Here is a 56,716-nt window from a genome sequence, read left to right on the forward strand (position 1 = left end):
CGCCGACCTCGCCCGTGCACACGCTGGCCACGCCGGGGCTGCCGGAGTTCCGGCTGCCCGGGGTGATCGCGGAGGCGAACGAGAACACGCTGCCGCCGCGGGTGCCTCCGGCGGCCCGGTCGGTCGAGGACGCCGCCGCAGAGCCGGTGGCTCCGGTGGTGGACGCGGCGGTGGCTCCGGCGGCGGACGCCCCGGCGTCCGTCGAGGCGGTCGAAGCCTCCGGGTCCGCGGGGACCGCGGACCCGGCGGACGACGCGGAAGACACCGGGACCGCGGAGGTCGCGGAGGTCGCGGAGGTCGCGGAGGTCGAGGGGACCGACGGGATCGAGGGGTTTCCCAAGCCCGTCGAGGTAGTCGAGCCCGTCCATGACGGCGACGCGGGGCGGGCGCTCCCGGGCGACCGGTTGCCCCCCGCCGAGCAGGTGTTCACGGCGGCGGCCCCCGCCGCCGGGGCGCCGACCGGGGCGGGTCCCGAGGCGGAACTCCTCGCGCGGGACGTGCCCGCGCCGGACCCGACGGCCTTCGCGGTGCCCGACCCCGCCGGGGAGGGCGCCGAGCCGCTGCCCGAGACCGCGCCCGGGGCCGACGTACGACAGGAAACGGCGTCGGCCCCCGCGCGGCCCGACGCCGCCCCGGCGGAGCCCGACCCCCACGGCCGGGCCGCCGCCGAGGACAACTGGCTCCCGCGCCAGGGCAACCACGGCCACCCCGAGGAAGCCGTCACCGGCAAGGGCCTGCCCAAGCGGACCCCGCGCCCCGCGGCCACCGCCGCGGCGGCCGGCCGGCCCGCCGACGCACGGCCCGAGCCGCGCCGGGTGGACGCCGAGGAGCTGCGCCGCCGGCTCGGCGGCTTCTACCAGGGCTCCCAGGACGGCCGGCGCGTCGCGGCCGCCGAACTCGCCCAGGGACAAGGGCAGGGCCGGGAACAGGGGCAGGGGGGCCAGGACCCGGACCGGGACCGGCCACAGGGGCAGACCGACCGGGGGGACACCGCACAGGAGGCACGCACATGACCGCGCCCAGTACGTACGGACTGAGCACCCAGGCCCGCAACCTTCAGTGGTTGCTGACCGACCTGGTCGAGGAGGTGCCCGGCGTCAACTCCGTCGCCGTCGTCTCCTCGGACGGGCTGCTGCTGCTCTCCTCGGAGCCGACGGCCCCGGTGGGAGGGGACCGGCCCAAGGGTCCGCGGGGTGCCTCCGCCGACCTCGCCACCATCGTCTCCGGGCTCGGCAGCCTCACCAGCGGCGCCGCCGACCTCATGGAGTTCGGTTCCGTGAAGCAGACCATGGTGGCGATGGAGCACGGCTCCGTCTTCGTCATGGTCATCAGCGACGGCTCGCTGTTGGGCGTGCACGCCACGCCCGACTGCGACATGAGCGTCGTCGCCTACCACATGGCCCTGTTCGTGGGCCGGGCCGGGCACGTCCTGACCCCCGAAGTCCGCAGCGAGCTGCGCCAGTCGATGGAGAACACCCCGTGAGGAGTCCGGCCTCCGACCGGCTGCCCATACGCGGCGCCGACCGCCGCCCCGCCCGTGTCCGGCCGTACTCCCTCACGGGCGGCCGGACCCGCTTCGCGCAGATCCTGCTGGTGGAGACCTTCGTCGCCGCCCTCGACACCGGTCCGGCCGAGCCCGCCGACCGGATGCCGGAGATGCCGGCCATCGTCGAGGTGTGCCGCCGCATGCGCACGATCGCCGAGATCGCCGCCCTGCTGAAGCTGCCGCTCGGCGTGGTCCGCGTCCTGGTCAGCGACCTCGCCGACCAGGGCCGCCTCCGCGTGTACGGCACGGGCCACGGCAGCGGCCGTCCCGATCGCGCGCTGCTGGAAAGGGTGCTCAGTGGTCTTCGCCGTCTCTGATCCGGCCGTGGCCGAGGACGAGCCCGTCCAGCCCTGGCAGTACGACCGTTCGCGCGCGCCCGTCGCCGTCAAGGTGCTGGTCGCGGGCGGCTTCGGCGTCGGCAAGACCACTTTCGTGTCGTCCGTCTCCGAGATCACCCCGCTGCGCACCGAGGCGGTGATGACCGCGGCGAGCCTGCCCACCGACGACCTGTCCGCGACCCCGGACAAGCACACCACCACCGTCGCCATGGACTTCGGCCGGGTCACGCTCGCGGACGACCTCGTCCTGTACGTGTACGGGACCCCGGGCCAGGAGCGGTTCTGGTTCATGTGGGACGACCTGGTGCGCGGTGCGATCGGCGGGCTGGTGCTGGCGGACACGCGCCGGCTGCGCGACTGCTTCCCGGCCCTCGATTACTTCGAGAGCTGCGGGCTGCCGTACGCCGTCGCCGTCAACCACTTCGAGGGATCGCCGGAATACGAGGAGGGGGACGTGCGCGAGGCGCTCGGCATCCCGCCCGTCGTCCCCGTCGTGATCATGGACGCCCGGCGCCGGGACACGGTGGTCGAGTCGCTGCTCGCCCTGGTGTCGCACGCCCTGGACGCCACCCCCGAGTAGCGCGAACCGCAGCCCCCGCAGAACCCCAGCCCCCGAATCGAGAACGTGAGATGCGCAAGATACTCGTCGTCGGGGCCGGCCAGTCCGGCCTCCAGCTCGCCCTCGGACTCCAGTCGAAGGGGTACGACGTCACCCTCATGTCCAACCGGACGGCGGACGAGATCCGCACCGGGCGGGTGATGTCCACGCAGGTCATGTTCGACACCGCGCTCCAGCACGAGCGGGACCTCCAGCTGGCCTTCTGGGAGCGGCAGACCCCGAGGATCGAGGGCGTCGGCGTCTCGGTCGCGGCGCCCGAGGGCGGGCGCGCCGTCGACTGGCTCGGCCGGCTCAAGGGCTTCGCGCAGTCCGTGGACCAGCGCGTGAAGATGGCGGGCTGGATGGACACGTTCGTGCAGTGGGGCGGCCAATTGGTCATCCACGGCGCGTCCGTCGCCGACCTGGACTTCTTCTCCCGGACGTACGACCTGGTGCTCGTCGCCGCGGGCAAGGGCGAGCTGGTGTCGATGTTCGCGCGGGACGCGGCCCGCTCCCCGTACGACGCGCCGCAGCGCGCGCTGGCGGTCTCGTACGTGCACGGGCTCGGGCCGCGCCCCGAGCACCCGGACACCGAGGCGGTGCGCTGCAACCTGGTGCCGGGCGTCGGCGAGCTGTTCGTCATGCCGACGCTGACCACCTCGGGCCGGGCGGACATCCTCTTCTGGGAGGGCCTCCCGGGCGGCCCGGTGGACGTCTTCAAGGGCGTCAAGGACCCGGCGGACCACCTCGCGCTGACGCTGGAGCTGATGGAGAAGTTCACGCCCTGGGAGTACGCGCGGGCCACCAAGGTGGACCTCACGGACGGGGGCGCCACCCTCGCCGGGCGCTACGCGCCGGTCGTCCGCGAGCCGATCGGTCGGCTGCCGGGCGGCGGCCTGGTGCTGGGCGTCGCGGACGTGGTGGTGGCGAACGACCCGATCACGGGGCAGGGCTCGAACTCCGCCGCGAAGTGCGCGGCCTCGTACCTCTCGTCGATCCTCATGCACGGCGACAAGCCGTTCGACGAGGCATGGATGAAGGCGACCTTCGACAAGTACTGGTTCACCACCGGCAAGCCGGTGACCCAGTGGACCAACGCGATGCTGGGCGTACCGCCGGAACACGTGCTGAACCTGATCGGGGCGGCCGGGCAGCTGCCCCCGGTGGCGGATCGATTCGCCAACGGCTTCGACAACCCGGCCGACTTCGACGGGTACTTCTACGATCCCGAGGACACGGCGGACTACCTGGCGGAGGTCTCCGCCTCGGTGTCGCCGTCGGGCCCGGACCCCGAGTAGCCGGTGTCGTCCCCCGCCGCGGCCGACTCGGGCAGCGGCGGGAGGGTGAACGAGGCGAGCGGGGTCCCTGCGGGATCGGGGCGCACGGCGCCCAGCACCGGGTTCGCGGCGATCGGCGACACCTTGACGGTGGCTCCCGGGCGGGGGGCCTGGATGACCTTGCCGTCGCCGATGTAGAGGGCGACGTGGGTGGCGGTGGGGAAGTACACCACGAGGTCCCCGGGGCGCAGCCGGTCCAGCGGGACCTTCGGCAGCTGCGCCCACTGCTCCTGGCTGGTGCGGGGGATCGGCCGCCCGGCGTGCTCCCAGGCCCGGGAGGTGAGCCCGGAGCAGTCGAAGGAGGCCGGGCCCTCGGCGCCCCAGACGTAGGGCTTGCCGATCTGGGCCACCGCGTAGGCGAGGGCCGCGCCGCCGGCGGCGGTGGGGGTGGAGGCCGGCAGGGAGGCGGCGGGGGAACCCGCCCGGCCGAGCCGGCCCGAGCCGATCAGTTCCCGTTGCGCTTCGGCGGTGACCGCCGTCTCCCGGGCGTCGAGTCGGGCCAGTTGCCCGGGGGTCAGGGAGGCAAGGAGCCGCTCGACCTCCTTGAGCCGGCCGGTGACCTCCTCCTTGTGCCGCTTGCGCTCGGCGGTCAGGTCCCGCTGGGTGTCCAGGGCCTTGCGGGCGGCGCCGGCGAGGGTCCCGGCGCGCTGCTCGCCGCGTTCGAGGCGGCTGAGGACCCCGGCGGTGCGGGCGCCCTGGAGGGCGGTGAGCCGGCGCTGGTCGGAGGCGTGGCGGAGGTCTCCGGAGAGGAGCATCCGCAGGTAGGGGGAGAGGAAGCCGCGGGAGCCCTGGTACTGCTCGCGGGCCAGCCGGCCCGCGCGGGCCCGCTCGGTGGAGAGGGCGGAGCGGGCCTTGCCGAGTTCGGTGCCGAGCCGGCGCTCCTCGTCCTGGCGCGCCTTGAGGGCGACTTCGGTGGCGTTGTAGGCCTCGGAGGCCTGCTCCGCCTTCTGGTACAGGTCCTGGAGGCGGGTGAGCAGCGCCCCGACGGACTCGCCGGTGGCGGGTGCGCCGGCGGGTTCGGTGCCGGGCCGCGGTGCGGCGGCGGGCCGCGGTGCGGTGGCCGGCCGTGGGGCAGCGGCGGGTTCCGTCGCGGGGAGGGGTTCGGCGCGGGCGGTGGCGGGCGGGCCGGCGGCCGTGAGGAGGACGGCGGCGGCGACGCAGACGGTGCGGACAAGACGTGGTCGGTTTGTCATGTAATCACCTCCGGGGCGGCCGATGCTGCCATGTCCGGTATGACGAATCGCCCAGCGGATACGGCGGGGTGAGGCCGCGTCACCTGTTCGGCGGGGGCGCCGGGGCGATCCGGTCTGCGCCCCGGCCCGTCTGGCCTCGGGTTCCGACCGTTTGTGTCGACTCTTCGGCGCACTGTGACATAAGCGGACATAGCGTTCCCGTGCTTGCTACGTTCCCCCTATGACCGCTCTGACGGCGAAGGTGGCGGAACCCGCTCCGCCCCCGCCTCCCGACGCCCTGACCCCCAAGGGCCGCGGCATCGAGCTCACATTGCTCGTCGGGTCGGTCCTGATCGCCGTACTCGGTCACCTCTACGTCGGCTTCGCCGCCACCGGCCACTTCCCCGACGCCGTCACCCGGCACACCGTCGGGTTCGCCGGGGCCGCCCTGCTCGCGCACCTCGCGGTCCGGCTCCGCGCCCCGTACGCCGACCCGCTCGTCCTGCCCATCGCCGTCCTGCTCAACGGCCTCGGCCTGGTCCTGATCGAGCGGCTCGACCTCACCACCCCCGCCCATCCGGCCGCAGGCGACCAACTGCGCTGGTCCGGCCTCGGGCTGGCGCTGTTCGTGCTGGTGGTCGGAGCGCTGCGGGACCACCGGGTCCTCCAGCGGTACGCGTACCTCTCGGTCACCACGGCGCTCGCCCTGATGCTCGTCCCCGTCTTCTTCCCGGCCGTCAACGGCGCCCACATCTGGATCCGGTTCGCCGGGTACTCCTTCCAGCCCGGGGAGTTCGCCAAGATCCTGCTCGCCGTCTTCTTCGCCGCCTACCTCGCCGCGAACCGCACCGCCCTCGCGCTGACCGGACGCCGGCTGCTGTGGAAGCTGCGCCTGCTGCCCGGCCGCGTCCTCGGCCCGATCCTCACCATCTGGCTGCTCAGCGTCGGCGTACTGGTCCTGGAACGCGACCTGGGCACGTCCCTGCTCTTCTTCGGCCTGTTCGTGATCATGTTGTTCACCGCCACCGGGCGGATCGGGTGGATCGCGATCGGACTGCTGCTCGCCGCCCTCGGCGCGTACGCGGTGGGGACGTTCGAGCCGCACGTGCACGGCCGCGTGGAGGACTGGCTGAATCCTTTCGCCTCCATCGCGCGCGGCGACGGCCCCGGCCAGCTCGCGCAGTCCCTCTTCGCCTTCGGCGCCGGCGGCCTCCTCGGCGCCGGCCTCGGCCACGGCCAGTCCTTCCTCATCGGCTTCGCCGCCAAGTCCGACTTCATCCTGGCCACCGCCGGCGAGGAACTCGGGCTCGTCGGCCTGAGCGCGATCCTGCTGCTCTACGGGCTCCTCGTGGACCGGGGCTTCCGCGCCGGACTCGCGCTGCGCGACCCCTTCGGGCGCCTCCTCGCCACCGGGCTCGCCTCGATCCTCGCCCTCCAGGTGTTCGTCATCGCCGGCGGTGTCACCGGGCTGATCCCGCTCACCGGCATGGCCATGCCGTTCCTGGCGCAGGGCGGTTCCTCCGTGGTCACGAACTGGATCATCGTCGCCCTGCTGATCCGGCTCGGCGACAGTGCCCGCAGGCCCCTGCCGGCCGGAGAGGCGGCCGCCGCGTGATCCGCTACATCCGCTGGTGCGCGTACTTCTGTGCGGCCCTGCTCCTCGCCCTGCTGGTCAACATCGGCCGGGTGCAGGTCTGGGAGGCCTCCGCCTACGGCGCGAACCCGGCCAACAAGCGCACCGCCGTCGAGCGGTACGCGAAGCCGCGCGGGAATGTCCTGGTCGACGGCCGGCCTGTCACCGGCTCCCGGGACAGCGGCCAACTGCTGCGCTACGAGCGGACCTACATCGACGGCCCGCTCTACGCACCCGTCACCGGCTTCGCCTCGCAGACGTACGGGACCAGCTTCGTCGAGCGGGCCGAGGACGCCGTCCTCGCGGGCACCGACCCCGGTCTCTCCGCCTTCCCGCTCTGGTACGACCTGGCCCGCGGCCACCCGCCGGGCGGGAACGCGGTCACGACCATCCGGGCCGGGATGCAGCGGGCCGCGTACACCGGGCTGGCGGGGAAGCGGGGCGCGGTCGCGGCCCTGGAGCCGGCCACCGGCAGGATCCTGACCCTGGTCAGCAGCCCCTCGTACGACCCGGCGGCGCTCTCGGGCACCGGCGCGCGGGTCAAGGACGCGTGGACGCGGCTCAACGCCGACCCCGCCAAGCCGATGCTCAACCGGGCGCTGCGCGAGACGTACCCGCCCGGCTCCACTTTCAAGATCGTGACGGCGGCGGCCGCGCTCGACGCCGGGGTGGTCAAGGACGTGGACGCCCCCACCCGGACCCCCGACCCGTACCCGCTGCCGGGCACCGACACCCTGCTGCCGAACGAGGCCACCGGCTGCGAGGACGCCTCGATGGCGGAGGCGGTGCAGTGGTCGTGCAACACGGTCATGGCGAAGATCGGCGTACAGGTCGGCCTGGCCCGCATGGTGGACGCGGCGCGGCGCTTCGGCTTCAACGACGACGGGCTGCGCGTGCCCGCCTGGGTGTCGCCGTCGACCTTCGACACCGACATGAGCCCCGACCAACTGGCGCTGTCCTCGATCGGGCAGTTCAACACCAAGGCGACCCCCCTCCAGATGGCGATGGTGGCGGCGGCCGTCGCCAACGGCGGGGAGCTGAGACGCCCGTACCTGGTGGAGCGCACCACCCGGGACGACGGGAGCCAGGTGCGGCGCTCCGAACAGCACACGCTCGGCCGCGTGATGAGCCCCGCGACGGCGCTGCGCGTGCAGGAGCTCATGGTCAAGGTGGTGGAGAACGGGACGGGTCGCAACGCCGCCGTCCCGGGGACGGTGGTCGGCGGCAAGACCGGCACCGCGCAGCACGGGGTGGGCAACGCGGGCACGCCCTACGCCTGGTTCATCGCCTGGGCCAGGGCGGCGGGCTCCCCGGTGCCGGCGGTCGCGGTCGCGGTGGTCGTCGAGGACGCCTCGGCGGACCGGGGCGGCATCAGCGGCAACAGCGCGGCGGCCCCGATCGCCCGCGCCGTGATGGCGGCCGCGCTGGAGGCGAAGCCGACCCTCCCGTAAGGGGTCCACCCATGGATCAACCGCCCCCGGCGCCCTCCTCGATGGCGGACCGGACCTCCGCGACCCGCTCCCGTTCCTCCGCCGCGAACCGCTCGCGGTCCAGCGCCTCGGCGATCTCCTCGTCCTCGCTCATCAGCAGGTCGAGGTTGGAGTCGCCCATCTCGAAGACGCCCATCTCCAGGTACGCCCGCTGCAACCGGTCGCCCCACAGCCCGATGTCCTTGACGCAGGGCACGATCCGGCTGAACAGCAGCCTGCGGAAGAGGTGCAGGAACTCCGACTGCTCGCTGAACTCCTCCGCCTCCTTCCTCGGGATGCCGAAGTTCTCCAGGACCTCCACCCCGCGCAGCCGGTCCCGCATCAGGTAGCAGCCCTCGATCACGAATTCCTCGCGCTCGCGCAGCTCGGCGTCCGTCAGCTGCTTGTAGTAGTCCCGCAGCGCCATCCGCCCGAAGGCCACGTGCCGGGCCTCGTCCTGCATCACGTACGCCAGGATCTGCTTGGGCAGCGGCTTGTCGGTCGTGTCGCGGATCATCCCGAAGGCCGCCAGCGCCAGCCCCTCGATCAACACCTGCATGCCGAGGTACGGCATGTCCCAGCGGGAGTCGCGCAGGGTGTCGCCGAGCAGCCCTTGCAGGCTGTCGTTGATCGGGTAGAGCATCCCGACCTTCTCGTGCAGGAAACGCCCGAAGATCTCCGCGTGCCGGGCCTCGTCCATCGTCTGGGTCGCCGAGTAGAACTTCGCGTCCAGGTCCGGCACGGACTCGACGATGCGCGCCGCGCACACCATCGCCCCCTGCTCCCCGTGCAGGAACTGGCTGAAGTTCCATGCCGCGTAGTGGCGGCGCAACTCCCCCTTGTCCTTCTCGGTGAGCTTGGCCCAGTAACGGGTGCCGTGGAGCGTCAGTGCCTCGTCGGGGGTGCCGAGCGGATCGCAGGGATCCACCTCCAGGTCCCACGCGATGCGCTTGGCGCCGTCCCACTGCTTGTCCTTGCCCTTCTGGTACAGGGCGAGCAGCCGCTCCCGGCCGGCGCCGTACTCCCAGCTGAAGCGGGCGGCGCCGGAGGCCGGAACCTGCCAGACGTCCTCGCCGGGGTCCTTGGTGTAGAGCTCGTGCGTCGACACTGACGCTCCCTCGTCTCGCATCTCACGTACTCGTCACGTCTCGCGTACTCGCCTACAAGACTCGTACTCGCTTACAAGACGGCACAGTTGGCCACCGCCCGCAGCGTCACACGTTGGTAGACGCGGGGTCAACAAGTCGCGCCGGGGGGATTGACGGTCTTGCTGACAAGCAGTCTCATAAGCAGTGACCGCCGGTAACTCCACGAGCGAGGTGTCCGAAGCCATGACGACCGTGACCGATCGAGCAGCGCCGAGGGACGCGCTCGGCCTCCTGAAGGACCGCGAGGAGACAGCCGAACGACTGCTCGCATCATCGGCCAAGCACTCCTTCGACCCCGACAAGGAACTCGACTGGGACGCCCCGCCGATCGAAGGCAGGTACTACTGGCCGCCCGAACTGCTCTCGCTCTACGACACACCGCTCTGGAAGAAGATGGGCGAGGAGCAGCGCATCGACCTCTCCCGGCACGAGGCTGCCGCGCTCGGCTCCCTCGGCATCTGGTTCGAGATCATCCTGATGCAGCTGCTCGTCCGCCACATCTACGACAAGTCGCTGGTCAGCAACCACGTCCGCTACGCGCTCACCGAGATAGCCGACGAATGCCGGCACTCCATGATGTTCGCCCGCATGATCCGCAAGGCGGACACCCCCGCCTACCCGGTCTCGCGCACCCACCACAACCTCGCTCGCGTCCTCAAGACGGTCTCCACCACCCCCGGTTCCTTCGCCTGCACCCTCCTCGGCGAGGAGATCCTCGACTGGATGCAGCGCCTGACCTTCCCCGACGAGCGCATCCAACCGCTGGTGCGCGGGGTCACCCGCATCCACGTCATCGAAGAGGCCCGGCACGTCCGCTACGCCCGCGAGGAACTGCGCCGCCAGATGCTGACGGCCCCCCGCTGGGAGCAGGAACTCACCCGGATCAGCTGCGGCGAGGCCGCCCGCGTCTTCTCGCTGGCCTTCGTCAACCCCCAGGTCTACGAGAACATCGGCCTGGACCGGCGCGAAGCCGTCGCCCAGGTCAAGGCGAGCGGCCACCGGCGCGAGGTCATGCAGACCGGCGCCAAGCGGCTGACGGACTTCCTCGACGACATCGGCGTACTGCGCGGCGTAGGCCGCAGGCTGTGGAAGAGCTCGGGACTCCTGGCCTGACCGTCACTCCCCGGGGTTACCCTGCGGGCATGACGACCGTACGGGCCTACCGCAGGCTGAGCGTCGAGGAGCGCCGGGCCCAACTCCTCGACGCGGCCCTGTCGCTGTTCGCGCACCGGGCGCCGGAGGAGGTCTCCCTCGACGACGTCGCCGAGGCCGCCGGGGTCTCGCGCCCGCTGGTCTACCGCTACTTCCCGGGCGGCAAACAACAGCTCTACGAAGCCGCCCTGCGCTCGGCGGCGGAGCTGCTGGGACAGTGCTTCGCGCAACCCCAGGCAGGGCCCCTCACCCGGCGGCTGTCCCGGGCCCTGGACCGCTACCTGGCCTTCGTCGACGAACACGACACCGGCTTCGCGGCGCTGCTCCAGGGCGGCAGCGTGGTGGAGACCTCCCGTACGACGGCGACCGTGGACGGCATTCGCCGCGCGGCGGCCGAACAGATCATCGTCCACCTGGCCGTCCCGGACCCGGGGCCGCGGCTGCGGATGATGGTGCGGACCTGGATCACGGCCGTGGAAGGGGCCTCGCTGAACTGGATCGACGAGGGCAAGCAGCCTGAGGTCGGCTCGCTCCGCGACTGGCTGGTGGACCAGTTCATCGCCCTCCTCACCGCCACGGCGGCCACCGATCCGCAGACGGCCGCGGCGGCGCGGGCGGCCCTGGCGCTGGAAACGGCGGACGGCCCCGTCGGGGTCCTGGCCCGGCGGGTGATCCCCGTGGTCTCCGAGGCGGCCCACCTGCTGTGACACTGGAGGGGTGAGAAGCGAATCGACCCCCTTCGAGGGCGGTCCCATGGACGGCCGGTCCCTGCCGATCCTGCTGGGCCCGACCGGCCACCCCCCGAAGTGGTACGAGATCCCCGTCCCGAACCCGGACGGCGCGGCCCCGACGGTCCTGCTGTACGAACGGGTCCCGGCGGGCCAGACGAAACGCCTGGGCCTCCGCAAGGGCTGGAAGTACACCTACCGCCCGGACACGACCCGCCCCCGCGCCCGCTGGCCGTGGCGGTAGCCGGTGCCCTGGCCGGGTCGTTGTGCGGTCCTCCGCGGGGTTGCCGGGTTCGTCGGGCGGGGTCGGCGTGTGGTTCTCCGCGGCGGGGCGGTTGCCCTGTCGGCCGGGCGGGGTGGCTGTGTGGTTCACCGCGGCGGGGCGGTGGCCCGGTCGGCCGGGCGGGGTCGGTGTTCGCCTCAAGCGCCGGCGGGGCTGGGGGTGGCTCCGTCCGGGCGGGGTGCCGCGGCCGTGGACGGGGTGGGGGGTCGTCCGGGGCGGGCATGCTTCATGGCGCCGACCCCGGGTCGTGGAAGCGCGACCCCCGCGCGCCACCCATCACGTTTTAGCCCCGTCCGCCCCCCACCCCGCCCCGACTCCCGTCCAGTACCCGCCGGCGGGACAGACCACCGCCCGGCCCGCACCCCTACAGTCCCGCCGGCGTTTGAGGCGGACACCCACCCGGCCTGCTGGTCCGGGCCGCCCTCGGGGCCCACGCATGGACCCGGTTTCACTTCAGCCCCGCCGGCGTTTGAGGCGCGCGGCGAAGCCGGGGTCGCTTCGCGCGGCGGTGCGCTCGCCGGCACCCAGCCCCGCCGGCGTTTGAGGCGGACCCAGGCCCCGCCCGGCGGTGGTCCGGGCAACCCCTGCGGGGGCCTTGGGGGCCCCGCGGCGACCGGTCTCACCAAGCCCCGCCGGCGTTTGAGGCGGACACCGATCCGGCCCGGTGGTCCGGGCAGCCCCCGCGGGGGCCCGCGCAACGGCCCGGCCAGGGCAACGTCACGGCAGGTGCAGCACCGCTTCCGCCCCGCCCCCCTCCGCCCGGCGGAATTCCAGCCGCGCCCCTATCACCGCGGCCTGGCCGACCGCGATGGTCAGGCCCAGGCCGTGTCCCTTGCCGCCCCCGCCCCCGGCCCCCGCACTGCGGAACCGCTGCGGGCCCTGCGTCAGCAGGTACTCCGGGAACCCGTCACCGTGGTCCCGTACCGTCACCACCGGCCCGTCCACCGTCAGGACGACCGGCTCCCGCCCGTGCCGGTGGGCGTTCGCCAGCAGGTTCCCCAGCACCCGCTCCAGCCGCCGCCGGTCGGTCTCCACCAGCGTGTCCCGCACCACGACCACCTCGGTCGGCGTCCCCGACGCCCGTACCGCCCGCCGGGCCAGCCGCGCCAGCTGGTGCAGGTCCGTCTCCACCACCTCGCGCCCCGCGTCCAGCCGCGAGATCTCCAGCAGGTCCTCCGTCAGCCCCCGCATCGTCCGTACCCGCTCCCGCACCAGCTCCGTCGCCCGCCCCTCCGGCAGGAGTTCCGACGCAGCCTGCAACCCGGTGAGCGGCGTCCGCAGCTCGTGCGCGACGTCCGCCGTGAACCGCTGCTCGCGCTCCAGCTTCCCCTGGAGGGTGGCCGCCATCGTGTCGAGCGCGCCCGCCACCGTCGCCACCTCGTCCTGGTGCCGCGAGGCGTCCTTCGTCCGCGGGTCGCCGACGCGCGCGTCGAGGTCGCCCTGGGAGATCCGCCGCGCGACCGTGGCCGTCTGGTGCAGCCGCCGCGTCACCCGCCGCACCGCGAACGCCCCCAACAGCAGCGTGCCGCCGATCGCCAGCATCGAGGAGCCGATGATCGCGTGGTCCAGCCCGCTGATGGTCCGCGCCGCCTGGCTGTAGTCCACGGCCGTGGCGAGGGCACGGCCGTCCGCGGGACCCGCCGCCCACATGACCTGCCGCCCCCGGAACTCGGCCACGACGGTGCCCCGCTGTCCGCGCACCGCCAGCCGCCGCAGCGGATCCGGCAGCCCCGCCGGATCGAGCGCCGAACGCGGGGGCAGGGCCTCGCCCGCCTCGTACGCCCGCGTGGCATCGCCCAGCTTCTCCAAGGCCCGGTCCCGCGCGTTCGACACGGTCTGTCGGGTCACCTCGACGTGCACCAGCGCGCCCAGCGCCGCCGCCAACGCACAGCACATGACCACGATGAAGCAGGCCGACTTCCAGGTGAGCCTGGCGGTCCAGGCGGGGAGCCGGGCCCTCATGACGCCCCCGGGCGCGCGGGCACCCGTACGATCTGCTCGCGCGCGGGCAGCATGCTGCGCTGCTTCTCGTCCCACGACCAGGTGCTGAACAGCTCGTATCCGGGATGCCCGCTCGGCACGCGCAAGACCACGTTCTGACCGGCCAGCTCGACGCCGATGACGGTCTCGGTGGTCGCCATGATCCGGTTGAGTCGCCCGTCGGGGTCGGCCGTGTAGGCACGTACCGACATCATGTTGTCGGGCAGCTCGATCCCGACGACGACCTCGTCCTTCCCGTTCCCGGTGAGGTCCCGGTAGTAGGGGTCGAGCACCGGGCACTTCTCCGAGGACTCCGTCCCGCAGGCCCGGATCGCGTCGGCGGTCTCCTTCGGCATCCCGTCCGCGCCGACGAGGGCGCCCCGATGGGCGCGCAGCTCCGCCTGCACCAGGGCGACCGCGTCCACCTCGTGCACGTTCTGGTCGTGCACGGGCTGCAGGCCCTGCACGTACACCGGCGGCACGCCTCCCGGCGGGGCCGGGGGTACGTCGGCGCCCTTGCGCCACGGCCACAGCCGTACGGGTCCGCTCGCGGTCGGGGTCGGACCGGCGGAGGCCAGGCCGCCGGGGTCGCCGCACGCCGACAGCAACGGCAGCAGGCAAGCCAGCAGGAGCAGCCCGGTGCCCGTGCGGGAGGGGAGCGTGCGCACAGCGGTGGGCCTCCTCTACACGGCGCCGGGGCAACGGGTGTTTCCCGCCAACCTTAGGCCGACCCGGTCCGGTTTCGCCCGCACACATGGGCGATGCCCGCGCCGGCCGAGGTGGCCGGGCGCGTTCGGGGTCGGACGTCCGTAGGCCCCCGCCGGAGAATCACGAGGCCCACTGCGGCGGCTGACGGCGGTCACGGAACTGGGGCGATGGCCTCGTCACGGCGATCCGACCGCGAACCGACGGCGTCCGGGCGGAGCCGTCGCGCGGCGCGCCACGTGCGGGGGATTGCCGGGCGGCGCACCGCCTGCTCCCATGGACGCCGGGGGTGAGGACGATGCGCGGACTCAAGGTGCTGCCGAGCGGGCGGCCCGGCATGGGCAGGCTGTTCGTCAACCTGCCGGACGGCCGGGCGGTGGCCTGGTACGACCGGCGGACCAACCGGATCAGCCTGTTGGACGAAACCCACCGCGAGGCGGTGCTGGCCGCCCTGCGCCCCTACCTGAGCGGTGAGCCGGCCGTCGGGCCGCCGCCTGTGCCCACGCCTGCCGAACGGCTCCGCCTGGCCCTTGCGCCGGACCGGGACCTGGCCCCGAACCGGCCGGGGGAGCCGCTGCTGGGGGAGTTGGCGTACGGCTCACCGGGCACCCGGACCCGCCACCGGCTGCGCCGGGAAATCGAGGCCAGGGAGGCGGTGGGGGCGGAGTTGGAGGCCCTCGAAGCGATGGACTGGCGGGTCCTGCACGCCGTGCCCCTGCCGGGCGGCGGCGTGATCGACCACCTGTTGATCGGCCCCGCCGGGGTGTTCTGCGTGGCCACGGTGGCGGGCCGGCGCCAACGGGTCCGGGCCGGGGACCTGCTGGTCACGGTGGGCCGGGCCGACCCGCGCCCCGACGTGCGCCACATCCGCCGCGCGGCGGCCCACGCCGCGCGAGCCCTACGGGCGCCGGCCACCCCGGTGGTGGCGGTGGTCGACGCGGCCACGGTCGAGGTGGCGCCGACCCTGCGCGACGTCCGCGTCCTCCAACCCGCACTGACCCCGTACTTCACGACGGCCACCCCCGCCCTCAAACCCCCGGACGCGGACGCCCTCTTCTCCCTCGCCCGCGACACCTCGACCTGGCTCCCATAGCGCCCCGACACCTCCGCCACGCCGGACCACCACTCACATTCCCCGTCTCCGGATGGTGCCTCCGACCTCGCCCGGGATCGCATCGCTGCGCAACGCCCCCCGCCGTACCCTCCGAACCCCAACCGCCCGCCCTTGCCTCGGCCCCTCTGACGCGCCCGCCGAACTCGGACTGGCCGGCCCCTCAGGCGTCGGTATGGCTTCTCTCACGACGGCGCGCCCGCCGAACCAGCCCCGCCGGCGTCTGCGGCGAACCTCGCCCCCGCCCGGCGGCCGGGCACCCCCGGAGGGACTGCGCAACGCCTGGCCGGGGCCCCACCCCGCCCGGCGGCCCGGGCACCCCCCGGAGGGACTGCGCAACGCCTGGCCGGGGCCCCACCCCGCCCGGCGGCGCGGGCAACCTTCGCGGGTTCGGGCAACCGCCCGGCCCGGGCACCGGCCCCGCCACGGCACGCGCCGAGCTCGGCCCGGCTGTCCCCTGCGCCGCCTGGCGAAGCCGGGAGGGCTTCCCGCGCGGGCGTGTCCGCCCCACCCAGCCCCGCCGGCATTTGAGGCGACGCCGACCCCGCCCGGCGGCGCGGGTAACTCTGCCTGAGACAGACCGCCCGGCCCGGGGCGCAGGCCCGGCTGTTACCTGCGCCGCCTGGCGAAGCCAGCGAACCCAGCCCCGCCGGCGTTTGAGGCGACACCGACCCCGCCCGGTGGCCCGGGCGACCTCGGCAGGGACTGCGCAACGCCTGGCCGGGGCGCCACCCCGCACGGCGGCCCGGGCAACCTTCGCGGGTTCGGGCAACCGCCCGGCCGGGGCACCGGCCCCGCCACGGCACGCGCTGAGCTCGGCCCGGCTGTTACCTGCGCCGCCTGGCGAAGCCGGGAGGGCTTCCCGCGCTGGCGTGTCCGCCCCACCCAGCCCCGCCGGCGTTTGAGGCGACACCGACCCCGCCCGGCCCACCGGGCAACCTCCGGGTTCAGTCGAACCGCCCGGCCAGGGCACCCGCCCCGCCGGCGTCTGCGGCGAACATCGACCCCGCCCGGCGGCCCGGGCGACCCCGGGAGGGACTTGGCCGGGCACCGACCCCGCCCGGCGGCGCGGGCAACCCGCAGGGCCCCCGCGAAAGAACCCGGCCAGGGTCTACGCCGAGCGGCGCTTGCGCGGGGGTGTGGCCTTCTTGGCCGACGCCGCCGTCTTCTTCGTGGCGGCCGAAGTGGACTTGGTGCCGCCCGACTTCGCCCCGCCCGCCGACTCTGTCTTCTTGGTCGCCGCCGCCGACGTGGACTTCCGCCCCGACGCCGTCTTCTTCGCCGCGCCCGATCCCGACGCCGCCGTGGACTTCTTCCCGCCCACCGCCTTCGGCGCGGCGGCCGACTTCCGCCGGATCGGTGTCACGTCCGCCTCCGCCTCGGCCGCCGCCCCGCCGCCCTCCCCCCGCGAGGCCTTCGCCGCCTGCACGCTCCGCTCCAGCGCCGCCATCAGGTCGATCACCTGCCCGGCCGGTTCCGCCGCGGCCTCCGCGGGCTCGTACGCGCCGCCCGCCTTCGCCGCGATCATCTCCTCCAGGGCCTCGCGGTAGTCGTCGTGCAGCGATTCGATGTCCACCTCGCCCAAGGTCGCCATCAGCGCGTCCGCCAGGTCGAGTTCGGCGTCCCGCACCGTCACCGACGTCTCCGGCGCCACCCCCTCGGGGCGGCGGATCTCGTCCGGCCACAGCAGTCCGTGCATGGCGATCACGTCGTCGACGACCCGCAGCATCCCCAGCCGCTCCCGCCCCCGCAGCGCGAACTTCGCGATCGCCACCTTCCGGCTCCGCTTGAGCGCCTCCCGCAGCAGCGTGTACGGCTTGGCGGCCGTCGCCCCGTTCGCCGCCAGATAGTAAGCCGCGTCCATCTGGAGCGGATCGATCTCGTCGGCGGGGACGAACGACACGATCTCGATCGTCTTCGCGGTCGCGATCGGCAGCCGCGCCAGGTCCTCGTCCGTGATCGGGATGATCGAGCCGTCCGCCTCCTCGTACCCCTTGCCGATCTCGGCGGCCGACACCTCCTCCCCGTCCAGCTCGCACACCTTGCGGTACCGCACGCGCCCGCCGTCGGTCACATGGACCTGACGAAAGGAGATCGAGTGGCTCTCGGTGGCGTTCACGAGCTTGATCGGGATGCTGACCAACCCGAAGGAAATCGCCCCATTCCAGATGGATCGCACAGTTCCTCCCGTTTCGTGGCAATCTCATCGTATGACGCCGATCACCATGGTGGAGGGCCGGCGCATCGCGCTCAGCAACCTGGACAAGGTCCTCTATCCGGAGACCGGCTTCACCAAGGGCGAGGTGCTGCACTACTACGCCACCGTCGCGCAGCCCCTGCTGGCCCACGTCCACAACCGGCCGGTGTCGTTCCTGCGCTACCCCGACGGCCCGGACGGGCAGCTTTTCTTCACCAAGAACCCCCCGCCCGGTACCCCCGATTGGGTGCTGACCAGCCCCGTCCCGCGCTCGGAGGACCCTTCCGCCGAACAGGTGGTCATCGCGGACATGCCCACCCTCATGTGGGCCGCGAACCTCGTCGTGGAGTTCCACGTCCACCAGTGGACGGCGGGCAGCCCCGCCATCGCCGACCGACTGATCCTCGACCTGGACCCCGGGCCGCCCGCCACCGTCGTCGAGTGCTGCGCCGCCGCCCTCTGGCTGCGCGACCGGCTCGCCGCCGACGGCCTGCACGCCTACCCCAAGACCTCCGGCGCCAAGGGCCTCCACCTGTCCGCGCCCCTGGAGCCGACCCCGTCCGCGCGGGTGTCCGCGTACGCCAAGCGGCTCGCCCAGGAGGCCGAACGGGACCTGCCCGAACTCGTCGTACACCGGATGGCCAAGGCGCTGCGGCCCGGCAAGGTCTTCGTCGACCACAGTCAGAACGCCGCCGCCAAGACCACCGCCGCGCCCTACACGCTGCGCGCCCGCGCCCGCCAGACCGTCTCCGCGCCCATCTCCTGGGCCGAGGTGGAGGCCTGTGCGCACCCGTCCGACCTGGTGTTCCTCGCCGACGACATCGCGCCCCGGCTGGCCCGCGACGGCGACCTGTTCGCCCCGCTCACCGACCCCGCACAGGCCGGGGCGCTGCCGTGAGCCGGGTCAGGGTCGCGCTCGCCGCCACCGTACGGACCCTGCCGCGGGCGGCGGGCCTGGCGTACGAGCCGAAATTCGACGGCCACCGGCTCGTCGTCCTGCGCACCGCGGACGCAGTCGTCCTCCAGGCCCGCTCCGGCCGGATCGTGACCAGCGCGTTCCCCGATCTGGCCCTGGCCGCGGAGCGGTTGCCCGCCGGGACCGTGCTCGACGGGGAGGTGGTGGTCTGGCACGACGGCCGTACGGACTTCGCCCTCGTACAGCGGCGGGCGGCGGCGACGGCGAGCCGCGCGCCGGCGCTCGCGCACAGCCTGCCCGCCTCCTACGCGGCGTTCGACGTGCTGGAGCTGGCCGGCGTCGATGTGCGCGGCCGGACGTACGAGCGGCGGCGGGCGCTCCTGGTGGACCTGTTGCTCCCGCTCGGGCCGCCCCTCCAACCCGTCCCGATGACGACCGATCCGGAGCTGGCCGCGACCTGGTACGAGACGCTGCCCGCGAGCGGTATCGAGGGGCTGGTCGTCAAACGGCTGGACCAGCCCTACCCGGCCGGCCGGCGCGCCTGGCAGAAGCTCCGGCACACCGACGTCCGGGACGCGGCGGTGATCGGCTACACCGGGACGCCCCGCCGGCCGGCGGCGCTGGTCCTGCTCGTGCCGGGCGACGACGAGGCCCCGCTGGTGTCGAGCCCCCTGTCGGCCCCCTTGCGCCGGGAGCTGTCCGAGACCCTGGCCGGCCGGGCGGGCGACGCCCCGGGAGAGCCGACGGCCGGGGCGTCGCCGGCGCCGACGGTCACGGCCATCGGCCTGGGGGAGGTGGCGTACCGTCCGCTCGACCCGCCCCTGGCGGCGGAGGTCCGGCACACCGCGCTGCGCCACCCCCCGCCGGAGGTGCTGCGCCTGCGGACGGACCTCTGACCCGCCGCCCTCGGGGGGCGGGTCAGAGGCCCGTACGGTGGTCGTCCCCGTCGTGAGGAGGGGGCCCCGTCAGGTGTGGGCCCGGTCGATTGCGGGGCGCGATAGGTCTGGTCCGGTCAACTGTGGTCCGTCCCCCCGTGCGGCGGGGCGACCGGCGGCTCCGGCGGAGTCGGCGGGGCGGGCGGCGGGGGCTCGGTGACCTCGGAGGACGGGCGTTGGCCGGCGTGCGGGTGCGAGTGCTGGTAGCCGGACTCCCGGGCCGCGCGGACTTCGTCCGGGTGGATGGAAGTGGTGGAGCCGAAGTTGCCGAAGCCCTGCATCTCGTGCGGGCGCAGGCCGCTCTCGGGGAACTCCACGGGGTCCCGCTCCTCGCGCACCTCGTACACCGCGCCGCCGTCCGGCAGGTGCGGGTGGCTCTCGGGAGTCGGCGGCGGCGGCTCCTTGGCACGCACCATCTGGCCCAGCTTGAAGGCGGCGAGGAGGAACGCGACGATGATGAACCCGATGAAGAGGAACCAGACGGAATTCGGTACGTCGTCCGACGCGAGCATCGCGAGCATGTTCATACGTACCATTTTCCTCCTCTTCGTCGATATTGACCTGATCTAGGCACCCAAGATGGGGAGGAAGCCGGTCCGGGCCACACGACCGCGACCCGCTCCGGCCACCTCTCCCGAGGGCCCCGCTACCCCCGCAGGGGCCCTTCCGAGTCCCGCAGCCCGCCGCTCTCCCGTCCCCCGAGCACCCCGAGGATCTCGGCGCAGATGGCCAGGGCCGTCTCCGGCGGGGTCCGCGCCCCGAGGTCGAGACCGATCGGCCCGTGCACCCGGGCCAGCTCGGCCTCCGTCACCCCGCCGGCCAGCAGGCCCTCCCGACGCCGGGCGGCGGTCCGGCGGGAGCCGAGCGCGCCGACGTACGGGACGCCGAGCGCGAGCGCCGTGCGCAGGGTCGGCACGTCGAAGTCCGGATCGTGGCTGAGGAGCACCAGGCAGGCGGCGTCCCGGTGCGCGCCCAGCACCTTCTCCGCCTCGGCGGCCGACTCGACCGTCACCGCGCCCCAGTCCAGCAGCGTCGCCTGCCGCGCGATGATCTCCGCGAGCTCGCCGGCCCCGCCGATCACCACCTGCGGCGCGGACGGGTAGGCCTCCACCAGCACCAGCCCCGAGCCCCCGTACAGGGCGTCCCGCCCCGGTCGACGCGTGCGCAGCAGCTCACCGGCCCGCCGCGCGGCGTCGTCGGCCGGGGGGTCGACGTTCCGTACGAGCTCGCTCACCGCCCGGTCCGCGGCCTCGTTCAGCCGGGTCACCAGTGCCACCCCCTGTCCCTCTCCGAGCGACTCCCACCACTCGGCCGGGATCGCCGCCAATGGCTGGAGCAGCACCTCCGCCCGGCCGCCACACGTCAGCTTCGCCTCCACCGCCTCTCCGGCGCCGACCGAGACCTCGCACACCCGCGCGGTGTCCCCGGCCGCCATCGCGCGGGCCTCCGCGACGAGTTCGGCGTCGAACACCCCCCGGTACAGGGCCCCGACGCAGTCGCCCCGCGTGTCCACGAGTACCGCCCCGGCCGGGTCCCGCGGCCCGAACCCCTGCTCGGTGACGGGCCGCGCCAGGTAGCCGTCCCGTCCCTCCGCCACCCACCGCCGCGCCGTCTCCACCAGCTCACGCATCGCGTCCGCCCCATCCTCGTCGTCAGAGCCCGCCACAAAGCACCTGGTCAGCGGCGCCGCATGGCCTTCGCGTCAACCTACGCACACCGCCTACGCCTACCCACCCCCCAAAACCCACAGACCCGACACCACCTCCTTCGTACGAGTTGCGCCACGTCGCCGGGGGGCGTTGGTTCGAAGGGTGTTGTTCAACGACCGCGACGACGCCGGCCGCCGCCTGGCCGAGGCCCTGCGCTCCTACGGAGCCCGGCACCCGGTGGTGCTCGGCCTGCCCCGGGGCGGAGTCCCGGTGGCCTTCCACGTGGCCCAAGAGCTCGACGCCCCGCTCGACGTGGTGGTCGTACGCAAGCTGGGCGTCCCGGGCCACCGCGAGCTGGCGTTCGGCGCCCTCGGCGAAGGCGGCGTACGCGTGATCAACGAGGACGTGGTGCGCCGTGGCGGCCTCCGCCCGCAGGACATGGCGGAGGTCGAGCGAACGGAGACGGCCTCCCTCGTCGACCAGGCCCACCGCTTCCGCGCGGGCCGCCCCCGCCTGCCCGTCGCGGGCCGGACGGCGATCCTGGTCGACGACGGCGTCGCCACCGGCGCCACGGCGGCCGCCGCCTGCGAGGTCGTCCGCGCGCAGGGCGCGACCCACATCGTCATGGCCACCCCGGTGGCCCCTCCGGACGCGGCCGCGCGGCTCTCCGCCTCCGCCGACGAACTGGTCTGCCTCTCGACCCCGCCCGCCTTCTCCTCGGTGGGCCAGTGGTACCGGGACTTCTCCCAGACCCCGGACAGCGTGGTCATCGCCCTCTTGGCCGCCCGATCCCCGGGCCCCACCCCGGACCCACCCGCGGGAGATCGGCATCCGCCCTAGGCCGGCCCGCGTGAAGGCAGGCACCGCTCTCCGGCGCAACGACTCGGCACCCTCGACGAACGGGGCCCGACCGCCCTGCAGGAGCAACGGGAGCTGCCCCGCGCCGCGGCGCGCCGGCGGACCGCCGACCCCCGCACGCCCCAACGGACCCCTGGCTGCCCGACCTGTCGGTGGGTCACTGCGAGGCCCTGGGCCTGTTGGGGGCCTTCGCTGCTTCCCGGCCAGACCCGCGGCGACGGACCGAGATCCTGTCCACGAATAGTCCGCAGCCGCTGACATACGGGTGCACACGGCGGCAGTTGGCCGCGCATACGCGAAGACCCCGTCTCAGCTAAGGCGCTGATGGCGGGGTCTTTGGGCACTTCCTGCGAAGTGCCCCCGGCAGGATTCGAACCTGCGCACACGGCTCCGGAGGCCGTTGCTCTATCCCCTGAGCTACGGGGGCGTGTCGTTCGCGTTGCGGCGACGGGTTGAACACTACCAGCTCGCGGGCGGTGATCAGAAACGGTTTGCGGGGGTGGGGAGGGGTGGGTCGCCCGGAGGGGGTGGAAGTGGGGAAAACCCGGACGCGGAGGCTTAGGCACACCTACTCTCGAGTTGTGCCAGGCGCCTCGCGCCGGGTGCTTGTTGTCGACGACAACAAGGTCATCCGGCAGCTGATCAAGGTCAATCTCGAGCTGGAGGGCTTCGAGGTCGTGACCGCGAACGATGGTGCCGAGTGTCTGGACGTCGTCCACCACGTCCGCCCCGACGTGATCACCCTCGACGTGGTCATGCCCCGGCTGGACGGGTTCGGGACCGCCGCGCGGTTGCGGGCCGATCCGAGGACGCGGGACGTGCCGCTCGCCGTGGTCAGTGCCTGTACGCAGCACGAGATGGAGGCCGGGATCACCGCCGGGGTCGACGCGTTCCTCGCCAAGCCCTTCGAGCCGGCCGAGCTGGTCCGGGTCGTACGGCGGCTCGTCGAGCGGCGGGACCGGCGTGAGCGGGAAGGGGCTCCCGCCGGGACCGGCAGGGGGTGAGGGTGTGGGGGCGAGGGGCAGGTCGGAGGGTGGAGACCGCCGGGAACCAGGGCGTTGTTCACAACGTTGTTCACATCGCGAAACCCCTCGCATGACGTCGGAGGTTCTCCCCTAGGCTGGGTCCCGTGACCCCCGCCGACCTCTCCCGTACCGTCGCGCACGCCGTGCGTGGCGCCGTCGAGGAGGGCGAGTTGCCCGTTGGGGTGGAGCAGCCGGGGCGCGTGGTGGTCGATCGGACGCGGCCGGGCGGGGTGGGGGAGTACGCCACCGCCGTCGCCTTTCCCCTGGCCAAGAGTGCCGGACGCCCGCCCGGGGACGTCGCGCGCGTGCTCGCCCGCCGGCTCGCGCGGGTGCCCGGGATCGACCGGGTCGAGGTCACCGGTGCCGGGTTCCTGAACTTCGTCATGGACCGGCCTTCCGCCGAAGCCCTCGTACGGGACGTGCGTGAGCGCGGCCACCGGTACGGGTGCTCCCCGCAGGCCGTGCCGGTCGCGGACGCCGCGACCCGGGCCGATGTCGTGCGCCGCGCCGTGTCGCGGCTCGGCGGCGACCCCGACACGGGCGGGCTGCGGATCGCGCCCGTACCGGAGAAGGAAGGGGACGTCGTCGCCGCGTACGGTGTCGACGCCGCCCGCTGGGCCATGCTCGCCGTCCCGCCCCACGAGACCCCCGTGTTCGGTTCGCGGGCCCTCCTCGTCCAGGACGAGTCCAGTGACTTCTTCCGCGTGCGGTACGCATACGCCCGCACCCGCGCCCTGCTCCGCAACGCGGCCGCGCTCGGCTTCCGGCCGGAGCCGGGGGACACGGAGCACACCCCCGCCGCCGACGCCCTGCTGCGCGCCCTCGCCGACCACCCCCTCGCCCTCGAAGCCGCCGCCCACCACCGCGCGCCCGAACGGCTCGTGCGCCGGCTCGTCCGGCTGGCCGACGCGCTGCTCGACTTCCAGTACGACGTGCTCCCCAAGGGCGACGAGAAACCCTCGGCCGCCCACCGCTCCCGGCTGGCACTCGCCGAAGCCGCCGGGACGGTGCTGGCCGGTGGCCTGTCCCAGCTCGGCATCGCCGCCCCCGAACGCCTGTGACCCGCGAAGAGAGAATCCGATGAGCCGTTCCGCGCACCCCGCCGGGCCCCGCCACGCCGACGTCCTGCCCGAGGGCCACTACGCGCCGCCGCCCGCCGACCTCAACGCCCTCGACGAGAAGGTCTGGTCCCGCACCGTCACCCGCAACGCCGACGGCGTCGTGACCATGGGCGGGATCGAAGTGACGGCGCTGGCCGAACAGTTCGGGACGCCCGCCTACTTCATGGACGAAGAGGACTTCCGGGCCCGCTGCCGCGCCTGGGCGCACGCCTTCGGCGCCGACGCCGACGTGTTCTACGCGGGCAAGGCGTTCCTCTCCAAGGCCGTCGTGAAGTGGCTGCGGGAGGAAGGACTCAACCTCGACGTGTGCTCCGGTGGCGAACTCGCCACCGCGCTCGCCGCCGGGATGCCCGCCGAGCGGATCGCGTTCCACGGCAACAACAAGTCCGTCGCGGAGATCACCCGGGCCGTCGAGGCCGGCGTGGGCCGCATCGTGCTCGACTCCTTCCAGGAGATCGCCCGCGTCGCGCACATCGCCGCCGACCTGGGTGTCCGTCAGCCCGTGCAGATCCGCGTCACCGTCGGCGTCGAGGCCCACACGCACGAGTTCATCGCCACGGCGCACGAGGACCAGAAGTTCGGTATCGCGGTGGCCGACGGGTCCGCCGCCGAGGCCGTCCGCCGGGCGCTGGGGCACGCCTCGCTGGAGCTGCTCGGCGTCCACTCCCACATCGGATCGCAGATCTTCGACATGGCCGGATTCGAGGTGTCCGCGAAGCGCGTCGTGCGGCTGCTGGCAGCCGTCCGCGACGAGCACGGCGTGGAGCTGCCGGAGATCGACCTCGGTGGTGGTCTCGGTATCGCCTACACCTCCGCCGACGACCCCCGCGAGCCGCACGAGATCGCCAAGGCGCTGCACGAGATCGTCGCGCGGGAGTGCGAGGCGGCGGGGCTGCGCGCCCCCCGGATCTCCGTCGAGCCCGGCCGGGCGATCGTCGGCCCGACCGCCTTCACCCTCTACGAGGTCGGCACCATCAAGCCGCTGGAGGGCCTGCGGACGTACGTGAGCGTCGACGGCGGGATGTCGGACAACATCCGCACCGCCCTCTACGACGCCGAATACGCGGTCACGCTCGTCTCCCGCGTCTCCGACGCCGAACCGATGCTGGTGCGCGTGGTCGGCAAGCACTGCGAGAGCGGCGACATCGTGGTCAAGGACGCCTTCCTCCCGGCGGACCTCGCCCCGGGCGACCTCGTCGCGGTCCCGGCCACGGGCGCGTACTGCCGCTCCATGGCCAGCAACTACAACCACGCGCTCCGGCCGCCGGTCGTCGCGGTGCGCGACGGTGAGGCGCGCGAGATCGTCCGGCGCGAGACGGAGGAAGATCTCCTGCGTCTCGACCTCGGGTGACGCCGGTATTTCTGGGGCGGGCCCCCGGGCCCCCAAAATGGACGTCTCACTCAATGGACCGAGGATGGAAACTGCTGTCCATTGCGTGAGACTGGTCAGACCTGGCACGCAAACCGCGTGCCGGGTGGCGATGGAAGATCGAAAGGCGTAGGTCGAATGATGCGTACGCGTCCGCTGAAGGTGGCGCTGCTGGGCTGTGGTGTGGTCGGCTCAGAGGTGGCGCGCATCATGACGACGCACGCCGAAGACCTGACGGCCAGGATCGGCGCGCCCGTCGAACTCGCCGGCGTCGCCGTGCGTCGTCCCGCCAAGGTCCGCGAGGGCATCGACCCGGCCCTGGTCACCACCGATGCGACCGCCCTCCTCAAACGCGGCGACATCGACGTCGCCATCGAGGTCATCGGCGGCATCGAGCCGGCCCGCGGCCTGATCACCACCGCTTTCGAGCACGGCATCTCCGTCGTCTCCGCGAACAAGGCGCTGCTCGCCCAGGACGGCGCCGCGCTGCACGCGGCGGCCGAGCGGGCCGGACTCGACCTCTACTACGAGGCCGCCGTCGCCGGCGCGATCCCGCTGGTCCGCCCGATGCGCGAGTCCCTCGCCGGCGACAAGATCAACCGCGTCATGGGCATCGTCAACGGCACGACGAACTTCATCCTCGACAAGATGGACTCGACGGGCGCCGGCTACCAGGAGGCGCTCGACGAGGCCACCGCCCTCGGGTACGCCGAGGCCGACCCGACCGCCGACGTCGAGGGCTACGACGCCGCCGCCAAGGCCGCGATCCTGGCCGGCATCGCCTTCCACACCCGGGTCCGGCTCGACGACGTCTACCGCGAGGGCATGACCGAGGTCAGCGCCGCCGACTTCGCCTCCGCCAAGCGCATGGGCTGCACCATCAAGCTCCTCGCGATCCTGGAGCGGGCCGCCGACGGCCGGTCGGTGACCGCCCGCGTGCACCCGGCGATGATCCCGCTCAGCCACCCGCTCGCGTCGGTCCGCGAGGCGTACAACGCCGTCTTCGTCGAGGCGGAGGCCGCCGGGCGGCTCATGTTCTACGGCCCGGGCGCGGGCGGCTCGCCGACCGCCTCCGCGGTCCTCGGCGACCTCGTCGCCGTCTGCCGCAACAAACTCGCCGAGGCAACGGGGCCCGGCGAGTCGGCCTACACCCAGCTGCCGGTCAGCCCCATGGGGGACGTCGTCACGCGCTACCACATCAGCCTCGATGTGGCGGACAAGCCGGGCGTCCTCGCCCAGGTCGCGACGACCTTCGCGGAGCACGGGGTGTCGATCGACACCGTCCGCCAGCAGGGAAAGGACGGCGAGGCCTCCCTCGTCGTCGTCACTCACCGCGCCCCCGACGCCGCCCTCTCCGGGACCGTCGAGGCGCTGCGGAAGCTGGACACCGTTCGCGGTGTCGCCAGCATCATGCGTGTTGAAGGGGAGTAAGGACCCATGAGCAGCAATCGCACCCACCAGTGGCGCGGCATCATCGAGGAGTACCGGGACCGCCTGCCGGTGACGGACGCGACGCCCGTGGTCACGCTCCGCGAGGGTGGCACTCCCCTCGTCCCGGCCCAGGTGCTCTCCGAGCGCACGGGCTGTGAGGTGCATCTCAAGGTCGAGGGCGCGAACCCCACGGGGTCCTTCAAGGACCGCGGCATGACGATGGCGATCACCAAGGCCAAGGAGGAGGGCGCCAAGGCGGTCATCTGCGCCTCCACCGGCAACACCTCGGCCTCAGCCGCCGCGTACGCGGTGCGCGCCGGCATGGTCTCGGCGGTCCTCGTGCCCCGGGGCAAGATCGCGCTCGGCAAGATGGGTCAGGCCCTGGTGCACGGCGCCAAGATCCTCCAGGTGGACGGCAACTTCGACGACTGTCTGGACCTGGCCCGCGCGCTCTCCGACAACTACCCGGTGGCGCTGGTCAATTCCGTCAACCCGGTCCGTATCGAGGGCCAGAAGACGGCCGCGTTCGAGATCGTCGACGCGCTGGGCGACGCCCCCGACGTCCACGTGCTGCCGGTCGGCAACGCGGGCAACATCACCGCGTACTGGAAGGGCTTCAAGGAGTACAAGGCCGACGGCCTGGCCTCCCGTACGCCCCGCGTGTGGGGCTTCCAGGCCTCCGGTTCCGCGCCGATCGTGCGGGGCGAGATCGTCAAGGAGCCGCACACCATCGCGACCGCGATCCGCATCGGCAATCCGGCCTCCTGGGAGTACGCCCTCGCGGCGCGTGAGGAGTCCGGCGGCTTCATCGACGAGGTGACGGACCGCCAGATCCTCGCCGCCTACCGGCTGTTGGCCGCTCAGGAGGGCGTCTTCGTGGAGCCCGCCTCCGCCGCGTCGGTGGCCGGTCTGCTCAAGGCGGCCGAGGCCGGACTGGTCGATCCCGGCCAGACGATCGTGTGCACCGTCACCGGCAACGGCCTCAAGGACCCCGACTGGGCCGTGGCCGGTGCCCCGCAGCCGGTCACCGTTCCGGTGGACGCCGAGGCCGCGGCCGTCCGGCTCGGCCTGGTCTGACCCGGCGCCCGCCCCGCGCGGGTCCGCACCGAGTCGCCGGATTCCGGCAAGCCCCGGGATCCGGCGACTCGGACCGCACGACACGAAAGGTCCGACGGGCAGCCGGCGGGAAACCGACGGGGAGCCGGCGGGAAACCGACGGGAAGCCGAAGAAGGCCGACCGAAGCCGACCGGGGAACGCGACACGCATCGTGTGCCTCCTGTGCGCCCTATGTCGCGAGAGAACCTTCCTTCGATAGGCTGTACTTACATCCGCCACCGCGCATATGACGCGGTGCTGCCCCGAGGGCCTTCGGGTGTCGTACGTTCTCCAGTACATTCGCAGCGAAGATCCCGCCCAGCACCAGATCTCGCACAGTCACAAGGAGTGTCATCGACCGATGGCAGGTCCAGCGTTCCGCGCCGCCGCCGTACGAGTGCGCGTCCCCGCCAGCAGTGCCAACCTCGGCCCGGGCTTCGACGCCCTCGGCCTGGCCCTGGGGCTCTACGACGACGTGGTCGTCCGTGTCGCCGACTCCGGCCTGAACATCGACATCGCCGGTGAGGGCGCCGACAACCTCCCGCGCGACGAGAGCCACCTCCTCGTACGCTCCATGCGCACCGCCTTCGACCTGCTGGGCGGCCAGCCGCGCGGCCTGGAGGTCGTCTGCGCCAACCGCATCCCGCACGGGCGCGGCCTCGGCTCGTCCTCCGCCGCGATCTGCGCCGGCATCGTCGCCGCCCGCGCCGTGACCATAGGCGCGGAGGCCAAACTCGACGACGCGGCGCTGCTGGAACTCGCCACCGAGATCGAGGGCCATCCCGATAATGTCGCCGCCTGTCTGCTCGGCGGCTTCACCCTCGCCTGGATGGACGGCGGCAGCGCCAAGGCGATCCGTATGGACCCCGCCGATTCCATCGTTCCGGTGGTCTTCGTGCCTTCCAAGCCGGTCCTCACCGAGACGGCGCGCGGCCTGCTGCCGCGTTCCGTCCCGCATGTGGACGCGGCCGTCAACGCGGGTCGCGCGGCCCTGCTCGTCGAAGCCCTGACCAGGCGTCCCGAGCTGCTGCTGCCCGCCACCGAGGACCGGCTCCACCAGGAGTACAGGTCCCCGGCGATGCCCGAGAGCGTGGCTCTCGTGGCCCGACTGCGGGCGGACGGTATCCCCGCGGTCATCTCCGGCGCCGGCCCCACGGTCCTGGCGCTGGTCGACAACGGTGCGGCCGACAAGGTCGCGCAGCTCGCGGGCGAGGGGTGGGCGGCCAACCGGCTGGCCCTCGACGTCCCGGGCGCGAGCGTTCTTCCGCTGGGCACCCAGGGCGGCTAGGCCCAGGGCCCGGCCGGCCTGGGGCCGGTGCGGCGGCTGGGCAGGCCGACCGCGCGGAAGGGCGTGATTGCCGGTGATTGAGAGGGGGAATGTCGTTGGATCCGGTAGTGTTAATCTCAAGTGCGCATCCGAAGCCGCCATGGCTCGGTGCTCAGTGTCCCCATTCGGGACCACCTTTCTTCCGGGAGCCTCCCCGACTGCTCTGATCGCCGCGAGCAGTTTCGAGCACGCTCCGGAATCGGCGTGATATTCCCACGCTTCCAGCTCGGGGGCCTCTCGCCGGAACCACCACGCACGTTTCTTCTCCGCCGTATCTCTACCGGCGGACCACCGCCCCGGCTGCAGTCCATGACCCATCAGGTCACAGACTGACGCCGGACAGCACAACCGGTCGCCGAGCCAGACAGGCCGACGTCCGCTCCAGGGAAGGACCCTTCGTGAGCGACACCACCGATCTGATGGGCGCTGCCGACACCAACGTCGACACCAGTGCCCCCGCCGCGGGTGCCGCGGCTGCCACTGCCGGGCGGCGGCGCCGCTCCGGCACCGGCCTTGACGGCATGGTCCTGGCCGAGCTGCAGCAGGTCGCGTCGGGCCTCGGCATCAGGGGCACCGCGCGGATGCGCAAGAGCCAGCTGATCGAGGTCATCAAGGAGGCGCAGGCGGGCGGGAGTGCTCCCAAGGCCGCCGCCTCCGTCGCGGACACCGCCGAGGCCAAGCCGAAGCGCCGCGCCACCAGCAAGGCCCGAACCGGTGAGGCCGCCGCCGAGGCGCCCGCCGAGAAGCCTGCCACGCAGGCCCAGATCGAGATCCCCGGCCAGCCTGCCAGCGACGACGCCCCGGTCGGCGAGCGCCGCCGCCGTCGGGCCACCGCCCCCACCGGCAGCCCGGAGTCCGCGGCGCCCGTCGCCGTCCAGGTCGAGCAGAAGACCGAGACCGCGCCCGCGACGCAGGCCGACGTCAAGGTGGAGGCCGCGACCGCCGTCTCCGCGCAGGGCCAGGGTCAGGGCCAGACGCAGCTCCAGGAGGCCGGCGAGGGCCGCGGCCGTCGGGAGCGCCGCGACCGCGACCGGGGCGAGCGCGGCGACCGCCAGCGCGACCGCCGCGACCGGGGTGCCAAGGCCGACGAGCAGGGCCAGGGCGGCCAGGCGCAGGGCGGCCAGGCCGGACAGGGCCAGGGTGGTCAGGGCGGCAGCCGCCAGGACCGTCAGGACCGCGGCGACCGTCAGCAGCAGGGCGGCCGCGGCCAGGGCCAGGGCCAGAACCAGGGTCAGCAGGGTCGGCAGGACCGTCAGGACAACGGCCCGCAGGACGACTTCGACTCCGAGGACGGCCGTCGTGGCCGTCGCGGCCGCTACCGCGACCGCCGTGGCCGTCGCGGCCGCGACGAGTTCGCGCCGAGCGAGCCGCAGGTCGCCGACGACGACGTCCTGATCCCCGTCGCCGGCATCCTCGACATCCTCGACAACTACGCGTTCATCCGGACCTCCGGCTACCTGCCCGGTCCGAACGACGTGTACGTCTCCCTCGCCCAGGTCCGCAAGGCGGGGCTGCGCAAGGGCGACCACACCACCGGCGCCGTGCGCCAGCCCAAGGACGGCGAGCGCCGCGAGAAGTTCAACGCCCTCGTGCGCCTGGACTCGGTCAACGGCATGGCGCCCGAATCGGGCCGCGGCCGACCGGAGTTCCAGAAGCTGACGCCCCTGTACCCGCAGGACCGGCTCCGCCTGGAGACCGACCCGGGCGTGCTGACCACCCGCATCATCGACCTCGTGTCGCCGATCGGAAAGGGCCAGCGCGGCCTGATCGTGGCCCCGCCGAAGACCGGCAAGACCATGATCATGCAGGCGATCGCCAACGCGATCACCACCAACAACCCCGAGTGCCACCTGATGGTCGTCCTGGTCGACGAGCGTCCGGAAGAGGTCACCGACATGCAGCGGTCGGTCAAGGGCGAGGTCATCTCCTCGACCTTCGACCGGCCGGCCGAGGACCACACCACCGTCGCCGAGCTGGCCATCGAGCGCGCGAAGCGTCTCGTCGAGCTGGGTCACGACGTGGTCGTCCTGCTGGACTCCATCACCCGCCTGGGCCGCGCGTACAACCTCGCCGCCCCCGCCTCCGGCCGCATCCTGTCCGGTGGTGTCGACTCGACCGCGCTCTACCCGCCGAAGCGCTTCTTCGGTGCCGCGCGCAACATCGAGGACGGCGGCTCGCTGACCATCCTGGCCACCGCGCTGGTCGACACCGGCTCGCGCATGGACGAGGTGATCTTCGAGGAGTTCAAGGGCACCGGAAACATGGAGCTCAAGCTCGACCGCAAGCTCGCCGACAAGCGCATCTTCCCGGCGGTCGACGTCGACCCCTCCGGTACGCGCAAGGAGGAGATCCTCCTCAACGCGGAGGAGCTCGCCATCGTCTGGAAGCTGCGCCGGGTGCTGCACGCGCTCGACTCGCAGCAGGCGATCGAGCTGCTGCTGGACAAGATGAAGCAGACGAAGTCGAACGCCGAGTTCCTGATGCAGATCGCCAAGACGACCCCGGCGGGCAAGAACGACGACTGACGGTCGTCACAGCCGGAACGTCCCGAAGGGACCGCCCCCACCGCAGCCGCGGCGGGGGCGGTCCCTTTTCTTCGTACCGCTTCCTTCGTGCCGCTTCCGTCGTGCTGCGACCTTCGCCACACCGCCGCGGGGCCGGCGCACGCGCTCACCCCCGCTTTCGGCGACGTTCCGGTACGCGCCGTGCGCGGCGGGTCACGCGGCGTCAGGAACGGCGTCGGCGGACCGGGGCCGCGGTAGGACCCCGCCCGGGACCGTGGAACCCTGGAAGACGTTCCTCCGTCTGTGTCAGAGAACAGCGGGGGTCGCAGACAGGCCGAACGGGTCGCGGGAGCGGGCCGGGGACCGAGGAGAGCATGAGCGAGGACACCAGGGGCCGCGGCCGCCGCGCCGCGGGCAGCCGGCGCCGGAGAAAAGCGCCCAAGCGCCGTAAGGGCCTCACCGTCGTCGCGTGGACGGCCGCCGGCGTGGTGCTGCTGGGCGGCGCGGGCGTGGGCTACTTCTACTTCAAGTTCAACGGGAACCTGAAGACCGTCGACATCGACGCGGCGCTCGGCAAGGACCGCCCGCAGAACGTCGACAACGGCTCGATGGACATCCTCGTCCTCGGCTCGGACTCCCGCGGCGGGGCGAACTCCGAGTACGGCCGCGACGACGGCGGGTCCGCCCGCTCGGACACGGCGATGATCGTCCACCTCTACGACGGCCACCACAAGGCGAGCGTCATATCCATCCCGCGCGACACGATGGTCAACCGCCCCGCCTGCCAGACGACGGACGGGAAGACGGACCGGGGCAGCAGGCGCTCCCAGTTCAACGAGTCGTTCACCATCGGCGGGGCCGCCTGCGCGGTCAAGACCGTCGAGAAGATGTCGGGGATCCGCATGGATCACTACATCGAGGTCGACTTCACGGGCTTCAAGAAGATCATCGACAACCTCGGCGGCGTCCAGGTGACCACCACCAAGCCGATCAAGGACGGTTCCAGCCACCTCGACCTGCCCGCGGGCCCCAACAAACTCAACGGTGAACAGGCCCTCGGCCTCGTCCGCACCCGCAAGAGCGTCGGCGACGGCAGCGACCTCGGCCGAATACAGCTCCAGCAGGCCTTCATGAAGGCGCTGATCAAGCAGGTCAAGGGAATCGGCGTCTTCGACAACCCCAAGCGGCTGCTCGACCTCGCCGACACCGGCACCAAGGCGCTCACCACCGACAAGCAGCTCGGTGACGTGAAGTCCCTCCTGGGCTTCGCCCAGAGCCTGCGCGGCATCGACGCCCAGAACCTCCAGATGATCACCATGCCGGTGACCGTGGACGCCCTCGACCACGACCGCGTCGCCCCGCTCGCCAAGGAGTCCAAGATGGTCTGGGACGCCCTGCTCGCGGACCAGCCGATCCCGGCCGAGGCGACGGCGAACTCCATGGGGAACAAGGGCACCGCCGGCGGCATCGTCCAGCAGCAGTAGTGCCTCGGGCCGAGCGGCCGGACCCTCGAAAACGCCGGCCGCGGAAGTTTCCCCGCCGCGCGGAATAGATGCCGGCACCTCCCCGTTGAGGGGGGTGTCCTCAGAATTTTGACAGGCGGCCCGGTCCTGGCAGACTGGTCTGTCGGCCCCGGTTCACGCAGCGCGCAATTCGGCCCCTGCGACCCGGCGCCCTCCCGAATCTAGGAGACACCTTGAAGCGCGATGTTCACCCCGAGTACGTCGAGACCCAGGTCAGCTGCACCTGTGGCGCGTCGTTCACCACCCGTAGCACCCTGACCGACGGCACCATCCGTGCCGAGGTCTGCTCCGAGTGCCACCCGTTCTACACGGGCAAGCAGAAGATCCTCGACACCGGTGGCCGTGTGGCCCGCTTCGAGGCCCGCTTCGGCAAGGCTGCCGGCTCGAAGTAGCGAGCCTCCGGCGCCGGATTCCGGCTGCACCGCTTCACCGCGGGCAGCCGGGCCCGGCGCCTTTCTCGTCCCGCAGCCCTTTCTTCACTTTCACCACAGGAGCCCCCGATGTTCGAGGCGGTCGAGGAACTGGTCGGCGAGCACGCCGACCTTGAGAAGAAGCTCGCCGACCCTTCGGTCCACTCGGATCAGGCCAACGCGCGCAAGCTCAACAAGCGCTACGCGGAGCTGACCCCGATCGTCGCGACCTTCCGCGCCTGGAAGCAGACCGCCGAGGACATCGAGACGGCCAAGGAGTTCGCGGCCGACGACCCCGACTTCGCCGCCGAGGCCAAGGAACTGGCCGCCCAGCGCGAAGAGCTCACCGAGAAGCTCCGCCTGCTGCTCGTCCCGCGCGACCCCAGCGACGACAAGGACGTGCTCCTGGAGGTCAAGGCGGGCGCGGGCGGCGACGAGTCCGCCCTGTTCGCCGGCGACCTGCTGCGCATGTACCTGCGCTACGCCGAGCGCGTGGGCTGGAAGACCGAGATCATCGACGCCACCGAGTCCGAACTCGGCGGCTACAAGGATGTCCAGGTCTCCGTCCGCACCAAGGGCGGCAACGGCGCCACCGAGCCCGGCCAGGGCGTCTGGGCCCGCCTGAAGTACGAGGGCGGCGTGCACCGCGTCCAGCGGGTTCCGGCCACCGAGTCGCAGGGCCGCATTCACACCTCCGCCGCCGGCGTGCTCGTCACCCCGGAGGCCGAGGAGGTCGAGGTCGAGATCAACATGAACGACCTGCGCATCGACGTGTACCGCTCCTCCGGCCCCGGCGGCCAGTCCGTCAACACCACCGACTCGGCTGTGCGCATCACGCACATCCCCACCGGTGTGGTCGCCTCCTGCCAGAACGAGAAGAGCCAGCTCCAGAACAAGGAGCAGGCGATGCGCATCCTGCGCTCCAGGCTGCTGGCCGCGGCCCAGGAAGCCGCCGAGCAGGAGGCCTCGGACGTGCGCCGCAGCCAGGTGCGCTCCGTGGACCGGTCCGAGAAGATCCGCACGTACAACTACCCGGAAAACCGGATCTCGGACCACCGGACCGGCTTCAAGGCGTACAACTTGGACCAGGTGCTCGACGGAGACCTCGACGCGGTCATCCAGGCCTGCGTCGACACCGACTCCGCCGCCAAGCTCGCGGCCGCGCACTGAACCGCGACCGTGTGACCGCGGCGCCCGCCTGACCCCCCGCTCCACCCCCGTACGACAGCAGCCCGGAGGACCAGCGTGAACTTGCTGCTTGCCGAGGTGGCCCAGGCCACCCAGCGGCTGGCCGCCGCCGGCGTGCCCTCACCGCGCTTCGACGCGGAGGAGCTCGCCGCCTTCGTGCACGGCGTCAAGCGGGGGGAACTGCACCACGTCAAGGACGCGGACTTCGACGCCCGCTACTGGGAGGCCGTCGCCCGCCGGGAGGCGCGCGAGCCGCTCCAGCACATCACCGGGCGCGCCTTCTTCCGGTACCTGGAGCTCCAGGTCGGTCCCGGGGTGTTCGTGCCCCGGCCCGAGACGGAATCGGTCGTGGACTGGGCCATACACGCCGTCCGGGCCATGGACGTGGTCGAGCCGCTGATCGTCGACCTCTGCACGGGCTCCGGCGCCATCGCGCTGGCCATGGCGCAGGAGGTCCCGCGCTCGCGCGTCCACGCGGTCGAGCTGTCCGAGGAAGCCCTGCGGTGGACCCGCAAGAACGCCGAGGGCTCCCGGGTCACCGTCCACCAGGGCGACGCGCTCGGCGCGCTGCCCGAGCTGGACGGCCAGGTGGACCTCGTGATCTCCAATCCGCCGTACATCCCGCTCACCGAGTGGGAGTACGTGGCCCCCGAGGCCCGTGACCACGACCCCGAGATGGCGCTGTTCTCCGGCGAGGACGGCCTGGACACCATCCGGGGCATCGAACGCACCGCCCACCGGCTGCTGAGGCCCGGCGGGATCGTCGTCATCGAGCACGCCGACACGCAAGGCGGCCAGGTGCCGTGGATCTTCGCCGAGGAGCGGGGCTGGGCCGACGCCGCCGACCACCCCGACCTCAACAACCGCCCGCGCTTCGCGACCGCCCGCAAGGCCATGCCGTGACCGGCGCGACCCCACTCCCGGACAACGTCACCACCCCGCTGCTTGAGGAGGCCCGCTGATGGCCCGGCGATACGACTGCAATGACGCCACGGACCGCAAGACGGGCCTGCGCGAAGCCGCATCCGCAGTGCGCCGCGGCGAACTCGTCGTGCTGCCCACCGACACCCTGTACGGGATCGGCGCGGACGCCTTCAGCGCGGAGGCGGTCGGTGACCTGCTCGCGGCCAAGGGCCGGGGCCGCAACATGCCCACCCCCGTCCTCATCGGCTCCCCGAACACCCTGCACGGCCTGGTCACGGACTTCTCCGAGCAGGCGTGGGAGCTGGTCGACGCGTTCTGGCCGGGCGCGCTGACGCTCGTCGCCAAGCACCAGCCCTCGCTGGCCTGGGACCTGGGGGAGACCCGCGGGACCGTCGCCGTACGCATGCCCCTGCACCCCGTGGCGATCGAGCTGCTGACCGAGGTCGGCCCGATGGCCGTGTCCTCGGCGAACCTGACCGGGCACCCGGCGCCGGAGGACTGCGACGCGGCCCGCGCGATGCTCGGCGACTCGGTGTCGGTGTACCTGGACGGAGGCCCGACCCCGGGCATCCAGCCCTCCTCGATCGTCGACGTCACGGGGAAGGTTCCCCTCCTGCTGCGCGCGGGGGCACTGACCGCCGAGCAGCTGCGGGAGGTCGTACCCGACCTCGAGGTGGCCCCGTGAGCCCTCAGGGGCGTGGCATAGCAACGGGGCGTCTTCCGGCGGAGGCTGGGGGAGACCGCTTCCGCATACTCCACGTCAGCACCGGGAACGTGTGCCGCTCGCCCATCACCGAGCGGCTGACGCGGCACGCCCTGTCGCACCGGCTCGGCGGGCTGGTGGCCGGGGAACTCATCGTGGAGAGCGCCGGCACCTGGGGCCACGAGGGGGCCCCGATGGAGGCCAACGCGGCCGCCGTCCTGGCGGACTTCGGCGCGGACGCCTCCGGCTTCACGGGGCGGGAACTGCTGGACGAGCACGTCATCCGGGCCGACCTGGTGCTCACGGCGACCCGGGACCACCGCGCGCAGGTCATCTCGATGGGCCACTCGGCGGGACTGCGGACCTTCACGCTCAAGGAGTTCACGCGCCTGGTGCGGGCGATAGACCCGGCCACGCTGCCGCCGCTGGACGACGGCATGGCGGAGCGCGCGCGGGCCCTGGTACGGGCGGCCGCCGCGCTGCGCGGATGGCTGCTGGCGCCGTCCGCGGACGCCGACGAGGTGTACGACCCGTACGGGGCGCCGATCACCTTCTTCCGTTCCATCGGCGACGAGATCAACCAGGCGCTGGACCCCGTGGTGACGGCCCTGACGGGCGTCACGGCCTCCCGCTGAGACCCGGCGGCCCCCACGCTCGGCGGCCGACGCGGCGGCCCGGGGGCGGGATCGCGGAGGCGGGCCTACAGTGGCCCTATCCGGGACAGCACTGGGAGCCGCGCCATGAGCGTCATCACCCCGCCCACGGACCTGCTGCGGCAGCAGGACCCGAAGATGGCCGACGTGCTCGCGGGGGAGGCCCAGCGGCAGGCCGGTTCCCTGCAACTGATCGCGGCCGAGAACTTCTGCTCGCCCGCCGTGCTCGCCGCCCTCGGCTCCGCGTTCGCCAACAAGTACGCCGAGGGCTACCCCGGAGCGCGCCACCACGGCGGTTGCGAGTACGCCGATCTCGCCGAACGCGTCGCGGTCGAGCGGGCCATGGCGCTGTTCGGCGCCGAGCACGCCAACGTACAGCCGCACTCCGGCTCCTCCTCGGTGCTGGCCGCGTACGCCGCGCTGCTGCGCCCGGGCGACACGGTGCTCGCCATGGGGCTCCCCTACGGCGGACACCTCACCCACGGCTCTCCCGCGAACTTCTCCGGCCGCTGGTTCTCCTTCGTCGGATACGGCGTCGACGCCGAGACGGGCCTGATCGACTACGAGCAGGTACAGGAACTGGCCCGCGCGCACCGGCCCAAGGCCATCGTCTGCGGCTCGATCTGCTACCCCCGCCACCCCGAGTACTCCGTCTTCCGGGAGATCGCCGACGAGGTGGGGGCGTACCTGATCGCCGACGCCGCGCACCCGATCGGGCTGGTGGCCGGCGGGGCGGCCCCCAGCCCCGTCCCGTACGCGGACATCGTCTGCGCGACCACGCACAAGGTGCTGCGGGGCCCGCGCGGCGGCATGCTCCTGTGCACCGCGGAGCTGGCCGAACGCGTCGACCGGGCGGTGTTCCCCTTCACCCAGGGCGGCGCCCAGATGCACACGATCGCCGCGAAGGCCGTGGCCTTCGGCGAGGCGGCGGGGACCGCGTTCACCACGTACGCCCACCGGGTCGTCGCCAACGCCCGGACCCTGGCCGAGGCGCTGGAGTCCGCCGGTCTGGCCGTCACGACCGGCGGCACCGACACCCACCTCATCTGCGCCGACCCCGCCCCCCTCGGCATCGACGGCCTCACCGCCCGGGGTCGGCTCGCGGCCGCCGGCATCGTGTTGGACACCTGCGCCCTGCCGTACGGGGACCAGCGCGGAATCCGCTTCGGCACCGCGGCGGTGACCACCCAGGGCATGGGGGAGGCGGAGATGCTGCGGATCGCCGCGCTGTTCGCGGCGGCGCTGCGCGGGGAGGGGACGCGGACCCGGGCCGCGGTCGGCGAGCTGGCCGGCGACTTTCCTCCTTATGCGGCCTAACAGGGACGAGTGGGGCGTACCGCAACCGGGGCGGGGACCCCGCGCGTCCTCGGTAGCGGTGACATCGCGGCTAATGTGTGGGGCTGAGATGGCCGGCGATACATCTGGGGCTGCCAGTGCGTGAATATCTGCTGACGCTTTGCGTCACGGTTGCGGTGACCTACCTGCTGACCGGGCCCGTGCGGAAGTTCGCGATCGCGGTCGGGGCCATGCCGGAGATCCGCGCCCGTGACGTGCACCGGGAACCGACTCCCCGGCTGGGCGGGATCGCGATGTTCGGCGGTCTGTGCGCGGGGCTGCTGGTGGCCGACCACCTCAAGAACCTGAGCGGGGTCTTCACGGGCTCGAACGAGCCACGGGCCCTGCTCTCCGGCGCCGCGCTGATCTGGCTGATCGGCGTGCTGGACGACAAGTTCGAGATCGACGCCCTGATCAAGCTCGGCGCCCAGATGATCGCCGCCGGCGTGATGGTCATCCAGGGCCTGACGATCCTGTGGATCCCGGTGCCCTTCATCGGCACGGTCTCGGTCACCCCCTGGCAGGGCAACCTGCTGACCGTGGCGCTGGTGGTGCTCACCATCAACGCGGTGAACTTCGTGGACGGCCTCGACGGCCTGGCCGCCGGCACGGTCTGCATCGCCGCCGCGGCGTTCTTCCTGTACGCGTACCGGATCTGGTTCGGCTACGGGATCGAATCGGCGGCGCCCGCGACCCTGTTCGCCGCCATCCTGATGGGCATGTGCCTGGGCTTCCTGCCGCACAACATGCATCCCGCCCGGATCTTCATGGGCGACTCGGGGTCGATGCTGATCGGTCTGGTGCTGGCCGCCGGCGCGATCTCCATCACCGGGCAGGTGGACCCGGACACATTGGCCCTCTTCGCGGGCGGTGAGCGCAACGCGACGCACGCGATGCTGCCGGTCTTCATCCCGCTGGTGCTGCCGCTGACGATCATCGCGATCCCGATGGCGGACCTGTTCCTGGCCATCGTCCGGCGCACCTGGAACGGGCAGTCGCCCTTCGCGGCCGACCGCGGGCACCTGCACCACCGGCTGCTGGAACTCGGGCACTCCCACAGCCGCGCCGTGCTGATCATGTATTTCTGGTCGGGCCTGATCGCCTTCGGGGCGGTGGCCTACTCGGTCCACTCGACCTCGATGTGGATCGTGCTCGGCATCGCGGGACTGAGTGCCCTGGGCCTGGTCCTGCTCCTCCTGCCGCGCTTCACCCCGCGCGCCCCGCGTTGGGCGCAGGCGCTGGTCCCGCCGCGCTACCGGCACGCGGAACGGGCGGCGGAGGCGGCCGCCTCGCACGCCTCGGGAACGGAGCCCGAACCGGCCCGGCCGATCGCGGCCGGTGTCGCCGGCGTCAACGGGGCGACCGCCCTTGGCCCCCGTTCGCGCTTCCCCGACCGGCGTAAGGCCGGATCGTCTCGCTGACGCCCCGAGCGCATGTCCGACATGAACGCCCTTTACCAGACAAGACGCTCGCTTGTCCTGCACACACGGGCGCGTTAGCCCTCATGTGTGACAGTCAGCACACTCCTCGGGTAAAGCTCTCATCAAATACTTTGTGATACCGTTCACTAAACCCGGCGACAGAGCCGAAGGACCGTAGTGCGACGGTCCATTGGCCCGAGGTGCTTCCTCGGACCGGGCTTACGCTCGTCCCCGTACGAGTCCCGTACGAGTCCGTGCCCCCACCACCACGCGGAGCAAACCGCCATGCGGTCAGATGACGTCCGATCCCTGTTGCAAACCGCCGTACCCACGGCTGTCGCCGGCGCTGTAGCCGCCGCGATCAGCGGTGTCGTCGTCGGCGGCAAGGGTGCGATCGGTGCCGTCGTCGCGACGCTGCTGGTGATCGTCTTCATGGGCCTCGGATTCCTGGTTCTCCAGCGCACGGCGAAATCCCTGCCGCACCTGTTCCAGGCGATGGGCCTCATGCTGTACGCGGCCCAGATCCTGCTGCTCTTCGTTTTTCTCGCCGTGTTCAAGCACACGACGTTGTTCCACCCCCGGGCATTCGCGATCACGCTCGTCGCCACCACCCTCGTGTGGATCGGCGCGCAGACGCGGGCCCACATGAAGGCCAAGATTCTTTACGTCGAACCCGAGTCCGCGAAGGGCGACAAGCCCGGAAATCCGGGGTCGAAGCCGTGAGGGGTAGGGCCGGGATAAGTGTGCGTTCGAGATGCTGCTATCGTCCGGTTCAAACTGCGGCACTGCGGGCGCGGGCATCCGAGCTGACGCCTGTTCCATCGCGAGGCGCGATGCCTGACCGCCGCCCCCACATCCGTAACACCAGTCCAGTGCCGAACCGCGGCTTCGCGCCGCGCCGACACAACGAGGTTGCCGTACCCATGCGCCACGCTGAAGGAGCCCGCGGTGAGTCCTGACCCGACGCAGGTGCTCGCCTTCGAGACCGACTGTCACATCTTCGACGGATGTGGCTTCCCCGGCCCGGGCCTGCACTCGTTCCTCTTCGAGCCGCTGTGGGGCGACGCCGACAGCAACCTGTACTTCAACAAGCCGATGCTGCTGGCGCTCCTGGGCAGCATCATCATCGTCGGGTTCTTCTGGGCCGCCTTCCGCAAGCCGAAGGTCGTCCCGGGCAAGCTCCAGATGGTCGCCGAATCCGGCTACGACTTCGTGCGCCGCGGCATCGTCTACGAGACGCTCGGAAAGAAGGAGGGCGAGAAGTACGTCCCCTTCATGGTCGCGACGTTCTTCTTCGTCTGGATGCTGAACCTCTGGTCGATCATTCCGCTGGCCCAGTTCCCGGTGACCTCGATCATCGCGTTCCCGGCAGTTCTCGCGGCGATCGTCTACTTCATCTGGATGTCGGTGACGTTCAAGCGTCACGGCTTCGTCGGCGGCCTCAAGAACCTGACGGGCTACGACAAGAGCCTGGGTGGCGTTCTTCCGCTGGTCATGGTCATCGAGTTCTTCTCGAACGTCCTGGTGCGCCCCTTCACCCACGCGGTCCGACTGTTCGCGAACATGTTCGCGGGTCACACCCTGCTGCTGCTGTTCACCATCGCCAGCTGGTACCTGCTGAACGGCATCGGGATCGCCTACGCGGGCGTCTCGTTCATCATGGTCATCGTGATGACGGCCTTCGAACTCTTCATCCAGGCCGTCCAGGCGTACGTCTTCGTCCTCCTGGCCTGCAGCTTCATCCAGGGCGCGCTCGCCGAGCACCACTGAGCCAGGCCCGCCCCGCTCAGCCCCCATTTCGTCCGGTGGCCAACCCCCACCGGTCCGTGAAAGAGAAGGAAGAACTGGCATGTCCCAGACCCTTGCCGCCGTCACCGGCTCCCTCAGCTCCGTTGGTTACGGTCTCGCGGCCATCGGCCCCGGCGTCGGCGTCGGCATCATCTTCGGTAACGGCACGCAGGCTCTCGCCCGTCAGCCCGAAGCTGCCGGTCTGATCCGCGCCAACCAGATCCTCGGCTTCGCCTTCTGTGAGGCGCTCGCCCTCATCGGTCTGGTCATGCCGTTCGTCTACAGCTGACGAACCGCGACCACTAGTCCGATTAGACGAAAGGCACTGATGTGAACCTCCTGGTTCTCGCGGCCGAGACGGAAAACCCGCTCGTTCCGCCGATCCCCGAGCTCGTCATCGGTCTGATCGCCTTCGTCATCGTCTTCGGCTTCCTCGCGAAGAAGCTCCTCCCGAACATCAACAAGGTTCTGGACGAGCGTCGCGAGGCCATCGAGGGCGGTATCGAGAAGGCTGAGGCCGCTCAGACCGAGGCCCAGAGCGTGCTGGAGCAGTACAAGGCCCAGCTCGCCGAAGCCCGGCACGAGGCCGCGCGCCTGCGCCAGGAAGCGCTGGAGCAGGGCACTGCGCTCAAGGAAGAACTGCGCGCAGAGGGCCAGCGGCAGCGTGAGGAGATCATCGCTGCCGGCCACGCCCAGATCGCGGCCGACCGCAAGGCTGCCTCTCAGGCGCTCCGCCAGGACGTGGGCAAGCTCGCCACCGACCTGGCCGGAAAGCTCGTCGGCGAGTCCCTTGAGGACCACGCCCGGCAGAGCCGCACGATCGACCGTTTCCTCAGCGAGCTTGAGGAGAAGGCCGAGGCCGTCCGATGAACGGAGCGAGCCGCGAGGCGCTGGCCTCCGCGCGTGAGCGTCTCGACGCGTTGATGGACAGCACGTCCGTCGAGGCTGCGAAGCTCGCGGGCGAGCTGGCCTCCGTCACCGCGCTGCTCGACCGTGAGGTCTCGCTGCGCCGGGTCATCACGGACCCGGCGCAGGCCGCCGAGGCAAAGGCCGAGCTGGTGGGCCGCCTGTTGGGAAGCCAGGTGAGCGGGGAAACCCTCGACCTGCTGTCCGGCATGGCGCGGTCCCGCTGGTCGCAGTCGCGTGACCTGGTCGACTCGCTTGAGGAACTGGCGGCCACCGCCGACCTCACGGCGGCGCAGCAGGCGGGCGCACTCGACGACGTCGAGGACGAGGTGTTCCGGTTCGGCCGGATCGTCTCGTCGAACACCGCGCTGCGTTCCGCGCTGACCGACCGTGCGGCCACCGCCTCCGCCAAGAGCGAGCTGCTGCGCAGGCTGCTCGGCGGCAAGGTGAACCCGGTCACCGAGCGTCTGGTCATCCGTCTCGTCACGCACCCGCGTGGACGTAGCCTGGAAGCGGGACTCGAGTCCCTTTCCACGCTCGCCGCGGAGCGCCGCAACCGTATGGTCGCCACCGTGACCAGCGCGGTTCCGCTCAGTGACGTGCAGAAGCAGCGTCTCGGCGCGGTGCTGGCCAGGCTGTACGGCCGCCAGATGCACCTGAACCTCGACGTGGACCCCACGGTCCTCGGCGGGATCTCGGTGCGGGTCGGCGGAGAGGTCATCGACGGCACCATCGCGGACCGCCTCGCAGAGGCGTCCCGCCGCATGGCCGGCTGACCAGCCACCAATAGAACAAAGCATTCCTAGCGGCCCGGTTGGGCCGTGCAGAACTTGCAGAAGATTCCTGGGGGTCGCCCCCAGACCCCAAAGAAGCTTCAGGCCCAACAAGGAGAGCAGGGAACCCAGATGGCGGAGCTCACGATCCGGCCGGAGGAGATCCGGGACGCACTGGAGAACTTTGTCCAGTCGTACCAGCCGGACGCGGCCTCGCGCGAGGAGGTCGGAACGGTCAGCGTTGCCGGCGACGGCATCGCGAAGGTGGAGGGTCTGCCCTCCGCCATGGCGAACGAGCTGCTGAAGTTCGAGGACGGCACCCTCGGTCTCGCCCTCAACCTCGAGGAGCGCGAGATCGGTGCGATCGTCCTCGGCGAATTCAACGGCATCGAAGAGGGCCAGCCGGTGCGACGCACCGGTGAGGTTCTCTCCGTAGGTGTCGGCGAGGGCTACCTCGGCCGTGTTGTCGACCCGCTCGGCAACCCGATCGACGGCCTCGGCGAGATCGCGACCGAGGGCCGCCGCGCCCTCGAGCTGCAGGCCCCGGGCGTCATGGTCCGTAAGTCGGTGCACGAGCCCATGCAGACCGGCTACAAGGCCGTCGACGCCATGGTGCCGATCGGCCGTGGCCAGCGTCAGCTGATCATCGGTGACCGTCAGACCGGCAAGACCGCTCTTGCCGTCGACACGATCATCAACCAGCGCGACAACTGGCGCTCGGGCGACGTGAACAAGCAGGTCCGCTGCATCTACGTCGCCATCGGCCAGAAGGGCTCGACCATCGCGTCCGTTCGCGGCGCCCTGGAAGAGGCCGGCGCGCTCGAGTACACGACGATCGTCGCCGCCCCGGCGTCCGACCCGGCCGGCTTCAAGTACCTGGCGCCGTACACCGGTTCCGCCATCGGCCAGCACTGGATGTACGCCGGCAAGCACGTCCTGATCATCTTCGACGACCTGTCGAAGCAGGCCGACGCCTACCGCGCCGTCTCGCTGCTGCTGCGCCGCCCGCCGGGCCGTGAGGCCTACCCGGGTGACGTCTTCTACCTGCACTCGCGTCTGCTGGAGCGTTGCGCGAAGCTCTCCGACGAGATGGGCGCCGGTTCGATGACCGGTCTGCCGATCGTCGAGACCAAGGCGAACGACGTGTCGGCGTTCATCCCGACCAACGTCATCTCCATCACCGACGGCCAGTGCTTCCTGGAGTCCGACCTGTTCAACGCGGGCCAGCGCCCGGCGCTGAACGTCGGTATCTCGGTCTCCCGCGTCGGTGGTTCCGCGCAGCACAAGGCCATGAAGCAGGTTTCCGGCCGTCTGCGTGTCGACCTCGCCCAGTACCGCGAGCTGGAGGCGTTCGCCGCCTTCGGTTCCGACCTGGACGCCGCGTCGAAGGCTTCGCTGGAGCGCGGCAAGCGCATGGTCGAGCTGCTGAAGCAGGGCCAGTACCAGCCGATGCCCGTCGAGGAGCAGGTCGTCTCCGTCTGGGCCGGTACCACCGGCAAGATGGACGACGTCCCGGTCGCCGACATCCGCCGCTTCGAGTCCGAGCTGCTGGAGCACCTGCGCCGCGAGCGCAAGGACCTCCTCACCTCGATCGCCGAGGGCGGCAAGATGTCGGACGACACCCTGACGTCGATCGCGGACGCCATCGCTGCCTTCAAGCAGCAGTTCGAGACGTCTGACGGCAAGCTCCTGGGCGAGGACGCTCCGGCCGTCAACGTCTCCAAGTGACGACGGAAGGGACCTGACTCATGGGAGCGCAGCTCCGGGTCTACAAGCGTCGCATCCGTGCCGTCACGGCGACCAAGAAGATCACCAAGGCGATGGAGATGATCGCCGCCTCGCGCATCGTCAAGGCGCAGCGCAAGGTGGCGGCATCGATGCCGTACGCGACCGAGCTCACCCGTGCGGTGACCGCGGTGGCGACCGGTTCGAACACCAAGCACGCCCTGACCACCGAGGTCGAGGCGCCGACCCGCGCCGCGGTCCTGCTCATCACGAGCGACCGCGGTCTGGCCGGCGGCTACTCCTCGAACGCCATCAAGCAGGCGGACCGGCTCACCGAGCGGCTGCGCGCAGAGGGCAAGGACGTCGACGCCTACATCGTCGGCCGCAAGGGTGTCGCCTACTACGGCTTCCGCGAACGCGAGATCGCGGACTCGTGGACCGGCTTCACCGACAGCCCGGCTTACGCGGACGCCAAGCGCGTCGCCGCGCCGCTGATCGAGGCCATCCAGACGGAGACGGCCGAGGGCGGCGTGGACGAGCTGCACATCGTCTACACGGAATTCGTGTCGATGATGACGCAGAACGCCGTGGACGGCCGGATGCTGCCGCTCAGCCTCGACCAGGCTGCGGAGGAGACCGGCACGAAGGGCGAGATCCTTCCGCTGTTCGAGTTCGAGCCGTCGGCGGAGGACGTCCTCGACGCCCTTCTGCCGCGATACGTCGAGAGCCGCATCTACAACGCACTGCTGCAGTCGGCCGCTTCCGAGCACGCCGCCCGCCGCCGCGCGATGAAGTCGGCCACCGACAACGCCGGGGACCTCATCAAGAGCCTCTCCCGGCTTGCCAACGCGGCCCGCCAGGCCGAAATCACCCAGGAAATCAGCGAGATCGTCGGTGGCGCGAGCGCCATGGCTGACGCGACCGCGGGGAGTGACAAGTAATGACGACCACTGTTGAGACGGCCGCCGCCACGGGCCGCGTCGCCCGGGTCATCGGCCCGGTCGTCGACGTGGAGTTCCCCGTCGACGCCATGCCCGAGATCTACAACGCCCTCAAGGTCCAGGTCGCCGACCCGGCCGAGGACGGCAAGCTGAAGACGCTGACCCTGGAAGTCGCCCAGCACCTGGGTGACGGCCTGGTCCGCACGATCTCCATGCAGCCCACCGACGGTCTGGTCCGCCAGGCCCCGGTCACCGACACGGGCGAGGGCATCACCGTCCCGGTCGGCGACTTCACCAAGGGCAAGGTTTTCAACACCCTGGGTGAGGTGCTGAACTACCCGGAGACGAACGCCGAGGTCACCGAGCGCTGGCCGATCCACCGCAAGGCGCCGAGCTTCGACGAGCTCGAATCGAAGACCGAGATGTTCGAGACCGGCGTCAAGGTCATCGACCTCCTCACCCCGTACGTCAAGGGTGGAAAGATCGGTCTGTTCGGTGGTGCCGGTGTCGGCAAGACCGTTCTGATCCAGGAAATGATCTACCGCGTCGCCAACAACCACGACGGTGTGTCGGTCTTCGCGGGCGTCGGTGAGCGTACCCGCGAGGGCAACGACCTCATCGAGGAAATGGGCGACTCGGGCGTCATCGACAAGACGGCGCTCGTCTTCGGCCAGATGGACGAGCCCCCGGGCACCCGTCTGCGCGTCGCGCTCGCCGGTCTGACCATGGCGGAGTACTTCCGCGATGTGCAGAAGCAGGACGTGCTCTTCTTCATCGACAACATCTTCCGTTACACCCAGGCGGGTTCCGAGGTCTCCACGCTGCTCGGCCGCATGCCGTCCGCGGTGGGTTACCAGCCGAACCTGGCTGACGAGATGGGTCTGCTGCAGGAGCGCATCACCTCGACCCGCGGTCACTCGATCACCTCGATGCAGGCGATCTACGTCCCCGCGGACGACCTGACCGACCCGGCGCCGGCCACCACCTTCGCCCACCTCGACGCGACGACGGTTCTCTCCCGTCCGATCTCCGAGAAGGGCATCTACCCGGCCGTGGACCCGCTGGACTCGACGTCCCGCATCCTCGACCCGCGGTACATCGCGGCGGACCACTACGCGGCCGCCATGCGTGTCAAGGGGATCCTGCAGAAGTACAAGGACCTCCAGGACATCATCGCGATCCTCGGTATCGACGAGCTGGGCGAGGAGGACAAGCTCGTTGTCCACCGTGCCCGTCGCGTCGAGCGCTTCCTGTCGCAGAACACGCACGTCGCCAAGCAGTTCACCGGCGTCGACGGTTCGGACGTCCCGCTCGACGAGTCGATCACCGCGTTCAACGCGATCTGCGACGGTGACTACGACCACTTCCCCGAGCAGGCGTTCTTCATGTGCGGTGGCATCGAGGACCTCAAGGCCAACGCCAAGGAGCTGGGCGTCTCCTGAAGCCCCGCTCCCCGTGAGCAGAGCTGATTGACGGAGAGGGGCGGGTGCGTCCCGTCCCTCTCCACACGCCCATTAGAATTTGACCCAACACCCGGCCGACCCGCCGGGTGGTGACCCGAGGAGCCACCTTGGCTGCTGAGCTGCACGTCGAGCTGGTCGCGGCGGACCGCAACGTCTGGTCCGGCGAGGCCACCCTTGTTGTCGCGCGCACCACGTCCGGCGACATCGGCGTCATGCCCAATCACCAGCCGCTTCTCGGTGTGCTGGAATCGGGCCCGGTGACCATCCGCACCAGCGCGGGCGACACCGTCGTCGCGGCGGTGCACGGCGGATTCATCTCGTTCGCCGACAACAAGCTGTCCCTGCTGGCCGAGATCGCCGAACTCGCGGACGAGATCGACGTCGAGCGGGCGGAGCGGGCACTGGAGCGCGCGAAGGCGGACGCCGAAGCGGCCGCCGAGCGTCGCGCCGATGTCCGGCTGCGCGCGGTGACGGGCCGCTGAGCCCCTTACCGAATAGTGTGCGTCCTCAGCCGCGGTCCGGTCTGGAACTTTCCAGAGCGGGTCGCGGCTGAGGCGATGCGGATCAGTTTTTCGTGTGCTGTATTCGATGAGCGAGGAGGTCGGTGAAGATGCTCCTCGCTCTGCTTGTGAGCGGCCTGGTCGTAGCCCTGGTGGTGATCGGGCTGTTCGTCTTCGGCCTGCGTCGCAGACTCATCCAGCGCTCCGGCGGGACCTTCGACTGCAGCCTGCGCTGGGGCGTGGCGGACGAGCCCGACGTCTCCGGCAAGGGTTGGGTGTACGGGGTCGCCCGCTACAGCGGTGACCGGATCGAATGGTTCCGGGTGTTCAGCTACTCCCCGCGGCCGCGCCGGTTGCTGGAGCGCTCCTCCATCGAGGTGCTGGCCCGTCGCGCCCCTGAGGGCGAGGAGGAGCTGGCGCTGCTGTCCGACGCCGTCGTGCTCGGCTGTTCCCACCGGGGAACCCGCCTGGAGCTGGCGATGAGCGAGGACGCGCTGACCGGCTTCCTGGCCTGGCTGGAGGCGGCGCCTCCCGGCCAGAGGGTGAACGTGGCCTGAGTTCCCTGCCCGCCGGGTGGGGGCCCCGGACGGAGTCTGGGGGGGCGGCGCGAAGCCGGCAAGGCCCTGCGGGGCCGAGCCGTGCGAATGACGCGTCAAGACGGAGAAGCCGGGGAGAAGGGGGCGGACCCTTCTCCCCGGCTTCGTCTTTCACCGGTTCCGCGCGCGGGCGTTACTGGAGACCGGTGTGGATGGCGTTGGCGAGTTCGCCGTTCGCCGTGTCGCCGCTGAACTCCCAGAAGAAGGCACCCCTGAGGCCCTGCTGCTTGGCCCAGGTCATCTTCCCGGCGATGGTGGCGGGGGTGTCGTAGCTCCACCAGTTGCCACCGCACTTGGCGTAGGCGGTGCCGGCGATGGTGCCGGTCGTCGGGCAGCTGCTCTTGAGCACCTTGTAGTCCTCGATGCCCTGCTCGTACGTCCCGGGGGCGGGGCCGGTCGCGGCGCCGCCGGGAGCGTCCTGGGTGACGCCGGTCCAGCCGCGCCCGTAGAAGCCGATGCCGAGGTTGAGCTTGGAGCCGGCGATGCCCTTGCCCTTGAGCTTGGTGATCGCGGCCTCGGAGTTGAAGCCGGCGATCGGGATGCCCGCGTAGGAGGTGAGCGGGGAGTGCGGGGCGGTGGGGCCCTTGGCGTCCCAGGCGCCGAAGAAGTCGTAGGTCATCACGTTGTAGAAGTCGACGTACTGGGCCGCGCCCGCGTAGTCGGCGAGGTCGAGCTTGCCGCCGTTGGAACCGTCGGCGGAGATCGCTGCGGTGATCAGGTTGCTGCCGCCGAACTTGGCGCGCAGCGCGGACAGCAGGTTCTTGAGGGAGGCGGCGCCGCTGGTGTCGCAGGACAGCCCGCAGGCGTTCGGGTACTCCCAGTCGATGTCGATGCCGTCGAAGACGTCCGCCCAGCGGGGGTCCTCGACCAGGCTGTAGCAGGAGTCGGCGAATGCGGCCGGGTTGGCGGCGGCCTGGCCGAAGCCGCCGGACCAGGTCCAGCCGCCGAAGGACCACAGCACCTTGATCCCGGGGTACTTCTTCTTCAGCTCGCGCAGTTGGTTGATGTTGCCGGCGACGGGCTGGTCCCAGGTGTCGGCGGTGCCGTCGACACTCGACGCGGCGTCGTAGGTCTTCTGGTAGTCGGCGTAGGCGTCGCCGATCGCGCACTTGCCGCCGGTGACGTTGCCGAAGGCGTAGTTGATGTGCGTGATCTTCGCGGCGGTGCCGGAAGTGACGAGGTTCTTCACCTGGTAGTTGCGCTGGTAGATGCCCCAGTCGGTGAAGTAGCCCAGCTTGACCTTGCTGCCGGTGGGCGGGGGCGTGGTGCCGCCGCCGGTCGTGGTGACGGAGAGGGCGCCGGAGGAGGGGCCGGTCTGGTCGGCGGTGTCACGGGCCGTGACGGTGTAGCCGTACGAGGTGCCCTTGGTGAGGCCGGAGTCGGTGTAGCCGGTGCCGGTGACCGTGGCGATCTTGGCCCCGTCACGGTAGACGTCGTAGTTCTTGACGCCCTTGTCATCGGTGGCGGCGCTCCAGCCGAGGGTCAGGGAGGTGTCGCTGACCCCGGTGGCGGTGGGGGTGCCGGGGGCCGACGGCGGGGAGTCGGCGGGGGGCGTCGTCCCGCCGTCACAGGACGCGCCGTTGACCTTGCAGCCGGCGGGGGAGCCGGGACCGGCGCCGTTGAACCCGAAGCTGATGGTCGCGCCGGGGGAGAGGGTGCCGTTCCAGCCGACGTTCTTGCCCGTCCAGTGGGTGCCCGAGTTCGTGACGGTGGCGTCCCAGGCGGAGGTGACCGTCGTGCCCGAGGGGAAGTCCCATTCCACGGTCCAGCCGGTCAAGGTGGTGGTGCCGGTGTTCTTCACCGTCCATTTGCCCTCGAAGCCGGAACCCCAGTCGGAGACCTTCGTGTACGTGGCGGTCGCGGAGCCGGCGGCCTGGGCGGGGCCGGCGAGGGCCACGATTCCCGCGGCCGGCAGGGCGAAGGCGGCCACCGCGGCGGCGAGCCTTCTGAAGAGACGGGTACGGGGTGGGGGTGCTGTGCTCAAGGTGGTCCTCCGTAGGTCCGCCGAAGTCGCGGGGCCGACTTCGGCATGGGGGTGGGACCTGCGCCGCCCGTGAGCCTGCTTGTCATGGCACGCTCACCACAGTTCCGGTGAGCGTAGAAAGGTCTGGACCAACCGTCAAGAGGTCCAGACCTCATGCCGAAGTCGGGCCTTGAAGGCCCGACTCCCGCGCCAGTACGGACGCTTGCAGCCGGCTGCGCAGCCCCAGCTTGCCCAGCACCCTGCTGACGTGCGTCTTCACCGTCGCCTCCGCCATCTCCAGCCGCCCGGCGATCTCCGCGTTCGACAGGCCCTCGCCCAGACACCCCAGCACCTCGCGCTCGCGTCGGGTCAGCGACTCCACCGCCGCCGCCCTCGCCGGCGGTACGGCCGGCCGTACCGCCCGCGGCGCCGCGAACTCCGCGATCAGCCGCCGGGTCACCGCCGGGGCGATCAGGCCCTCCCCGCGCGCGACCGTCCGTACCGCCCCGATCAGCTCCGAGGCCTCCGCGTTCTTCAACAGGAACCCCGCCGCGCCCGCGCGCAGCGCCCCGAAGACGTACTCGTCCAGATCGAAGGTGGTCAGCACCAGCACGTCCGCGAGCCCCTCGCCGACCACCCGGCGGGTCGCCGAGACCCCGTCCAGGCGGGGCATCTGCACGTCCATGAGCACCAGATCCGGCCGCAGTTCCCGGGCCAGCCGGACCGCCTCCTCCCCGTCCGCGGCCTCGCCCACCACCTCGATGTCCCCCGCGCTGCGCAGGATCAGCACCAGCCCGGACCGCACCGCGCTCTGGTCCTCCGCCACCAACACCCGCACGACCCGCCCGGTCATCCCGTCACCGCCCGCTCTCCGGCGGGCAACGCCGCCCGCACGCGCCACACCGGTCCTGTCCGCCCCGCGGTGAACTCCCCGCCCAGCAACTCCGTCCGCTCCCGCATACCCGTCAGCCCCGCGCCGGAGCCGGGGGCGCGGGGGTCGGGCCGGTCGGCGTACGGCGAGTCCACCCGTACGGTCAGCGTCCCCGCCGGGCCGGCCCGCCCCACCCGGACCGTGACCTCGCCCGGGGCGGCGTGCTTGAGCGCGTTGGTCAGCGACTCCTGCACGATCCGGTACGCCGCCAGCTCCACCGGCGCCGGCAGCGGCTCCCCGGGCGTCCGTTCGTCGTGGAGCACGAAGTCCAGCCCGCTCGCCGCGCCGTTGGCCCGGGCCTGCCCCAACAGGGCGTCGAGCCCGTCGAGGGAGGGCGTGGCGGCGGCCTCCTGCTCCGCGCCCGCGTCCCGCAGCAGCCCGATCAGCCGGCGCATCTCGGCGAGCCCCTGGACGCTGTTCTCCCGGATCACCCCGAGCGCCCGGCGGCTGGTGTCGGCCGAGTCGATGGAGAGGGCGGCGGTGGAGTGGATGGCGATGGCCGAAAGGTGGTTGGCCACCATGTCGTGCAACTCCCGGGCCATCCGGGCCCGCTCGGCGGTCACGGCCTGGCTGCGGTCCATCTCGGCCAGCAGCGCCGTCTGTTCGGCGCGCAACCGGGCCGCCTCGGCGGCGTCCCGGTGGTTGCGCAGCGTCGCGCCGGTCAGGGCCGGGCCGAAGCACACGATCCCCGTGAGCACGCCGATCATCAGCGACTGCGGGGTGCGCAGCCAGGCCACCGACGCGATCGTGACGGCGATCGTGATCAGTCCGGTGGTGATCGGGAGCCGCCGGGCCGAGGCCGGCGTGCCGTAGACCACGGCGGCGTACATCAGGTCGGTGAAGATCAGGACCGTGCCCAGGTTGCCCACGGTGAACTGGTCCGCTACCACCCCGACGGTACCGACGGCCAGTGCCGCCCGGGGGGTGGTGCGGCGCAGCGGCTCCATCGCGCCCAGGGCCGCCAGGGGGACCAGGGCCAGCCAGTCCGGTGTGGGCCGGTCGCCGTTGCTGTGGATGCCGAGCAGCCACAGCAACAGGCCCACGAGCACGCTGACGACGGCGAGCAGCACGTCGTGGCGGTGGGGTCGGAAGGTCGTGGCGGTCACGCTTCCCATCCAACACGCCCGCGGCGCCCCGGATGTCACCGCGGGGGCGGAGGCGCTTCCCGCGCGGCTACACCGAAGGATGCAGTCGCGGTTCCTCACCGGTGACGACGCGGTACGGACACCCCGGACGCGAGGCCGGGACGAGCCGGCGCGACGTGGGCGGCCGGGGAGGACGGCGACGAGAGGACGGATCGTGCCGGTCGACCTGGTCATCGGCTGCGAGATCGGCTTCCGGGTGCTGCCGGCCGGCGGACTGGCCCTGCGCTACCTCGCCGGGCTGCCCCGGCTCGGGGCCGCCGTCCTGCTGTGCGAGGCCCCGCCGGAGCTGACCCTGTCGGCCGCGACCGCCCCCGACCTGCGCGGCGGCGGCGAACCCGAGCGGACGCACGGCCTGGCCGCGCCCTACCTCGGCTACGCCGCCGGATACGGGCACTACACCGTGAAGTACCGGCACGCCGCGTACCGCTTCGGCGGCGGCCCGAAGCCGCCCGGCCCGCTGTACGGCAAGGCCCGCGCCCGGCACGAGTGGCGGCTGTGGGCCCGTACCCTCGTCGCTGTCGCCGTCGCGCCGGGGCTGCTCCAGGCGGTGATCCGGTACGCGGGCGACGGGGTCGACGTCAGTGGGCTCCGCGGCCGGCGGTCGGCGGCGCTGCGGGTCCTCGCCATCCATGCGGCGGTGGCGGCGACATACACCTTCTTCCCGCGCAAGGCCCCGGCGCCGGGCCCCGGCGAGGCACCCTAGCGCTCGCCTCCCGGGACCCACAGCACGTCCCCGACCTCCTTGTTGGCGGTGCGGGCCAGGATGAACAGCAGGTCCGAGAGGCGGTTGAGGTAGGTCGCCGTGAGCGGGTTCATCGCCTCGCCGTGCGCCTCCAGCGCCGCCCACGTCGAGCGCTCGGCGCGCCGCACCACGGTGCAGGCCTGGTGGAGGAGCGCCGCGCCGGGGGTGCCGCCGGGGAGGATGAAGCTGCGCAGCTTCTCCAGCCGCTCGTTGAAGCGGTCGCAGTCCGCCTCCAGCTTGTCGATGTAGAACTGCTCGACGCGCAGCGGCGGGTACTGCGGGTTCTCCACGACCGGGGTGCTCAGGTCGGCCCCGACGTCGAACAGGTCGTTCTGCACCCGGACCAGGACCTTCACCACGTCCTCGGACAGGGCGCCCAGCGCGATCGCCGTCCCGATGGCCGCGTTGGCCTCGTTGGCGTCGGCGTACGCGGAGATCCGCAGGTCCGTCTTCCGCGTACGGCTCATGTCGCCGAGGGCGGTCGTGCCCTTGTCGCCGGTGCGGGTGTAGATGCGCGTGAGGTTCACCATGGGTCCAGCGTAATGACAGACGGGGGCACGGCCTCCGGGAAGAAGACGCGATCCCGGACAAAGGTGCGCAAGAGTCAACTGTGGCCCCTGGGAGCGGTGCTGGGCCGTACCGGTGTGATGTCCGTCAGCTGAGACGTGACGCGTGTTACTTCGCGGTCACACCCTCCCTCACGGACGCTAGTCTCCGCCGGAGAGGCTACGAGACTGGGCCGTAGCGAGAACGAGGGGTGTGCAGTGGCTGGGAAGCTCGCCGTCATCGGTGCCGGACTCATGGGTTCGGGGATCGCTCAGGTCTCCGCTCAGGCGGGATGGGACGTCGTCTTGCGCGATGTCACCGATGCCGCGCTCACCCGCGGCACGGACGGGATCAAGGCCTCGTACGACAAGTTCGTCTCCAAGGGCAAGCTGACGGCCGAGGACGCCGAGGCGGCGCTCGCCCGCATCACCACCACCACCGACCTGGACGCGGTCGCGGACGCGGACATCGTCGTCGAGGCCGTCTTCGAGAAGCTCGAAGTCAAGCACGAGATCTTCCGCGCGCTCGACAAGCTGGTCCGGGACGACGCGATCCTCGCGTCCAACACCTCCGCCATCCCGATCACCAAGATCGCGGCGGTGACGGAGCGCCCGGAGCGGGTCGTCGGCGCGCACTTCTTCTCGCCCGTCCCGATGATGCAGTTGTGCGAACTGGTCCGCGGCTACAAGACCAGCGACGAGACCCTCGCCACGACCCGGGCCTTCGCCGAGTCCGTCGGCAAGACCTGCATCGTCGTCAACCGTGACGTGGCCGGCTTCGTGACGACCCGTCTGATCTCGGCGCTGGTCGTCGAGGCCGCCAAGCTCTACGAATCGGGCGTCGCCACCGCCGAGGACATCGACATCGCCTGCAAGCTGGGCTTCGGGCACGCCATGGGGCCGCTGGCCACCGCCGACCTCACGGGCGTCGACATCCTCCTGCACGCCACGAGCAACATCTACACCGAGTCGCAGGACGAGAAGTTCGCGCCGCCGGAGCTGATGCGCCGCATGGTGGACGCCGGCGACATCGGCCGCAAGAGCGGGCAGGGCTTCTACAAGCACTGACGACCATCGTTCGAACGCCTTCACCCGTTGGTGTGAATGAGAGTATCGGTTCGCTCACAGTCGGCAACTTCACCGCCCCCGGGGCAGTCAGTTCCAGTGAGAGTGGCCGACCACGGACCAGTCGGACCATACGTACGCGGCACGTACGCGGGACTGCGGGAGCACATATGCACATCAGGGGCGACCACGCCGAACTCGTTGTCGGGGGTCGCCTCGACGTGCGCAGCGCGGCGGACGCCCGTACGGCCCTCCACACCGCGCTCGACCGCGGCCACGGCGACCTCGTGCTCGACCTCACCGGGCTCGACTCCTGGGACGCGACCGGCCTCGGCGTGATCATGGGCGCGCACCGCCGGGCGGGCCGCTCCGGGCGCCGTCTCGTCCTGCGCGGAGTGCCCGCGCAGATGCAGCGGTTGCTCGTGGCGACCCGGCTCCACCGCATTCTCGCGATCGAGGGCGGGCTGGAAGCGGAATCCCTGCCCCGGGTCTGACACACGGCCCGCTTCTTTCCTGCGGAAACGTAACGTTCCGGTGGTGAAGGCCCTCTGACGGTTCCCGCGCGCCCGGCCACGGTTTAGGCTCCGGGCGGAAACCGGACCAGTAGCGACAGCGGTGTGAGCGTGCGAAGGCCGGGCGGTGAGACGGCTGAAGCGGCGCGGCACGCGGCGCGATCGGGGGACTTGGTCATGGACCGTATACAGGGGCAGCCCGGCGCGGACGCGGGGCGTCGGGCCGTGGGGTCCACGGGCGACGGACCCTCGGGCGCCGGGTCCGCCCGCGCCGTCACCGGCCCCTCGGGCGCCGGCTCGGCGGGCACCCGGGCCGCCGGTGCCCCAACCCCCGGTACCGGGGCCGTGGGTTCTTCCGGAAGCGGAACCTCCGCGGCGGCGGCACCGACCGCCGGCGCCCCTTCCACCGGCGGTCTCGCCCGCGTCGTCACACTGACCGCGGGCGACTTCGCCCTCACCGTGAACCCGGTCGACGGCAGCGAGATAGAACCCCTGCGTCCCGGCACCGAGACGCCCCGCCCCGCCAAACGGGGCCCCGCCTCCCGCACCGCCCGGCAGGTCGCGGCCCGGCCGCCGGCCCTGCCCGGCTCCACCGTCCCCTCCCGCCCACTGCTCCGGCGCGAGGAGGAGCAGGAGCGGCTCGAACGGCTGCTGGGACGCGGCCGCTCGGTACGACTGACCGGACCGGCCGGATCGGGCCGTTCCGCACTGCTCGACTCGGTGGCCGCCGCGTGCGCCGGACGCGCGCCCGACGGGGTCGTCCGGCTCAGCGGATACGGCCAACAGCAGCCGCTGGAACTGCTGCACGCGCTGCACGCGGCCGTCTACGAGAGCGCCGCCGAACGACCCGACCGGACCGAACTCCTCGCGCGGGTACGGGACATCGGCGCGATCGTCCTCATCGACGACCTGGAACTGGGCGGAGCCGCCCTCGACGAACTCCTGCGGGCCACCCCCGAGTGCGCCTACCTGTTGGCCGCCACCCCCGCCACCAAGGCCCCCTCCGACCACTCGCACCTGGAGGAGGTCTTCCTCGGAGGCCTCGGCCGGGCCGAATGCCTGCAACTGATGGAAACCCTCACCGGACGGCCCCTGACGGAGGAGGAGACGGCCTGGGCCGCGGACGTGTGGTTCGCCTCCGAGGGGCTGCCCCTGCGCTTCGTACAGGCGGCCGCGCTGCTGCGCGGGCGCGACGAGTTGAACCACCGCGACCGCGAGGACGACGACGAGCCCGGCGTCTTCGAGGGGCGCCCGCGCGAGGCCGCCCACGTACCGCTGCCGACGCCGGCCGAGGGAGCGGCGCCCGCGGAGCTGCTGGCGTCCCGGGTGAGCGAGT

53 protein-coding genes, 1 tRNA gene and 1 pseudogene (2 of these 55 cut by a window edge) are annotated in these 56,716 nt (G+C 71.9%); 43 read left to right on the top strand and 12 right to left on the bottom strand.

The features are described from left to right. The 5 genes in view from E6R62_RS21185 to E6R62_RS21205 are tightly spaced (at most 50 nt apart) and all read left to right on the top strand, a layout consistent with a single transcriptional unit that may run on beyond the window. Positions 1-1,013: the 3' portion of a nitrate- and nitrite sensing domain-containing protein gene (locus E6R62_RS21185; protein WP_240801801.1), read on the top strand. 1,975 nt of this gene lie to the left of the window's left edge; the window shows 1,013 of its 2,988 coding nt (coding positions 1,976-2,988); the start codon falls outside the window, past its left edge; the stop codon is at positions 1,011-1,013. Then, on the top strand, positions 1,010-1,483 hold the full coding sequence (locus tag E6R62_RS21190) for a roadblock/LC7 domain-containing protein (RefSeq protein ID WP_136215082.1): 474 nt from the start codon (positions 1,010-1,012) through the stop codon (positions 1,481-1,483). The genes E6R62_RS21185 and E6R62_RS21190 overlap by 4 nt, the downstream gene beginning before the upstream one ends. Further along, a complete protein-coding gene (locus E6R62_RS21195; RefSeq protein ID WP_136215083.1) occupies positions 1,480-1,863 on the top strand; it encodes a DUF742 domain-containing protein in 384 nt (127 codons plus the stop codon). The genes E6R62_RS21190 and E6R62_RS21195 overlap by 4 nt, the downstream gene beginning before the upstream one ends. Next, the gene (locus E6R62_RS21200) at positions 1,844-2,464 is read left to right on the top strand and encodes an ATP/GTP-binding protein (protein ID WP_136215084.1); all 621 of its coding nucleotides are present in this window, start codon (positions 1,844-1,846) and stop codon (positions 2,462-2,464) included. The genes E6R62_RS21195 and E6R62_RS21200 overlap by 20 nt, the downstream gene beginning before the upstream one ends. 50 nt (positions 2,465-2,514) lie before the next feature. Continuing rightward, a complete protein-coding gene (locus E6R62_RS21205; RefSeq protein WP_136215085.1) occupies positions 2,515-3,780 on the top strand; it encodes a styrene monooxygenase/indole monooxygenase family protein in 1,266 nt (421 codons plus the stop codon). Here the strand turns inward: E6R62_RS21205 and E6R62_RS21210 are convergent. Next, the gene (locus E6R62_RS21210; protein ID WP_136215086.1) at positions 3,726-5,012 is read right to left on the bottom strand and encodes a C40 family peptidase; all 1,287 of its coding nucleotides are present in this window, start codon (positions 5,010-5,012) and stop codon (positions 3,726-3,728) included. The genes E6R62_RS21205 and E6R62_RS21210 overlap by 55 nt on opposite strands. Before the next feature lie 220 nt (positions 5,013-5,232). Here E6R62_RS21210 and E6R62_RS21215 point away from each other — a divergent pair, with 220 nt between their 5' ends. Together E6R62_RS21215 and E6R62_RS21220 are read left to right on the top strand one after the other, a co-directional pair. Continuing rightward, on the top strand, positions 5,233-6,606 hold the full coding sequence (locus tag E6R62_RS21215) for an FtsW/RodA/SpoVE family cell cycle protein (protein WP_136215087.1): 1,374 nt from the start codon (positions 5,233-5,235) through the stop codon (positions 6,604-6,606). After that, positions 6,603-8,075 (top strand): penicillin-binding transpeptidase domain-containing protein, encoded by a 1,473-nt coding sequence (locus tag E6R62_RS21220; RefSeq protein ID WP_136215088.1) that lies wholly within the window; start codon positions 6,603-6,605, stop codon positions 8,073-8,075. Before E6R62_RS21215 ends, E6R62_RS21220 begins: the two co-directional genes overlap by 4 nt. A 16-nt stretch (positions 8,076-8,091) precedes the next feature. Here E6R62_RS21220 and E6R62_RS21225 read toward each other — a convergent pair whose 3' ends face one another. Further along, positions 8,092-9,201 carry a ferritin-like domain-containing protein gene (locus E6R62_RS21225; RefSeq protein WP_136215089.1) on the bottom strand — a complete coding sequence of 370 codons (1,110 nt, stop codon included), beginning with the start codon at positions 9,199-9,201 and terminating at the stop codon, positions 8,092-8,094. 223 nt (positions 9,202-9,424) lie between these two features. On the opposite strand from E6R62_RS21225, the gene E6R62_RS21230 reads away from it, so the two are divergent. The 3 genes from E6R62_RS21230 to E6R62_RS21240 are packed head-to-tail and all read left to right on the top strand — an operon-like array spanning position 9,425 to position 11,365. Beyond that, positions 9,425-10,354, top strand: coding sequence for a diiron oxygenase (locus E6R62_RS21230; protein ID WP_136215090.1), 930 nt, complete (start codon positions 9,425-9,427; stop codon positions 10,352-10,354). 29 nt (positions 10,355-10,383) lie between these two features. Beyond that, positions 10,384-11,100, top strand: a complete 717-nt coding sequence (locus tag E6R62_RS21235) for a TetR/AcrR family transcriptional regulator (RefSeq protein ID WP_136215091.1) — start codon at positions 10,384-10,386, stop codon at positions 11,098-11,100. A 10-nt stretch (positions 11,101-11,110) separates the two neighbouring features. Then, positions 11,111-11,365, top strand: coding sequence for a hypothetical protein (locus E6R62_RS21240; protein WP_136215092.1), 255 nt, complete (start codon positions 11,111-11,113; stop codon positions 11,363-11,365). A gap of 756 nt (positions 11,366-12,121) precedes the next feature. On the opposite strand, the gene E6R62_RS21245 is transcribed toward E6R62_RS21240, so the two are convergent. Next, the gene (locus tag E6R62_RS21245; RefSeq protein WP_136215093.1) at positions 12,122-13,366 is read right to left on the bottom strand and encodes a HAMP domain-containing sensor histidine kinase; all 1,245 of its coding nucleotides are present in this window, start codon (positions 13,364-13,366) and stop codon (positions 12,122-12,124) included. Then, positions 13,363-14,052, bottom strand: a complete 690-nt coding sequence (locus tag E6R62_RS21250; protein WP_136215094.1) for a hypothetical protein — start codon at positions 14,050-14,052, stop codon at positions 13,363-13,365. Before E6R62_RS21250 ends, E6R62_RS21245 begins: the two co-directional genes overlap by 4 nt. 335 nt (positions 14,053-14,387) lie before the next feature. On the opposite strand from E6R62_RS21250, the gene E6R62_RS41790 reads away from it, so the two are divergent. Next, on the top strand, positions 14,388-15,182 hold the full coding sequence (locus tag E6R62_RS41790) for a nuclease-related domain-containing protein (protein WP_136215095.1): 795 nt from the start codon (positions 14,388-14,390) through the stop codon (positions 15,180-15,182). 1,129 nt (positions 15,183-16,311) lie between these two features. Here the strand turns inward: E6R62_RS41790 and E6R62_RS21260 are convergent. After that, complete coding sequence (locus E6R62_RS21260) at positions 16,312-17,379, bottom strand: Ku protein (RefSeq protein WP_136215096.1); 1,068 nt, start codon at positions 17,377-17,379, stop codon at positions 16,312-16,314. 31 nt (positions 17,380-17,410) lie between these two features. Here E6R62_RS21260 and ligD point away from each other — a divergent pair, with 31 nt between their 5' ends. Beyond that, positions 17,411-18,295, top strand: a complete 885-nt coding sequence (gene ligD / locus E6R62_RS21265; RefSeq protein WP_136215097.1) for a non-homologous end-joining DNA ligase — start codon at positions 17,411-17,413, stop codon at positions 18,293-18,295. Next, positions 18,292-19,209: an ATP-dependent DNA ligase gene (locus tag E6R62_RS21270; protein WP_136215098.1), complete on the top strand. Its 918-nt coding sequence runs from the start codon at positions 18,292-18,294 to the stop codon at positions 19,207-19,209. The genes ligD and E6R62_RS21270 overlap by 4 nt, the downstream gene beginning before the upstream one ends. A 116-nt stretch (positions 19,210-19,325) precedes the next feature. On the opposite strand, the gene E6R62_RS21275 is transcribed toward E6R62_RS21270, so the two are convergent. Both E6R62_RS21275 and E6R62_RS21280 read right to left on the bottom strand, forming a co-directional pair. Further along, positions 19,326-19,775, bottom strand: coding sequence for a DUF6479 family protein (locus E6R62_RS21275; RefSeq protein WP_206308795.1), 450 nt, complete (start codon positions 19,773-19,775; stop codon positions 19,326-19,328). Positions 19,776-19,894: 119 nt separating this feature from the next. Continuing rightward, on the bottom strand, positions 19,895-20,878 hold the full coding sequence (locus E6R62_RS21280; protein ID WP_136215099.1) for an XdhC family protein: 984 nt from the start codon (positions 20,876-20,878) through the stop codon (positions 19,895-19,897). Between the two features lie 181 nt (positions 20,879-21,059). Here E6R62_RS21280 and E6R62_RS21285 point away from each other — a divergent pair. Next, a pseudogene (locus tag E6R62_RS21285) lies at positions 21,060-21,680 on the top strand (phosphoribosyltransferase); the annotation flags it as partial. A 430-nt stretch (positions 21,681-22,110) separates the two neighbouring features. Here E6R62_RS21285 and E6R62_RS21290 read toward each other — a convergent pair. Further along, positions 22,111-22,182 (bottom strand) — tRNA-Arg (locus E6R62_RS21290). A gap of 82 nt (positions 22,183-22,264) precedes the next feature. Here E6R62_RS21290 and E6R62_RS21295 point away from each other — a divergent pair. The 25 genes from E6R62_RS21295 to E6R62_RS21415 all read left to right on the top strand — a co-directional run bounded on the left by E6R62_RS21295 (position 22,265) and on the right by E6R62_RS21415 (position 48,438). Next, on the top strand, positions 22,265-22,759 hold the full coding sequence (locus E6R62_RS21295; protein WP_206308796.1) for a response regulator: 495 nt from the start codon (positions 22,265-22,267) through the stop codon (positions 22,757-22,759). A gap of 125 nt (positions 22,760-22,884) precedes the next feature. Further along, complete coding sequence (nrtL, locus tag E6R62_RS21300; RefSeq protein ID WP_136215101.1) at positions 22,885-23,841, top strand: ArgS-related anticodon-binding protein NrtL; 957 nt, start codon at positions 22,885-22,887, stop codon at positions 23,839-23,841. Positions 23,842-23,860: 19 nt separating this feature from the next. Next, positions 23,861-25,252, top strand: coding sequence for a diaminopimelate decarboxylase (gene lysA, locus E6R62_RS21305; RefSeq protein WP_136215102.1), 1,392 nt, complete (start codon positions 23,861-23,863; stop codon positions 25,250-25,252). Positions 25,253-25,411: 159 nt separating this feature from the next. Further along, positions 25,412-26,701, top strand: coding sequence for a homoserine dehydrogenase (locus E6R62_RS21310; protein ID WP_136215161.1), 1,290 nt, complete (start codon positions 25,412-25,414; stop codon positions 26,699-26,701). Positions 26,702-26,707: 6 nt separating this feature from the next. Continuing rightward, on the top strand, positions 26,708-27,778 hold the full coding sequence (thrC, locus tag E6R62_RS21315) for a threonine synthase (protein WP_136215103.1): 1,071 nt from the start codon (positions 26,708-26,710) through the stop codon (positions 27,776-27,778). A gap of 380 nt (positions 27,779-28,158) precedes the next feature. Then, positions 28,159-29,085 (top strand): homoserine kinase, encoded by a 927-nt coding sequence (thrB, locus tag E6R62_RS21320; protein ID WP_136215104.1) that lies wholly within the window; start codon positions 28,159-28,161, stop codon positions 29,083-29,085. Between the two features lie 437 nt (positions 29,086-29,522). Next, positions 29,523-31,649, top strand: coding sequence for a transcription termination factor Rho (gene rho / locus E6R62_RS21325; RefSeq protein WP_136215105.1), 2,127 nt, complete (start codon positions 29,523-29,525; stop codon positions 31,647-31,649). A gap of 353 nt (positions 31,650-32,002) precedes the next feature. Next, the gene (locus E6R62_RS21330) at positions 32,003-33,112 is read left to right on the top strand and encodes an LCP family protein (protein ID WP_136215106.1); all 1,110 of its coding nucleotides are present in this window, start codon (positions 32,003-32,005) and stop codon (positions 33,110-33,112) included. A 212-nt stretch (positions 33,113-33,324) separates the two neighbouring features. After that, on the top strand, positions 33,325-33,543 hold the full coding sequence (gene rpmE / locus E6R62_RS21335) for a 50S ribosomal protein L31 (protein WP_136215107.1): 219 nt from the start codon (positions 33,325-33,327) through the stop codon (positions 33,541-33,543). Positions 33,544-33,651: 108 nt separating this feature from the next. Then, positions 33,652-34,731 (top strand): peptide chain release factor 1, encoded by a 1,080-nt coding sequence (gene prfA, locus E6R62_RS21340; protein WP_136215108.1) that lies wholly within the window; start codon positions 33,652-33,654, stop codon positions 34,729-34,731. 75 nt (positions 34,732-34,806) lie between these two features. Further along, positions 34,807-35,652 carry a peptide chain release factor N(5)-glutamine methyltransferase gene (gene prmC, locus E6R62_RS21345; protein WP_136215109.1) on the top strand — a complete coding sequence of 282 codons (846 nt, stop codon included), beginning with the start codon at positions 34,807-34,809 and terminating at the stop codon, positions 35,650-35,652. Positions 35,653-35,710: 58 nt separating this feature from the next. Next, the gene (locus E6R62_RS21350) at positions 35,711-36,358 is read left to right on the top strand and encodes an L-threonylcarbamoyladenylate synthase (protein WP_136215110.1); all 648 of its coding nucleotides are present in this window, start codon (positions 35,711-35,713) and stop codon (positions 36,356-36,358) included. After that, on the top strand, positions 36,355-37,011 hold the full coding sequence (locus E6R62_RS21355) for a protein-tyrosine-phosphatase (protein WP_206308797.1): 657 nt from the start codon (positions 36,355-36,357) through the stop codon (positions 37,009-37,011). Before E6R62_RS21350 ends, E6R62_RS21355 begins: the two co-directional genes overlap by 4 nt. A gap of 105 nt (positions 37,012-37,116) precedes the next feature. After that, a complete protein-coding gene (glyA, locus tag E6R62_RS21360; protein WP_136215111.1) occupies positions 37,117-38,346 on the top strand; it encodes a serine hydroxymethyltransferase in 1,230 nt (409 codons plus the stop codon). A 104-nt stretch (positions 38,347-38,450) separates the two neighbouring features. Then, the gene (locus E6R62_RS21365) at positions 38,451-39,785 is read left to right on the top strand and encodes an MraY family glycosyltransferase (RefSeq protein ID WP_206308800.1); all 1,335 of its coding nucleotides are present in this window, start codon (positions 38,451-38,453) and stop codon (positions 39,783-39,785) included. A gap of 285 nt (positions 39,786-40,070) precedes the next feature. Then, positions 40,071-40,508, top strand: a complete 438-nt coding sequence (locus E6R62_RS21370) for a hypothetical protein (protein WP_136215113.1) — start codon at positions 40,071-40,073, stop codon at positions 40,506-40,508. A gap of 225 nt (positions 40,509-40,733) precedes the next feature. Further along, positions 40,734-41,555, top strand: a complete 822-nt coding sequence (gene atpB, locus E6R62_RS21375) for a F0F1 ATP synthase subunit A (protein ID WP_136215114.1) — start codon at positions 40,734-40,736, stop codon at positions 41,553-41,555. A 79-nt stretch (positions 41,556-41,634) separates the two neighbouring features. Then, complete coding sequence (atpE, locus tag E6R62_RS21380) at positions 41,635-41,862, top strand: ATP synthase F0 subunit C (protein WP_030386954.1); 228 nt, start codon at positions 41,635-41,637, stop codon at positions 41,860-41,862. Positions 41,863-41,903: 41 nt separating this feature from the next. Continuing rightward, positions 41,904-42,443 carry a F0F1 ATP synthase subunit B gene (locus tag E6R62_RS21385; protein ID WP_136215115.1) on the top strand — a complete coding sequence of 180 codons (540 nt, stop codon included), beginning with the start codon at positions 41,904-41,906 and terminating at the stop codon, positions 42,441-42,443. Next, positions 42,440-43,255 carry a F0F1 ATP synthase subunit delta gene (locus E6R62_RS21390; protein WP_136215116.1) on the top strand — a complete coding sequence of 272 codons (816 nt, stop codon included), beginning with the start codon at positions 42,440-42,442 and terminating at the stop codon, positions 43,253-43,255. Before E6R62_RS21385 ends, E6R62_RS21390 begins: the two co-directional genes overlap by 4 nt. Positions 43,256-43,384: 129 nt before the next feature. Further along, positions 43,385-44,980 carry a F0F1 ATP synthase subunit alpha gene (gene atpA, locus E6R62_RS21395; protein WP_136215117.1) on the top strand — a complete coding sequence of 532 codons (1,596 nt, stop codon included), beginning with the start codon at positions 43,385-43,387 and terminating at the stop codon, positions 44,978-44,980. Positions 44,981-45,000: 20 nt separating this feature from the next. Further along, a complete protein-coding gene (locus E6R62_RS21400) occupies positions 45,001-45,918 on the top strand; it encodes a F0F1 ATP synthase subunit gamma (protein ID WP_136215118.1) in 918 nt (305 codons plus the stop codon). Next, on the top strand, positions 45,918-47,360 hold the full coding sequence (gene atpD / locus E6R62_RS21405) for a F0F1 ATP synthase subunit beta (protein ID WP_136215119.1): 1,443 nt from the start codon (positions 45,918-45,920) through the stop codon (positions 47,358-47,360). Before E6R62_RS21400 ends, atpD begins: the two co-directional genes overlap by 1 nt. Before the next feature lie 128 nt (positions 47,361-47,488). After that, the gene (locus E6R62_RS21410) at positions 47,489-47,863 is read left to right on the top strand and encodes a F0F1 ATP synthase subunit epsilon (protein ID WP_136215120.1); all 375 of its coding nucleotides are present in this window, start codon (positions 47,489-47,491) and stop codon (positions 47,861-47,863) included. A 128-nt stretch (positions 47,864-47,991) separates the two neighbouring features. Then, positions 47,992-48,438: a DUF2550 domain-containing protein gene (locus tag E6R62_RS21415; RefSeq protein ID WP_136215121.1), complete on the top strand. Its 447-nt coding sequence runs from the start codon at positions 47,992-47,994 to the stop codon at positions 48,436-48,438. Between the two features lie 172 nt (positions 48,439-48,610). On the opposite strand, the gene E6R62_RS21420 is transcribed toward E6R62_RS21415, so the two are convergent. The 3 genes from E6R62_RS21420 to E6R62_RS21430 all read right to left on the bottom strand — a co-directional run bounded on the left by E6R62_RS21420 (position 48,611) and on the right by E6R62_RS21430 (position 52,486). Beyond that, on the bottom strand, positions 48,611-50,407 hold the full coding sequence (locus E6R62_RS21420; RefSeq protein ID WP_240801803.1) for a glycosyl hydrolase family 18 protein: 1,797 nt from the start codon (positions 50,405-50,407) through the stop codon (positions 48,611-48,613). A 205-nt stretch (positions 50,408-50,612) separates the two neighbouring features. After that, positions 50,613-51,293 (bottom strand): response regulator transcription factor, encoded by a 681-nt coding sequence (locus E6R62_RS21425; RefSeq protein ID WP_136215123.1) that lies wholly within the window; start codon positions 51,291-51,293, stop codon positions 50,613-50,615. Next, on the bottom strand, positions 51,290-52,486 hold the full coding sequence (locus E6R62_RS21430) for a sensor histidine kinase (protein WP_136215124.1): 1,197 nt from the start codon (positions 52,484-52,486) through the stop codon (positions 51,290-51,292). Before E6R62_RS21430 ends, E6R62_RS21425 begins: the two co-directional genes overlap by 4 nt. A gap of 184 nt (positions 52,487-52,670) precedes the next feature. Here E6R62_RS21430 and E6R62_RS21435 point away from each other — a divergent pair, with 184 nt between their 5' ends. Continuing rightward, positions 52,671-53,219 (top strand): hypothetical protein, encoded by a 549-nt coding sequence (locus E6R62_RS21435; protein ID WP_136215125.1) that lies wholly within the window; start codon positions 52,671-52,673, stop codon positions 53,217-53,219. Here E6R62_RS21435 and E6R62_RS21440 read toward each other — a convergent pair. Further along, entirely contained in the window at positions 53,216-53,788 is a 573-nt protein-coding gene (locus tag E6R62_RS21440) for a cob(I)yrinic acid a,c-diamide adenosyltransferase (protein WP_136215126.1), read from the bottom strand. The two genes, E6R62_RS21435 and E6R62_RS21440, sit on opposite strands and share 4 nt — an antisense overlap. 234 nt (positions 53,789-54,022) lie before the next feature. Here E6R62_RS21440 and E6R62_RS21445 point away from each other — a divergent pair, with 234 nt between their 5' ends. From E6R62_RS21445 to E6R62_RS21455, 3 genes are all read left to right on the top strand, one after another. Beyond that, entirely contained in the window at positions 54,023-54,871 is an 849-nt protein-coding gene (locus E6R62_RS21445) for a 3-hydroxyacyl-CoA dehydrogenase family protein (protein WP_136215127.1), read from the top strand. A 167-nt stretch (positions 54,872-55,038) separates the two neighbouring features. Then, positions 55,039-55,362, top strand: coding sequence for an STAS domain-containing protein (locus E6R62_RS21450; protein ID WP_136215128.1), 324 nt, complete (start codon positions 55,039-55,041; stop codon positions 55,360-55,362). Between the two features lie 195 nt (positions 55,363-55,557). Next, a protein-coding gene (locus E6R62_RS21455) for an ATP-binding protein (protein ID WP_136215129.1) crosses the window boundary here: on the top strand, positions 55,558-56,716 show its beginning. It continues 1,514 nt past the right edge of the window; the window shows 1,159 of its 2,673 coding nt (coding positions 1-1,159); the start codon lies at positions 55,558-55,560; its stop codon lies beyond the right edge, outside the window.

Source organism: Streptomyces sp. A1136 (genome assembly GCF_004795055.1).
Lineage (GTDB): Bacteria > Actinomycetota > Actinomycetes > Streptomycetales > Streptomycetaceae > Streptomyces.

Bases quoted from the DNA above. Each gene is read 5' to 3' on its own strand.
- E6R62_RS21190 (WP_136215082.1), top strand. From the start codon at position 1,010: ATGACCGCGCCCAGTACGTACGGACTGAGCACCCAGGCCCGCAACCTT.
- E6R62_RS21205 (WP_136215085.1), top strand. From the start codon at position 2,515: ATGCGCAAGATACTCGTCGTCGGGGCCGGCCAGTCCGGCCTCCAGCTC.
- E6R62_RS21210 (WP_136215086.1), bottom strand. From the start codon at position 5,012: ATGACAAACCGACCACGTCTTGTCCGCACCGTCTGCGTCGCCGCCGCC.
- E6R62_RS21215 (WP_136215087.1), top strand. From the start codon at position 5,233: ATGACCGCTCTGACGGCGAAGGTGGCGGAACCCGCTCCGCCCCCGCCT.
- E6R62_RS21230 (WP_136215090.1), top strand. From the start codon at position 9,425: ATGACGACCGTGACCGATCGAGCAGCGCCGAGGGACGCGCTCGGCCTC.
- E6R62_RS21235 (WP_136215091.1), top strand. From the start codon at position 10,384: ATGACGACCGTACGGGCCTACCGCAGGCTGAGCGTCGAGGAGCGCCGG.
- E6R62_RS21245 (WP_136215093.1), bottom strand. From the start codon at position 13,366: ATGAGGGCCCGGCTCCCCGCCTGGACCGCCAGGCTCACCTGGAAGTCG.
- E6R62_RS41790 (WP_136215095.1), top strand. From the start codon at position 14,388: ATGCGCGGACTCAAGGTGCTGCCGAGCGGGCGGCCCGGCATGGGCAGG.
- ligD (WP_136215097.1), top strand. From the start codon at position 17,411: ATGACGCCGATCACCATGGTGGAGGGCCGGCGCATCGCGCTCAGCAAC.
- E6R62_RS21275 (WP_206308795.1), bottom strand. From the start codon at position 19,775: ATGAACATGCTCGCGATGCTCGCGTCGGACGACGTACCGAATTCCGTC.
- E6R62_RS21280 (WP_136215099.1), bottom strand. From the start codon at position 20,878: ATGCGTGAGCTGGTGGAGACGGCGCGGCGGTGGGTGGCGGAGGGACGG.
- lysA (WP_136215102.1), top strand. From the start codon at position 23,861: ATGAGCCGTTCCGCGCACCCCGCCGGGCCCCGCCACGCCGACGTCCTG.
- E6R62_RS21310 (WP_136215161.1), top strand. From the start codon at position 25,412: ATGCGTACGCGTCCGCTGAAGGTGGCGCTGCTGGGCTGTGGTGTGGTC.
- thrC (WP_136215103.1), top strand. From the start codon at position 26,708: ATGAGCAGCAATCGCACCCACCAGTGGCGCGGCATCATCGAGGAGTAC.
- thrB (WP_136215104.1), top strand. From the start codon at position 28,159: ATGGCAGGTCCAGCGTTCCGCGCCGCCGCCGTACGAGTGCGCGTCCCC.
- E6R62_RS21330 (WP_136215106.1), top strand. From the start codon at position 32,003: ATGAGCGAGGACACCAGGGGCCGCGGCCGCCGCGCCGCGGGCAGCCGG.
- prfA (WP_136215108.1), top strand. From the start codon at position 33,652: ATGTTCGAGGCGGTCGAGGAACTGGTCGGCGAGCACGCCGACCTTGAG.
- E6R62_RS21350 (WP_136215110.1), top strand. From the start codon at position 35,711: ATGGCCCGGCGATACGACTGCAATGACGCCACGGACCGCAAGACGGGC.
- glyA (WP_136215111.1), top strand. From the start codon at position 37,117: ATGAGCGTCATCACCCCGCCCACGGACCTGCTGCGGCAGCAGGACCCG.
- E6R62_RS21370 (WP_136215113.1), top strand. From the start codon at position 40,071: ATGCGGTCAGATGACGTCCGATCCCTGTTGCAAACCGCCGTACCCACG.
- atpE (WP_030386954.1), top strand. From the start codon at position 41,635: ATGTCCCAGACCCTTGCCGCCGTCACCGGCTCCCTCAGCTCCGTTGGT.
- E6R62_RS21390 (WP_136215116.1), top strand. From the start codon at position 42,440: ATGAACGGAGCGAGCCGCGAGGCGCTGGCCTCCGCGCGTGAGCGTCTC.
- atpA (WP_136215117.1), top strand. From the start codon at position 43,385: ATGGCGGAGCTCACGATCCGGCCGGAGGAGATCCGGGACGCACTGGAG.
- E6R62_RS21400 (WP_136215118.1), top strand. From the start codon at position 45,001: ATGGGAGCGCAGCTCCGGGTCTACAAGCGTCGCATCCGTGCCGTCACG.
- atpD (WP_136215119.1), top strand. From the start codon at position 45,918: ATGACGACCACTGTTGAGACGGCCGCCGCCACGGGCCGCGTCGCCCGG.
- E6R62_RS21415 (WP_136215121.1), top strand. From the start codon at position 47,992: ATGCTCCTCGCTCTGCTTGTGAGCGGCCTGGTCGTAGCCCTGGTGGTG.
- E6R62_RS21425 (WP_136215123.1), bottom strand. From the start codon at position 51,293: ATGACCGGGCGGGTCGTGCGGGTGTTGGTGGCGGAGGACCAGAGCGCG.
- E6R62_RS21430 (WP_136215124.1), bottom strand. From the start codon at position 52,486: ATGGGAAGCGTGACCGCCACGACCTTCCGACCCCACCGCCACGACGTG.
- E6R62_RS21440 (WP_136215126.1), bottom strand. From the start codon at position 53,788: ATGGTGAACCTCACGCGCATCTACACCCGCACCGGCGACAAGGGCACG.
- E6R62_RS21450 (WP_136215128.1), top strand. From the start codon at position 55,039: ATGCACATCAGGGGCGACCACGCCGAACTCGTTGTCGGGGGTCGCCTC.